At 66.7% G+C, this 57,119-nt stretch carries 53 protein-coding genes and 1 tRNA gene (1 of these 54 running past the window's edge); 32 read left to right on the top strand and 22 right to left on the bottom strand.

What is annotated here, in order from left to right; genetic code table 11:
* Positions 1-385: 385 nt before the first annotated feature.
* The 6 genes from FIV34_RS17165 to FIV34_RS17140 are packed head-to-tail and all read right to left on the bottom strand — an operon-like array spanning position 386 to position 6,772.
* Entirely contained in the window at positions 386-1,492 is a 1,107-nt protein-coding gene (locus tag FIV34_RS17165; protein ID WP_139984741.1) for an NAD(P)/FAD-dependent oxidoreductase, read from the bottom strand.
* On the bottom strand, positions 1,489-2,241 hold the full coding sequence (locus FIV34_RS17160; RefSeq protein ID WP_139984740.1) for a L,D-transpeptidase family protein: 753 nt from the start codon (positions 2,239-2,241) through the stop codon (positions 1,489-1,491). The genes FIV34_RS17165 and FIV34_RS17160 overlap by 4 nt, the downstream gene beginning before the upstream one ends.
* A 14-nt stretch (positions 2,242-2,255) precedes the next feature.
* Entirely contained in the window at positions 2,256-3,089 is an 834-nt protein-coding gene (locus tag FIV34_RS17155) for a MurR/RpiR family transcriptional regulator (protein ID WP_139984739.1), read from the bottom strand.
* An 11-nt stretch (positions 3,090-3,100) separates the two neighbouring features.
* Entirely contained in the window at positions 3,101-4,192 is a 1,092-nt protein-coding gene (locus FIV34_RS17150; RefSeq protein ID WP_139984738.1) for a dipeptide epimerase, read from the bottom strand.
* 20 nt (positions 4,193-4,212) lie between these two features.
* Entirely contained in the window at positions 4,213-5,610 is a 1,398-nt protein-coding gene (locus FIV34_RS17145; protein ID WP_139984737.1) for an SH3 domain-containing protein, read from the bottom strand.
* Between the two features lie 13 nt (positions 5,611-5,623).
* Positions 5,624-6,772, bottom strand: coding sequence for a DUF819 family protein (locus FIV34_RS17140; protein ID WP_139984736.1), 1,149 nt, complete (start codon positions 6,770-6,772; stop codon positions 5,624-5,626).
* A gap of 154 nt (positions 6,773-6,926) precedes the next feature.
* Between FIV34_RS17140 and FIV34_RS17135 the strand changes: the two genes are divergently transcribed.
* Genes FIV34_RS17135 through FIV34_RS17115 form a run of 5 tightly spaced genes read left to right on the top strand, consistent with a single transcriptional unit; the run spans position 6,927 to position 16,339 of the window.
* The gene (locus tag FIV34_RS17135) at positions 6,927-8,414 is read left to right on the top strand and encodes a transglutaminase-like domain-containing protein (RefSeq protein WP_211352652.1); all 1,488 of its coding nucleotides are present in this window, start codon (positions 6,927-6,929) and stop codon (positions 8,412-8,414) included.
* 42 nt (positions 8,415-8,456) lie between these two features.
* Positions 8,457-11,450, top strand: coding sequence for a TonB-dependent receptor (locus tag FIV34_RS17130; RefSeq protein WP_211352651.1), 2,994 nt, complete (start codon positions 8,457-8,459; stop codon positions 11,448-11,450).
* 4 nt (positions 11,451-11,454) lie between these two features.
* A complete protein-coding gene (locus FIV34_RS21415) occupies positions 11,455-14,010 on the top strand; it encodes a membrane dipeptidase (RefSeq protein WP_139984734.1) in 2,556 nt (851 codons plus the stop codon).
* A complete protein-coding gene (locus tag FIV34_RS17120) occupies positions 13,970-14,668 on the top strand; it encodes a M15 family metallopeptidase (RefSeq protein ID WP_246058662.1) in 699 nt (232 codons plus the stop codon). The genes FIV34_RS21415 and FIV34_RS17120 overlap by 41 nt, the downstream gene beginning before the upstream one ends.
* A 54-nt stretch (positions 14,669-14,722) precedes the next feature.
* Positions 14,723-16,339, top strand: a complete 1,617-nt coding sequence (locus FIV34_RS17115; protein ID WP_139984732.1) for an NAD+ synthase — start codon at positions 14,723-14,725, stop codon at positions 16,337-16,339.
* Positions 16,340-16,373: 34 nt separating this feature from the next.
* Here the strand turns inward: FIV34_RS17115 and FIV34_RS17110 are convergent, their stop codons facing one another.
* On the bottom strand, positions 16,374-17,204 hold the full coding sequence (locus tag FIV34_RS17110; RefSeq protein WP_139984731.1) for an outer membrane protein assembly factor BamD: 831 nt from the start codon (positions 17,202-17,204) through the stop codon (positions 16,374-16,376).
* Between the two features lie 69 nt (positions 17,205-17,273).
* Here FIV34_RS17110 and rluD point away from each other — a divergent pair, with 69 nt between their 5' ends.
* Together rluD and pgeF are read left to right on the top strand one after the other, a co-directional pair.
* On the top strand, positions 17,274-18,251 hold the full coding sequence (rluD, locus tag FIV34_RS17105) for a 23S rRNA pseudouridine(1911/1915/1917) synthase RluD (RefSeq protein ID WP_139984730.1): 978 nt from the start codon (positions 17,274-17,276) through the stop codon (positions 18,249-18,251).
* 2 nt (positions 18,252-18,253) lie between these two features.
* Complete coding sequence (pgeF, locus tag FIV34_RS17100) at positions 18,254-18,988, top strand: peptidoglycan editing factor PgeF (protein WP_139984729.1); 735 nt, start codon at positions 18,254-18,256, stop codon at positions 18,986-18,988.
* A gap of 15 nt (positions 18,989-19,003) precedes the next feature.
* Here the strand turns inward: pgeF and otsA are convergent, their stop codons facing one another.
* Together otsA and otsB are read right to left on the bottom strand one after the other, a co-directional pair.
* A complete protein-coding gene (otsA, locus tag FIV34_RS17095; protein WP_139984728.1) occupies positions 19,004-20,419 on the bottom strand; it encodes an alpha,alpha-trehalose-phosphate synthase (UDP-forming) in 1,416 nt (471 codons plus the stop codon).
* A gap of 17 nt (positions 20,420-20,436) precedes the next feature.
* Complete coding sequence (gene otsB / locus FIV34_RS17090; RefSeq protein WP_170207647.1) at positions 20,437-21,201, bottom strand: trehalose-phosphatase; 765 nt, start codon at positions 21,199-21,201, stop codon at positions 20,437-20,439.
* A gap of 174 nt (positions 21,202-21,375) precedes the next feature.
* Between otsB and clpB the strand changes: the two genes are divergently transcribed.
* The gene (clpB, locus tag FIV34_RS17085; RefSeq protein WP_139984726.1) at positions 21,376-23,958 is read left to right on the top strand and encodes an ATP-dependent chaperone ClpB; all 2,583 of its coding nucleotides are present in this window, start codon (positions 21,376-21,378) and stop codon (positions 23,956-23,958) included.
* Positions 23,959-24,080: 122 nt separating this feature from the next.
* On the opposite strand, the gene FIV34_RS17080 is transcribed toward clpB, so the two are convergent.
* Positions 24,081-26,558, bottom strand: coding sequence for a TonB-dependent receptor plug domain-containing protein (locus FIV34_RS17080; protein WP_139984725.1), 2,478 nt, complete (start codon positions 26,556-26,558; stop codon positions 24,081-24,083).
* Between the two features lie 340 nt (positions 26,559-26,898).
* Here FIV34_RS17080 and FIV34_RS17075 point away from each other — a divergent pair, with 340 nt between their 5' ends.
* The 18 genes from FIV34_RS17075 (at position 26,899) to queC (ending at position 42,233) form a co-directional block, all read left to right on the top strand.
* Positions 26,899-27,201 carry an FmdB family zinc ribbon protein gene (locus FIV34_RS17075; protein ID WP_139984724.1) on the top strand — a complete coding sequence of 101 codons (303 nt, stop codon included), beginning with the start codon at positions 26,899-26,901 and terminating at the stop codon, positions 27,199-27,201.
* A gap of 98 nt (positions 27,202-27,299) precedes the next feature.
* Positions 27,300-27,839, top strand: coding sequence for a DUF3011 domain-containing protein (locus tag FIV34_RS17070; protein ID WP_246058661.1), 540 nt, complete (start codon positions 27,300-27,302; stop codon positions 27,837-27,839).
* A gap of 86 nt (positions 27,840-27,925) precedes the next feature.
* A complete protein-coding gene (gene aspS / locus FIV34_RS17065; RefSeq protein ID WP_139984723.1) occupies positions 27,926-29,698 on the top strand; it encodes an aspartate--tRNA ligase in 1,773 nt (590 codons plus the stop codon).
* 17 nt (positions 29,699-29,715) lie between these two features.
* Positions 29,716-30,351: an esterase/lipase family protein gene (locus tag FIV34_RS17060; RefSeq protein ID WP_139984722.1), complete on the top strand. Its 636-nt coding sequence runs from the start codon at positions 29,716-29,718 to the stop codon at positions 30,349-30,351.
* A gap of 61 nt (positions 30,352-30,412) precedes the next feature.
* A complete protein-coding gene (locus FIV34_RS17055; protein ID WP_139984721.1) occupies positions 30,413-31,159 on the top strand; it encodes a YebC/PmpR family DNA-binding transcriptional regulator in 747 nt (248 codons plus the stop codon).
* Between the two features lie 45 nt (positions 31,160-31,204).
* Positions 31,205-31,726 carry a crossover junction endodeoxyribonuclease RuvC gene (ruvC, locus tag FIV34_RS17050; RefSeq protein ID WP_139984720.1) on the top strand — a complete coding sequence of 174 codons (522 nt, stop codon included), beginning with the start codon at positions 31,205-31,207 and terminating at the stop codon, positions 31,724-31,726.
* Positions 31,723-32,319, top strand: a complete 597-nt coding sequence (gene ruvA, locus FIV34_RS17045) for a Holliday junction branch migration protein RuvA (protein ID WP_139984719.1) — start codon at positions 31,723-31,725, stop codon at positions 32,317-32,319. The genes ruvC and ruvA overlap by 4 nt, the downstream gene beginning before the upstream one ends.
* Before the next feature lie 8 nt (positions 32,320-32,327).
* Positions 32,328-34,220 (top strand): potassium transporter Kup, encoded by a 1,893-nt coding sequence (locus FIV34_RS17040; protein ID WP_139984718.1) that lies wholly within the window; start codon positions 32,328-32,330, stop codon positions 34,218-34,220.
* A 22-nt stretch (positions 34,221-34,242) separates the two neighbouring features.
* Positions 34,243-35,283 carry a Holliday junction branch migration DNA helicase RuvB gene (ruvB, locus tag FIV34_RS17035; RefSeq protein WP_139984717.1) on the top strand — a complete coding sequence of 347 codons (1,041 nt, stop codon included), beginning with the start codon at positions 34,243-34,245 and terminating at the stop codon, positions 35,281-35,283.
* A complete protein-coding gene (gene ybgC, locus FIV34_RS17030; RefSeq protein WP_139984716.1) occupies positions 35,280-35,684 on the top strand; it encodes a tol-pal system-associated acyl-CoA thioesterase in 405 nt (134 codons plus the stop codon). Before ruvB ends, ybgC begins: the two co-directional genes overlap by 4 nt.
* A gap of 29 nt (positions 35,685-35,713) precedes the next feature.
* A complete protein-coding gene (gene tolQ / locus FIV34_RS17025) occupies positions 35,714-36,397 on the top strand; it encodes a protein TolQ (protein WP_139984715.1) in 684 nt (227 codons plus the stop codon).
* Between the two features lie 9 nt (positions 36,398-36,406).
* A complete protein-coding gene (gene tolR / locus FIV34_RS17020; protein WP_139984714.1) occupies positions 36,407-36,856 on the top strand; it encodes a protein TolR in 450 nt (149 codons plus the stop codon).
* On the top strand, positions 36,843-37,781 hold the full coding sequence (locus FIV34_RS17015; protein WP_139984713.1) for a cell envelope integrity TolA family protein: 939 nt from the start codon (positions 36,843-36,845) through the stop codon (positions 37,779-37,781). Before tolR ends, FIV34_RS17015 begins: the two co-directional genes overlap by 14 nt.
* 127 nt (positions 37,782-37,908) lie before the next feature.
* Positions 37,909-39,225, top strand: coding sequence for a Tol-Pal system beta propeller repeat protein TolB (tolB, locus tag FIV34_RS17010; RefSeq protein ID WP_139984712.1), 1,317 nt, complete (start codon positions 37,909-37,911; stop codon positions 39,223-39,225).
* A gap of 253 nt (positions 39,226-39,478) precedes the next feature.
* Positions 39,479-39,988 carry a peptidoglycan-associated lipoprotein Pal gene (gene pal / locus FIV34_RS17005; protein WP_139984711.1) on the top strand — a complete coding sequence of 170 codons (510 nt, stop codon included), beginning with the start codon at positions 39,479-39,481 and terminating at the stop codon, positions 39,986-39,988.
* 80 nt (positions 39,989-40,068) lie between these two features.
* Entirely contained in the window at positions 40,069-40,836 is a 768-nt protein-coding gene (gene ybgF, locus FIV34_RS17000) for a tol-pal system protein YbgF (RefSeq protein WP_425462897.1), read from the top strand.
* Positions 40,837-40,839: 3 nt separating this feature from the next.
* Positions 40,840-41,532, top strand: coding sequence for a 7-carboxy-7-deazaguanine synthase QueE (gene queE, locus FIV34_RS16995; RefSeq protein WP_139984709.1), 693 nt, complete (start codon positions 40,840-40,842; stop codon positions 41,530-41,532).
* Positions 41,533-41,549: 17 nt separating this feature from the next.
* Complete coding sequence (gene queC, locus FIV34_RS16990) at positions 41,550-42,233, top strand: 7-cyano-7-deazaguanine synthase QueC (protein ID WP_139984708.1); 684 nt, start codon at positions 41,550-41,552, stop codon at positions 42,231-42,233.
* A gap of 25 nt (positions 42,234-42,258) precedes the next feature.
* Here the strand turns inward: queC and FIV34_RS16985 are convergent, their stop codons facing one another.
* The 10 genes from FIV34_RS16985 to FIV34_RS16940 all read right to left on the bottom strand — a co-directional run bounded on the left by FIV34_RS16985 (position 42,259) and on the right by FIV34_RS16940 (position 52,385).
* On the bottom strand, positions 42,259-42,690 hold the full coding sequence (locus tag FIV34_RS16985) for a hypothetical protein (RefSeq protein WP_139984707.1): 432 nt from the start codon (positions 42,688-42,690) through the stop codon (positions 42,259-42,261).
* 126 nt (positions 42,691-42,816) lie between these two features.
* Positions 42,817-42,892, bottom strand: a tRNA-Lys gene (locus tag FIV34_RS16980).
* Between the two features lie 64 nt (positions 42,893-42,956).
* Positions 42,957-43,901 carry a VTT domain-containing protein gene (locus FIV34_RS16975; protein ID WP_170207646.1) on the bottom strand — a complete coding sequence of 315 codons (945 nt, stop codon included), beginning with the start codon at positions 43,899-43,901 and terminating at the stop codon, positions 42,957-42,959.
* A gap of 82 nt (positions 43,902-43,983) precedes the next feature.
* The gene (locus tag FIV34_RS16970) at positions 43,984-45,393 is read right to left on the bottom strand and encodes a sensor histidine kinase (protein ID WP_139984705.1); all 1,410 of its coding nucleotides are present in this window, start codon (positions 45,391-45,393) and stop codon (positions 43,984-43,986) included.
* Between the two features lie 81 nt (positions 45,394-45,474).
* Positions 45,475-46,509 (bottom strand): phosphate/phosphite/phosphonate ABC transporter substrate-binding protein, encoded by a 1,035-nt coding sequence (gene phnD, locus FIV34_RS16965; RefSeq protein ID WP_139984704.1) that lies wholly within the window; start codon positions 46,507-46,509, stop codon positions 45,475-45,477.
* Positions 46,510-46,606: 97 nt separating this feature from the next.
* The gene (locus tag FIV34_RS16960) at positions 46,607-47,317 is read right to left on the bottom strand and encodes a LuxR C-terminal-related transcriptional regulator (protein WP_139984703.1); all 711 of its coding nucleotides are present in this window, start codon (positions 47,315-47,317) and stop codon (positions 46,607-46,609) included.
* Positions 47,318-47,404: 87 nt separating this feature from the next.
* Positions 47,405-49,315: an ATP-binding response regulator gene (locus FIV34_RS16955; protein WP_139984702.1), complete on the bottom strand. Its 1,911-nt coding sequence runs from the start codon at positions 49,313-49,315 to the stop codon at positions 47,405-47,407.
* A gap of 73 nt (positions 49,316-49,388) precedes the next feature.
* On the bottom strand, positions 49,389-50,099 hold the full coding sequence (locus FIV34_RS16950; RefSeq protein ID WP_246058660.1) for a TVP38/TMEM64 family protein: 711 nt from the start codon (positions 50,097-50,099) through the stop codon (positions 49,389-49,391).
* A gap of 1 nt (position 50,100) precedes the next feature.
* Entirely contained in the window at positions 50,101-50,658 is a 558-nt protein-coding gene (locus FIV34_RS16945; protein ID WP_139984700.1) for a nucleoside deaminase, read from the bottom strand.
* The gene (locus FIV34_RS16940) at positions 50,658-52,385 is read right to left on the bottom strand and encodes a glutamine--tRNA ligase/YqeY domain fusion protein (protein WP_139984699.1); all 1,728 of its coding nucleotides are present in this window, start codon (positions 52,383-52,385) and stop codon (positions 50,658-50,660) included. Before FIV34_RS16940 ends, FIV34_RS16945 begins: the two co-directional genes overlap by 1 nt.
* A gap of 100 nt (positions 52,386-52,485) precedes the next feature.
* Here FIV34_RS16940 and FIV34_RS16935 point away from each other — a divergent pair, with 100 nt between their 5' ends.
* Both FIV34_RS16935 and FIV34_RS16930 read left to right on the top strand, forming a co-directional pair.
* Positions 52,486-52,755, top strand: coding sequence for a putative signal transducing protein (locus FIV34_RS16935; protein WP_139984698.1), 270 nt, complete (start codon positions 52,486-52,488; stop codon positions 52,753-52,755).
* A 26-nt stretch (positions 52,756-52,781) separates the two neighbouring features.
* Positions 52,782-53,300 carry an adenine phosphoribosyltransferase gene (locus FIV34_RS16930; protein ID WP_139984697.1) on the top strand — a complete coding sequence of 173 codons (519 nt, stop codon included), beginning with the start codon at positions 52,782-52,784 and terminating at the stop codon, positions 53,298-53,300.
* On the opposite strand, the gene FIV34_RS16925 is transcribed toward FIV34_RS16930, so the two are convergent.
* Positions 53,294-53,905, bottom strand: coding sequence for a hypothetical protein (locus FIV34_RS16925; protein ID WP_139984696.1), 612 nt, complete (start codon positions 53,903-53,905; stop codon positions 53,294-53,296). The two genes, FIV34_RS16930 and FIV34_RS16925, sit on opposite strands and share 7 nt — an antisense overlap.
* A gap of 12 nt (positions 53,906-53,917) precedes the next feature.
* Positions 53,918-54,877, bottom strand: coding sequence for a DNA-binding transcriptional regulator OxyR (oxyR, locus tag FIV34_RS16920; RefSeq protein WP_139984695.1), 960 nt, complete (start codon positions 54,875-54,877; stop codon positions 53,918-53,920).
* A 158-nt stretch (positions 54,878-55,035) separates the two neighbouring features.
* Between oxyR and FIV34_RS16915 the strand changes: the two genes are divergently transcribed.
* The 4 genes from FIV34_RS16915 to FIV34_RS16900 all read left to right on the top strand — a co-directional run.
* Positions 55,036-55,584: a peroxiredoxin gene (locus FIV34_RS16915; RefSeq protein WP_139984694.1), complete on the top strand. Its 549-nt coding sequence runs from the start codon at positions 55,036-55,038 to the stop codon at positions 55,582-55,584.
* A gap of 177 nt (positions 55,585-55,761) precedes the next feature.
* Entirely contained in the window at positions 55,762-56,304 is a 543-nt protein-coding gene (locus FIV34_RS16910; protein ID WP_139984693.1) for a carboxymuconolactone decarboxylase family protein, read from the top strand.
* An 85-nt stretch (positions 56,305-56,389) separates the two neighbouring features.
* Positions 56,390-56,749 carry a DUF1428 domain-containing protein gene (locus tag FIV34_RS16905; protein ID WP_139984692.1) on the top strand — a complete coding sequence of 120 codons (360 nt, stop codon included), beginning with the start codon at positions 56,390-56,392 and terminating at the stop codon, positions 56,747-56,749.
* A 96-nt stretch (positions 56,750-56,845) separates the two neighbouring features.
* On the top strand, positions 56,846-57,119 hold the 5' portion of the coding sequence (locus FIV34_RS16900; RefSeq protein WP_139984691.1) for a M1 family metallopeptidase. Its footprint extends 2,405 nt past the window's final position; 274 of the gene's 2,679 nt are visible here — the first part of the coding sequence; it begins with the start codon at positions 56,846-56,848; its stop codon lies off the right edge, out of view.

Below are 57,119 nucleotides of genomic sequence, written 5' to 3'. Positions count from 1 at the left end.
GTGTGGATAACCCCGGACGCCCCAACACCAACAACCACTTGCGTCACCCTGGTCAATCCCTGCCCACCACCGTGCCAGCGTGTCCGTCGATATCCACAGGCGGTGTGGGTATCACCTGCATAACAGTGTGGATAAGTCCGATCCCGGAAGCTGCAACAACGACTTGCGTCATCGTGGTCATTGCGTGACCACGTCGCACAACGGGATGGCGCTCAAGCGCGCTCCAACAGATGGGCCACTGCCAAGTGAGACGAATCTGTCGGAGCGCGCCTGCGCGCAGTGTTGGATATCCACAGCCCATGTGGGTATCAACTGCATAACAGTGTGGATAAGTCGTGTCTCATAAGCTGCGACAACGACTTGCGTTGTGCTGGTTATGCGGTGATCAGCGCGGTGCCAGCATGGCTTCGCTGATGCCTTCGTCGGCGAGATGCGCGGGCATCGCGTGCCCAAGGATGATCGATGCGCAGGCTTCGGCCATGGCGGCGCAGGTCTGGATGCCGTAGCCGCCCTGGGCGGCCAGCCAGAAGAAGCCGGGCGCGTCGGGCGCGAAGCCACCGACGAGGTCGCCATCGGGAACGAACGAGCGGAGGCCGGCCCAGGTGCGCGTGGGCCGGCGGATGCTCATCGTGGTGGCTTCTTCGATGCGGTGGATGCCGAGGGCGATGTCGAACTCCTCGGGCTGTACGTCGTGCGGGTGCGTGGGGTCGGCGTTGGCGGCGGAGCCGAGCAGCAGGCCGGCGTCGGGTTTGAAGTAGAACGATTCGTCCAGGTCGACGACGAAAGGCCAGTCCTGTGTCGAGGTACCTTCCGGTGGCTCGAACAGGAAGGCCGATCGGCGCCGCGGTTCCAGGCCGATGGGTGCGACACTGGCGAGGCTGGCGATGACGTCGGCCCACGCGCCGGCGGCGTTGACCAGGATGGGCGCGTGCAGGCCGCCGTTGACGCACCAGCCGCCGCCCTCGCGGGTGATGCTGCGTACGTCGGTATCCAGCTGCACGGTGGCGCCGCGGGCTTTCGCACCGCGCAGGAAGGCTTGGTGCAGTTCGTTGACGTCGATGTCCGCCGCGTCCGGCTCCCAGAGCCCAGCGTGGGCTGCCTCGCGACGAAGCACGGGCACGGCCGCCTGGATGGCGTCGCTGTCCATCCAGCCGAGGCTCGGGGTGCTGCTGCGCATCAGCTCGTAGTCGGCGCGCAGCGTGTCTTCCTGCGCGGCGCGGGCGACGACCAGCGAGCCACGCGCATGTAGGAGCGGATGATGCGCGAAGCCTTCCGGCGGATGTTCGAGGAACGGCCGCGTGGCACGCGACAGTGCGCGCACCTGGGCCGAGCCGTAGGTCTCGCTGAAGTGCGCGGCCGAACGACCGGTGGTGTGCATGCCGGCGAAGATTTCGCGCTCGATCAGGTGCACGCGCGCATGCGGTGCGAGAAACCATGCCACCGACGCGCCGGCGATGCCGCCGCCGATGATGAGGACGTCGTGGGCACTCATGGGGCAGGCAGGTTCCAGGCATCGTGCAGGCGCGCGTACTCGGCCTTCGGCAGCAGCACGAACACGGGCTTCTTCGAAGGATCCAGCCAGGCCAGCAGGCGCTCCATCACGTCGTCAGCCATCGCGGTGCAGCCGGCGGTGCCCGACGTCGGGGTCTTCCACAGGTGGGCGAAGATGCAGCTGCCCGCGCCCTTCCTGCCGTCGGGGTTGTGCTCGATGACGAAGCCGATGCGGTAGGCGTGGTCGCCCTGGAAGTGGAGGTCGCGGCGCATGGGTTCGGTGGCGCCGGCCACGGCTTTCTCGCCCACCTTCTGCTCGTCGACGAGCTGGTTGTAGTAGGGCGAGCCGTCCACGTCGACGCAGTAATCGGATGCCGTCAGGCCTTTATAGGGCAGGGCGGTGCTGTTCGTCTCCGCGTAGCCAAACGCCGTGCCGACGCGGAAGACACCCGCCGGGCTGCGGCCGTCGCCTTCGTGTTTCTGCGGGCCTGACGTTTGTGGCGGCGAGAGGCCGACTCCCCAGGCGCTGCCGTCCTTGCCGATCACGACGGGCGCGGCCGCGCCGACGGGCTTCCAGGCGCCGCCATCGCGTGCGTAGGTGCGCAGGGTGCCTTGCTTCGCATCCCATCCGTCGGTGACGACGACGATCATCTGCCGTGACACGGACCACGCCACCGGGGCCTGGAAGGCGCTGGCCGATACGGTGAGCGACAGGGCGAGCAGGCCGGCGAGGCGGGGCAGGAAGGCCATGGTGGCTCCGAAGGCTAGGGTTCCAGCAGGTGCTGGATGCGGTCGAGGTTTTCCACCAGGCGCTGGTGGCGGGTTTCGTCGCCTTCGCACAGGTGCACGAAGACGATGTCCATCAGGTGCTGCAGGGTGGACTGGTAGACCAGGGCCTGGACGTGCGACGCGTCGTCATGCGCGGCGACGACCAGCGCGAGGTCGGCCATCGAGCGCAGGGGGTTCGCGGTGTGCCGCGACACAGTGATGACGCGGCCGCGGCGCTCGCGCATGTAGCGGGCGAGCTTGGCGAACGCCGGGTGGCGGCCGTGCTCGGAAAAGAGGATGAGGACATCGCCGGGCCGCGACGTCGCCACGTCCGTCGCCATGCGGCCCAGGTCGGCGTGGCAGATCGCGGTGATGCCCAATAACGCGAGCCTGGCGGCAAAGGCGCGCGCGTGATGGTCGTCCTCGCCGGGGCCGGCCACGAACACCTTGTCCGCCCGGCCCAGCGCCGTGACCACGGCGGTCATCGTGTCCGCTTCGTTGAGGGCGCGCGTGGCCTCCTCGGCCCGTGTCTTGCGCACCCACAGTTCAGCGCTGACCGTATCGCCGGGGGAGCGCCCGGCGGCCGGCAGCTCCTCGTCCGTACGGCCGATGGCTTCGCCCACGGAGTACTTCAGGTCCGGGTAGCCGCGGAAGCCGAGCTTCTGGGTGAACTTCACCACGCTGGACTGGCTGATGCCCAGCGCGTTCGCAAGCTGTTGCGAGGAGTAGTCGCGCAGCAGCTGCGCGTTCTCCAGGATGAAATCGGCGATGCGCCGCTCCACCGCGCTCATGCGGTCGCGTTCGGAGCGGATTTTCACCAGGGGCGACATGCCAGCGTCCTTTACAGCGGTTCCAGGCCGCGGATTTCGCGGATACCGAGGCCGGGGGCGTCCGTGATCGAGATTTCCGATTCGTTGAACGTGACCCCGCCGTCGACCGGATCGTAGGCGCACAGCGAGGGGCCGTCGAGGTCCACCTTCGTGATCACGTCGGACTTGGCCACGGCTACGTGCACCGCGGCGGCCACGCTGATGCTGGTTTCGAGCATGCAGCCGATCATGCATTCGATGCCGTACATGCCGGCGATATCCGCGATGCGGATGGCGTTGGAGATGCCGCCGGTCTTCATCAGCTTGATGTTGATGATGTCCGCGGCGCGCATGCGGATCAGCTCCATCACCTCCATCGGCCCGAACACGCTCTCATCGGCCATCACCGGGGTGTGCACGCGCTCGGTGACGTAGCGCATGCCTTCGAGGTCGCGGGCCTTCACCGGCTGTTCGACCAGTTCCAGGCGCACGCCGGCATCTTCCAGCGCATGCAATGCGTAAACGGCTTCCTTCGCCGTCCAGCCCTGGTTGGCGTCCAGGCGGAGCAGGGCGCGGCCTTCGACGGCGGCGTGGATGGCACGCACGCGCTCGATGTCCAAGCCGATGTCCTTGCCGACCTTGATCTTCAGGGATTCAAAGCCACGCTCCACGGCGGAGACCGAGTCGGCCACCATCTTGTCGATGTAATCGACGCTGATGGTGATGTCCGTGGTAATCACCGGGTCGCCGCCGCCGAGCAGCTTGTACAGCGGGGCGCCATACAGCTGGCCCCACAGGTCGTACACGGCGATTTCCACGGCGGCCTTGGCGCTGCTGTTGCGCTCCATGGCGCCCTGGATCAGCCGGGTGATGTGGTTGAGGTCGGCGATGTCCTGGCCGATCAGGCGCGGGGCGATGTAGTGGCGTATGGCATCGACGATGGAGCCATGCGTGTCACCGGTGATCACGGCGGTGGCCGGGGCTTCGCCGTAGCCGATGCGGCCCTCGTCGGTGTGCACCATCACGACGATGTCTTCCACGCTTTCGACGGTACGCAGCGCCGTCTTGAACGCGGTTTTCAGTGGCACGCGCAGCATGCCGAAGCGGATATCGGTAATTTTCATGGGGCGTTGTCGTCCGGCGGTTAGCGGATGCGCACGATGCTGGTCATGCGGTCGACGAAGGTCTGCGTGTCGTTGAACATCAGGGGGAGCAGGGGCGTGACGGACACGGCGTTGAGCTTGATCCGGCGCATGCTGCCGTCGGCCTGCCGGTAACTCATGCCACCGACGTCGTGGATCACGTAGGGCTGGCCGTCGATCTTGCCGATCACCATCATCACGTGGCCCGGGATATAGACGAGGTCACCCACTTCAAGCGCCAGCGCGGCCTTGACGCGCGCGTCGTGGCTGTCCTTGTCGGTGTATACCGTGTGCTCGAGTCCGGGGCTGATGCTCTGGTCGCGCGTATTGCGCGGCATCTGCACACCCATGCTGCGGTACACGTCGGAGACGAAGCCACTGCAATCGCGGCCGTTGTAAGCATGGCCCCAGCCGTAGCGCTCGCCAAGGAACTTGAACGACTGGCGGATGAGGTTCGCGCGGGTCAGCGGCAGGTAATCCGCCGCGGAATCGTGGTTGCGCTGGAGCAGGGCGGGGTGGAAAGACAAGGCACCCTTCGCGTCACGCACGGGCAGGCTGAGCGTCCACGACGTGTACGCGGTCTGACCGTTCACCGGCTGGTCCGGCGCGACCGACGTATCCAGCGGCACGCGCGTGCCCATGTCCAGCTGCAGTTCCGACAGGGCCGGCAGCTCCGGCGTGTACACCGTCTGCGGCGTCGCACCGGTGATCACCCGATACGGCGTGGCATCCACATGGGCAAAGATCGCGGCCGCCTCACCGTAAGCGACGTCCGCAGCATGCATCCATGCCGCGTAGCGCGGGCTCACCACGAAGGCCCACTGGCCGTCACGGCTCATCTGCACCACCACCAGCGGATCGCCCGGGAACAGCGTGCTTTCCTGGAAGCGGTCGATGTCGGTGTCGTCCGCGTGGCTGAACACGCGCAGGTCGCTGGGGTAGCCACGCAGCGCCGCACGGCGCACCGCCATGCCGTAGCGCGGGGTGACGTTGGCGGGGATCGCGTCGAGGCCGGCGTTGGCCATCACGGCGTCGATCGTGGCGGCGGGCACGGCCTTGCCGTCCACGTCGTAGAGGGTTTTCGCGGGCTTGCTGGTGAGCTTCGCGATCCAGCCTTTCACCTGCTCGCGCGGCAGCGTCGGGCCGAGGTGGCGGATGTCATGCATGGAGGGATCCAGCCGCATTACCTTGTCGTTGATCGCGGCGATCGCCTTCGTATCCAGCACCACCTTGTCCGTCTCGGGCTGGCGCGCGACCCAGAACGACGGATCAAGCTGGGCATCGCTGATACCGAGCACGCCGGAGGGTGGCGGCGTGGGCACGTCGGCTGCCCGGGCGACGGTGGCGCCCAGGGCAACGGCGACGAAGGCCGCGAGCAGGGTGTGGCGAAGGGTGTTCATGGCAAGGTCCATGTCAGGCAGCCAGCGCGGAAAGCACGGAAGCAACGACGAGGCCGAAGCCCGTACCGAGGATATATCCGAGCAGCGCAAGCAGGATGCCCACGGGCACCAGCGAGCGCGAATAGGTGGCGGCCAGCACCGGCGTAGCCGCTACGCCGCCGATATGGGCGAGCGAGGAAATGCCACACAGGTACAGGTCGAAGTGGAACAGCCGCGCGAAACCGCACAGGAACACGGCGTGCAGGGCGATGACGGTGACGCCGCACAGCAGGTAGATCGGCGCGGCCGCGATGCCGGCGAAGCTGCTCTGCGAGGCCAGCACGGCCACCACCGAGATCAGCATCGCACTCGACACCGCCTGCGCCCCCGGCAGGCGGGCCAGCGGGGTATGCGCGGCGATGAGGCCGGCGGCGGTGGCGAGCAGGATGGTCCAGGTGGTGGAGGTGATCATGCTGCCGACGGGCAGGCGCTCGCCGAGGGCGGTGGCCAGCGCCGCCACGCCCAGCGCAAGGCCGAGCCACAACAGCACGCTGTCGCCGGTGGCCGGTGCCCGCACGGCCGATTCCGCGACGGCCATGTCGGCGCTGGAGCGCGCCTTCGTCCACCGGTTGAAGGCCGGGGCCAGCGGGGCGACGGCGAACAGCACCACCACCCACATGGAGTAGCAGAGCGCATCGGTGAGCAGGGTGGTGGCCAGCGAGGTATCGGACATGCCGATGGCCTGCTTCACCGCGATCATGTTGGCGGTACCGCCCACCCAGCTGCCCGATAGCGAGGCCAGCGGCATCCACCCGTTGCCCGGCATCCAGTGCCGGTAGATCAGGTAGCCCAGGACGAAGGCGGCGAACAGGCTGATCGACGTGCAGGCGAACACGCCGAGCACGCGGGGCCCCAGGGCGAAGATGGCGCGCAGGTCGCAGTTGATCATCAGCAGGAAGAGCAGCGCCGGCACCATTCGCTTCACCAGCATGTCCTGCGCCGCGTGGATCTCCGGCGAGGCGGACCAGAGCCCGGCCACGGACAGGGCGGTGACGGTGAGGTAGGTGAGCACGATGGGCGGCAGCACCTCGAACACCTTCCAGCCGAAGCGCCTCTCAATGGCCGGCCAGAAGCCGGCGGCAAGCAGCATCACGGCCAGGTAAGGCCAAACCGACTGGATCACGCGTCCCCTCCCAAGGGTGGTGCCTCACGGCGTCGAGGAATATGTATTCCTGACGATATGGTTAGCAGCATAAATTATTGACCAGCGTTTGCAAGCATGTTACACAGCCCTGACGCACGACCCACCCACCACGGTGCAACGGGGATACCGAACGGTGCAAGCGGCCACTCGACCAGCCTTACTTCGCCACGCGCTCGCGGCGTGCCTCCTGGCATCGCTGGCCTTCGCCGCGACGCCGTCCCGGGCGGCCGATGCCACCGCCACCAGCATCACCCAGATCGATGCCGGGCACTTTGCCCAGGCGGAGGCGACGATCACGGAAGCCCTTGCGAACCCGGCGACGGACGCCGCCCAGAAAGAGGCCCTGCTGTTCCAGCGCGAGCGCATGCGCCGCATCCTGCTCGACTTCAAGCTCGACGCCGACGCCGTGAAAGCGCGCCTGCGCAAGCAGATCCCGGACCTCTCCGACGCGGAGTTCGCAGTCTGGGATGCGCAGGGATTGCTTGAAAAGCAGGTGATCGACGGCCGCACGCTGTACTTCAACCGCGCGCCCGGCAACCTGTTTCGCATCAGCGCCGAGGCCCGTGCCCGCCGCAAGGATCCGGTGCCGTTCGACGATGGCCCCAACGAAGTACTCAACGACCACCACCGTGCGATCCGCGCCGCGGCCATCCGCACGGGAAGCAGCAGCGTGCTGCCGATGCGCGAGCAGGTGACGCAGACGGTGACGGTGCACGCCGATGCCGTGCCCGCCGGCGAGACCCTGCGGGCATGGCTGCCGTTTCCCCGCGAGATCACGGGCCAGCAGGAAGGGGTGAGGCTGGTCGGTCACTCCGCCGGCGACGCCACCGTGTCGGGTACCGACGTACTGCAGCGGACCGTCTACCTCGAACAGAAGGCCGTGGCCGGCAAGCCCACGGTGTTTTCGATCACCTGGGAAGCCACGCTGTACGCGCGTGATTTCAACATCGATCCGGCAAAGGTCGTCGCGAGTCCGATCACGCCCGAGCTGAAGCCCTTCGTGCAGGAGCGCGCCCCGCACATCGTCTACACCGATGCGCTGAAGGCGTACTCGAAGAAGGTGGTGGGCAACGAGACCAACCCCTATCGCATCGCGCAGAAGCTCTTCGCCGCCGTGGACACCATCCCCTGGGCCGGCGCCCGCGAATACTCGACGATTTCCAACATCAGCGATTACACGTTGCATGCCGGCCACGGCGATTGCGGGGAGCAGACGCTGCTGCTGATCACGCTGCTGCGCTACAACGGCATCCCGGCGCGCTGGCAGTCCGGCTGGATGTTCTCCGACGGCAAGTACAACAACATCCACGACTGGGGCCAGGTGTACCTCGCGCCGTATGGCTGGGTGCCGATGGATGTGACGTTTGGCCGCCTAAACGGCGACGCAAAGCTCGAGTACTTCTACCTCGGCGGGCTGGACGCCTACCGCGTCGCCTTCAACGACGATTTCTCACAGCCCTTCCAGCCCCGTGCGAAGCAGTTCTTCCGTTCCGAAACGGTGGACTCGCAGCGCGGCGAGGTCGAGTGGAAGGGCGGCAACCTGTACTTCGACCAGTGGGACTACGACTTCAGCTGGCATCGCGTCGACCCGTCGCGAGGGGACGCTTCGGCGCGCCGATAGCCTGGCCGACAACCCGAAACATCATCTTATGGGAGTGGGGAGATGGGGTATACCAAGACGAACCGGCGCATGCTGCGCCACGGCGCCCTGTGCCTTGCGATAGGCCTTGGCCTGTGTGCAACGCCGGGAGCGCACGCCGCGAACACCGATGGTTCGATCACCGGCCGCACGCGCCCCGGCGCCAGCGTGACGGTGCGTGACCCCTCCACGGGGCTCACCCGCACGGTGACGGCGGACAAGGACGGCAGTTACCGCTTCCCGTTCCTGCCGGTGGGCCACTACCAGCTGGACAGCAGCCTCGACGGCAAGCCGGTCGGGCAGACGGCCGAGGTGAACGTCAGCCTTGGCAACGCGACCACGGTGAACCTGGTTGAGCGCCAGCAAGGCCCGACCGACCTGGAAGGCGTGCAGGTGAGCGCGCCGGTGGTGATCTCCGCGGTGGACATCAGCTCGACCGAAACCGCCACCAACGTGAGCCGTGAAGAGATCCGCCGCCTGCCGGTGGACCAGAACGTGCAGTCCGTGGCCTTGCTTGCCCCGGGCGTGAACAAGGGCAATGCCGGCTTCGGCGGCATTTCGTTTGGCGGTTCGTCCGTGGCCGAGAACTCGTTCTACGTGAACGGCCTGAACGTCACCGACTTCTACAACCGCAACGGCTTCTCCGAAGCACCGTTCGCGTTCTACCAGGAGTTCCAGGTCAAGACCGGCGGCTACTCCGTTGAGTTCGGCCGCACCACCGGTGGCGTGGTCAACGCCGTGACGCGCTCGGGCACCAACGAGTTCAAGGCTGGCGCGGAGATGACCTTCGAGCCCAGCGACTGGCAGTCCACCACGAAGAACCGCTACTGGGACGGCGAGCGCTACATCACCTCGTCCGAGGACCATTACACGCGCACCAAGATGAACGTGTATGCCTCCGGCCCGATCGTGAAGGACAAACTGTTCTTCTTCGCCATGTACGAGGCGCGCGGCTACACCCCGCAGAACACGGACAACGACGGCACCGTGCTCACGCAGAACGACACCAACTCCGGCTTCTGGGGTGCGAAGGTCGACTGGCACATCAATGACAAAAACCTGCTCGAGTTCATGGCCTTCTCGGACAAGGACAGCAACGTTGGTTCGGTCTACAGCTACGACTACGACAGCCATACCAAGGGCGTGAAGCAGGACGAGATCTACAGCGACACCGGCGGCAAGAACTGGAATGCCACCTACACCAGCTACCTCGTCGACGACCTGTCGATGAAGCTGATGTACGGCAAGAACAACCGCGAGGACTTCACCCGCGGCCTGTCGGATGCCGAATGCAATCCTGTGGCCCGCGTCAGCGCCGTGCCGTCGCCGGGCGTGCCGCTGGGCTGCAGCACCAGCACCGCGGTGGAGAAGCGCAACGACACCCGCAAGCAGGGCCGCGCCGACTTCGAGTGGACCCTTGGCGACCACGTCCTCCGCTTCGGTTACGACCACGAAGTGGACACCTCGGACTATTCGCGACACTACCCGGGCCCGGGCGCGTACTACTACAACATCTACACGACGACGCCGGGCGCCACGATCGAGAACGGTGGCGTGGTGCCGGACGGCTACACGGCCTACGTGCGGGCGCGCCGCTACGAGATCGAAGGCACCTTCGAAACCGACAACAACGCGTACTACATCGAAGATAACTGGAACATCACCCCGGACTTCCTGCTCAACGCCGGCCTGCGCCGCGATGCGTTCGACAACAAGACGGGCGAGGGCAAGAGCTACATCAAGATGGACAACATGATTGCCCCGCGCCTGGGCTTCTCGTGGGACATGAAGGGCGACGGCACCACCAAGATCTTCGGCAACCTGGGCCGTTACTACCTCCCCGTGGCCAACGTGATCAACATCAAACAGGCGGGCGGCCTCCTGGACCAGCGCACGTATTACGGTTTCGATGGCTACCAGATCCTCGATCGCAACGGTGGCCAGTACGCCGTGCCCATCCTCGGGCCGCAGATCGGCCCGGTGGACGATTCGCAGGGCAACGGTACCGTGGGCGACCTGCGTGCCGAAGTCGACAAGCACATGGACTCGGTCTACCAGGACGAGGCGATCCTCGGCTTCCAGCAGGCGCTGGACGAGAAGTGGTCGTGGGGCGTGAGCGGCACCTACCGTAAATTGCACAACGCCATCGATGACATGGAAATCAGCGCCACGCCGCAGTGCGGTGGCGATGGCTACATCGGCTATGTGATGGGCAACCCCGGCCGCAAGACCACCGTCTACGGCGACACCAACTGCGACGGCACGCCCGACGGCTATATCACCATCGACACGTCGAAGCAGGGCTGGGCGATGTATGACGCCGAGGGCAATTACCTTGGCCAGCGAGGCTGGAAGAAGCCGCGCCGCACCTTCGGTTCGCTGGAATTCCAGCTGGACCGCGCGTGGGACGAGAAGTGGATGTTCAACGCCTCGTACGTGCTCTCGTGGAGCCGGGGCAATGCCGAAGGGCCGGTGAATTCAGATACCAACTTCGACGACACCGGCCGCACCGAGAACTTCGACGATCCCTGGGTGAACCTCAACGGCGGTTACCTGCCGAACGACCATCGCCACCAGTTCAAGCTGCGCGGCACCTACGCGATCAGCAAGCAGTGGCAGGTGGGTGCGGATGTCACGGCGCTGTCGGGTAGCCCGATCACCGGCTACGGCGTGGGCAATCCGTACGACGGCACCGTGTACCACAGCTATTTCATCTGCGTCTCCAACTGTGCGGACCCGGTTTCCGAGAACCGTGTGTACGAGCGCTCGCCGCGGGGTGAGCGCCGCACGCCGTGGACCTTCAACCTCAACGCCAGCATCACCTACCTGCTGCCGATCGACGAGAAGAACAACCTGCGCGTGAAGTTCGCCCTGTACAACGTGCTGAACCAGCAGCGCACGCTCGGCGTCGACCAGGACCTGCAGACCAGTGTCGGTGGCCTCAACCCCACCTTCCTCCAGCCGCAGCGCTTCCAGTCGCCCCGCTTTGGCCAGCTCACCGTCTCGATCGATTTCTGACGCCATGCGGCCGACGACACGCCTGACCTGTCTCGCCCTGCTCGTCGCGGCTTCGGCCGCGGCGGCGCAGGACCACCCGCTCACCCTCGATACGCACGTGGATATCCCGCTGTCGTATATGGCGGATCCGAAGTTCGACCCGGGCAAGGACGGCCCACTGAAGGTGGACCTTCCGAAGATGCGCCGGGGCGGCCTGGATGCCGCGTTCTTCGTGATCTACGTCGCGCAGGGGCCGTTAACCGAGGCGGGCTATGCGAAGGCCGTGGCGCAGGCGACGCGCAAGTACGACGCGATCGACCGGATGCTGAAGACCTATCCGGGGCAGATCCGTGCGGCACGCACCCCGGACGCCGTGCGCGCGAACAAGGCTGCAGGCGTGCTCTCCGCGATGATCGGTATCGAGAACGGCTATTCGCTGGGACACGATATACGCCGACTGGACACCGCCTTCTCGCGCGGGGCCCGCTACATCGGGCTGGCGCACGTGGGCAACAACGACCTGTGCGGCAGCTCCCTGCCGGACAAGGACCTTGGCGACAAGCCCGACAGCAACCTCGGGATCACGCCGTTCGGGCGCCAGGTGGTGGCACGCGCGAATGCACTGGGCATGATGGTGGACATCTCGCATGCGTCGGATGCCTGCGTACGTGACGTGCTCGCGCTGTCGAAGGCACCGATCATCGCGTCGCACTCGTCATCGCGGGCGCTCACCGACCACCCACGCAACCTGCCCGACGATCTCCTGCGCGCCGTGGCGGCAAAGGGTGGCGTGGTGCAGGCCGTCGCCTACAAGGAGTTCCTGAAGAAGGACCCGGCACGGGAAGCGGCCGAGAGGGCCCTGCAGGCACGCGTCGCGAAAAGTGCCGGCGACACTGCCTACGACAGCGAAAAGCACGACTACCTGCCGGCGTACGCGGAAGGCATGCAGGCCATCCAGCGTGAGCATCCCCTGGCCACGCTCGACGATTTCCTCAACCATATCCAGCACATGGTCCAGGTCGCCGGTATCGACCATGTCGGCATCGCCTCGGATTTCGATGGCGGTGGCGAGATCACCGGCTGGATGGATGCCTCGGAAACCCGCAACGTCACCGCTGGCCTGAAACGCCGCGGCTTCTCCGACGCCGACATCGCGAAGCTATGGGGCGGTAACCTGCTGCGGGTGTGGAGCGCGGATATCCAGGCCGCCACGGCGAAACCCGCGGTCGCCTCCAACGACGAGCTGGTCGACGAAGCCGTCGCGCGTTACAAGGTCTCCGGCGTAGCCATCGGCGTGATCGACGAAGGCAAGGTGGCGTTCACCCGCTTCGCGGGCAAGGACGTGGATGCGACGACCCGATTCAAGATCGCATCGAACAGCAAGGCCATGACCACCGCCCTGCTGGCCCGCCTGGTGGCGCAGGGGAAGCTGCGCTGGGACGACCCGGTGACGAAGTATCTTCCCGATTTCCGCATGAACGACCCATGGGTGACGCAGCAGATGCAGGTGCGTGACCTGCTGATCCACAACACCGGGCTACGCGAAGGGGCCGGTGACCTGATGCTGTGGCCGGAACCCAATACGTTCACCCGCAAGGACATCCTGGCCGGCCTGGCCTACCTCAAGCCGGCGCACAGCTTTCGTTCGACCTATGCCTACGACAACCTCATGTACGTCGTGGCCGGCGAGGTGGCGGCCGCCGCGGGTGGCGCCTCGTACGACACGCTCATGCACCGCGAGGTGTTCGCGCCGCTTGGCCTGGCGAGTTGCGAGGTGCTCGATATCACGTCGGCCGCGGCTGGCGGCATTCGCTGCAACCTCGGCGACATGCTGCGCTGGGCCGGCAACTGGCTGTCACCCGACGAGGCACAGCTGCGCTGGCTCGACACGGCGCAGCGTGCGCCCCTGTGGGCGATCCAGAACCCCATGGCGGTCGGTGAGCGCCGCAGCGCCTGGAACGACACGCACCTGTATGGCTACGGGTATGGCTGGCGCCTGGCCGATGTCGACGGGCAGTGGAGCGTGTCGCACACGGGCACGTTGTCCGGCTATTACTCCACGGTAAGCCTGTTGCCCGAGCGCCGTAGTGGCTTCGTCATCCTCATGAGCGGCGGTAGCGAGGATGCGCGCGACACCCTGGCCGAAACGATGCTGAAGCGGTTCACCGCGCCCGCCGAAGCGCATACGGTGGGTGAGTACGCGGACCGCATCGCCGCCGCGACGTCCGCCGCGCCGGACGCGTCGCGTGCACCGGATACGTCGGGGCGTGTCGTCGCCACGGCGAAGGAGGCTGCCGGCTTCACGGGCGTATGGCACGACCCCTGGTTCGGTGAGGTGAGCGTGTGCCCCGGCAAGGGCGGTATACGTTTCACGGCGGCTCGCTCCCCGGTGATGAAGGGCACGCTCGAGCGCGTGGGACAGCGATACCTCGTACAGTGGGATGGCAAGCGGATGGACGCCGAGCCATGGCTCGACCTCTCCGCCCCGGACCAGCTACGTCTGACCAAGGTCGATCCCGATGCCGATTTCAGCAACGATTTTGAAGACCTCGCTTTTACTCGCGTGCGCGCTTGCCCTTGAAGCCGTGGCGGCCGATGCGCCGCCACCCCTGTCGCCCGCGCATTCCATGGCTGAAGCAGGCATGGTCGATGTCCGGACGCTGTCGCCCCGCCTCGATGAGGACGTGAAATACGCCGGCTCGGACAACTTCACCGGTGCCCCCGTGGACGGGTACAAGTCCGCGAAATGCTTTCTGCGCACGGATGCGGCAAAGGCGCTGGCACGCGTCGAGGCCCGGCTGCGCCACGAGGGATACGGGTTGCGCGTGTGGGACTGCTACCGCCCGGCACGTGCGGTCACGGCGTTTGTCCGCTGGGCCGGCGATCTCTCCGACACCTCGACGAAGGCGGGGCACTACCCGAACCTGGGCAAGGACAAGCTGCTCGGCGAATACATCGCGCCGGTCTCCGGTCATAGCCGCGGTGCGACGGTGGACCTCACGCTGATGCACTGCGATGGTGCTCGTTGCGAGCCGCTGGACATGGGCACGAACTTCGACTTCTTCGATCCGCTCGCGCACACCGCCGATCCGCGGATCACGCCCGCGCAGAAGGCCAGCCGCGAACGGCTGCTCAAGGCGATGGCGGCGGAAGGCTTCAGTAATTACCCGCAGGAGTGGTGGCATTTCACCTTGCCGTCCGCCGTGCCTCCCTTCATCTACGACGTCCCCGTGGAGTAGGCGTCCGGCACAAGCGGTATCATGGGGGATCCCCGCGAACCCCACGGATCCCCCATGTCCACCTTTCGCTTCGCCCTGGCCCAGCACGACTTTCCGGTCGGTGCCACCGCTGACAACGCGCAGCGGGTGAGGGCCCTGGCGGCCGAGGCGCGTGACCGCCTCGGTGCCTCGCTTATCGCCTTCCCCGAACTGACGATCTCCGGCTACCCGCCGGAAGACCTGCTCCAGCGTCCCAGCTTCCTCGAAGCCTGCGGCCGTGAACTGGCCGCCTTGGCGCCGGACCTCACGGGGATCGCGGCCATCGTCGGCTACCCGGATACCCGCGGCGAAGTGTTCAACGCGGCCTCGCTGATCCGCGAGGGCAAGGTGGAGTGGACGTACCACAAGCAGGCACTGCCGAATTACACGGTGTTCGACGAGAAGCGGTACTTCCGTGCCGGCGAAGAGACCCATGTGTTCACCATCGAAGGTGTCCGCGTGGGCATGCTGGTGTGCGAGGACATCTGGGAGGCCGAGCCGGCCGCCCATGCCGCGCAGGCGGGGGCCGAGCTGATCCTGGTGATCAACGCCTCGCCTTACGACCAGCGCCAGGCCGCCACGCGTGAAGAGCTGCTGCGCCGACGCGCCACCGAGAACGGCGTGGCCATCGCCTACGTCAACCTCGTCGGCGGCCAGGACGATCTCCTGTTCGACGGCCACTCGCTGCTGGTGCAGCCGGACGGCACTATCGCCGCCCGCGCGCCGTTCTTCGAAGACCTGCTGCTGGGCGTGGAGTACGACAGCAGCACGAAGCAGCTGACCCCGATCGACTGGCCGGCCGCGGATACGCGCAGCGCCCACGAGGTGATGTATGCCGGCATCGTCCGCGGCATCCGCGATTACGTAGGCAAGAATCACTTCGGCGGCGTGTTGCTGGGGCTTTCCGGCGGTATCGACTCCGCCCTGACCCTCGCCCTGGCCGTGGACGCCCTGGGCAAGGACAAGGTCACCGCGGTGATGATGCCGACCCAGTTCACCTCGGACCTTTCGCTACGCGAAGCCAAGGCGCAGGCCGAGCACCTGGGCGTCGAGTACCACGTGCTGCCGATCGAAGGCATCTATGAGGCCTTCACCGGCGCGCTGGCGCCGGTGTTTGCCGGGCGTGCCCCGGATATCACCGAGGAAAACCTGCAGTCGCGTGCGCGCGGCGTGCTGCTGATGGCCATGTCGAACAAGACCGGCCGCCTGCTGCTCTCCACGGGCAACAAGAGCGAGATGGCGGTGGGCTACGCCACCCTCTACGGCGACATGTGTGGTGCGTACGCGCCGCTGAAGGACGTGTACAAGACGGTGGTGTTCGCCCTGTCGCGCTGGCGTGCCGGCGTCGATGGCGCCATCCCCATGGCGGTGATCGAGCGCCCGCCGTCGGCGGAGTTGCGCCACGAGCAGAAGGACGAGGATTCGCTGCCGCCGTACGACGAACTCGACGCGATCCTCGAGCACTTCATCGAAGGCGAGGCCTCCGCGGAAGACATCATCGCCGCTGGCCACGACGACGCCACGGTGCGCCGGGTGATCCGCATGGTCTTCATCAACGAGTTCAAGCGCCGCCAGGCAGCCCCCGGCCCCCGCGTCACCACCAAGGCCTTCGGCCGCGAACGCCGCTACCCCATCACCTCGGGCTGGCGCTGAGCAAAAAAAAGCCGGCTTTCGCCGGCTTCTTCTTTTAGTGGTGTCCCGAGAACGGGATGGCCTTGCGCCAGATCGAGGGGTGGTGCGGCCAGTTCGGGTCCGTGAGGTACGGGTGGTCCGGGTAGTTCAGGGCCAGCACCTTGCGGCTCTGGTCGGCCAGCGGCTGGCGGTCGAGGGCCAGGTAGCTGCGGGTGAGGATCGCCAGGGCGTCCGCCGTTTCCGGGGACTGCTGGTAATGCTCCACCACGTACTGGGCGCGGTCGGCCGAGGCGATGTACGACTTCGTGCGCAGGTAGTACTCCGCCACGTGGATTTCGAAGCGGGCCAGCTGGTTACGCAGGTAAATCATGCGCTGGCGGGCGTCCGTGGCGTACGCGCTGTTGGGGTAACGACGGGTCAGCTGGCTGAAATCGTCGAACGCGGTCAGGTTGAAACCCTGGTCGCGACGGGTCGCGCCGGTATCATCGCCACGCTGCAGGTAACGCTCCAGAATGCCGCCGGTGCGATCAAAATTGATCAGACCGCGCAGGTAATAGGCATAATCTGCATGCTTATGGGTCGGGAACGTCTTGATGAAGCGGTTAATCGTCGAGTACGCGTCATCCGGCTTGTTGTCTTTGTACTGCGCGTAAGCCAGTTCGATCTGCGATTGCTCGTTCACATCGCCAGACGGAAAACGCGCGATAAGCCGCTGGTAGGCCTTTTCCGCCGCAGCATAGTCGGCGTGCTCCAGCGAATCGTGCGCGTTCGCATAAAGGCGGTCGATCGGCATGGTGTCGATCGTCTCCTTCTTGCTGCGAAACATCGAGCAGGCGCTCATCGACAAGGCGAGGACGAGCAGAATGGTGATCTTAGTTGCACGCATTGAGAGGGTTCGGATGCTTAAGCGAATGGGCATGATAGCCGAAACCGGCCTTCGGCCGGGCGGGGCGGTATGACGACGGTACGACATGAGGCCGAAGTGCCACTAACGGCCGCGGGACGGCGTTTCGACCAGTCTTTGGCCGAGATGTTCCCGGAATACTCACGATCGCGCCTCACGGCGTGGATCAAGGACGGCAAAGTCCTGCTGAACGGCGCCCCGGCGGCGCCGCGCCAGCTCCTGCACGGGGGCGAGTCGGTGGTCCTGGAGGCCGAACTGGCCGTGGAAGTGGGCAATGCCCAGCCCGAGGACATCGCCCTGGACGTCGTCTACGAGGACGACGACCTGATGGTGGTCGACAAGCCGGTGGGCCTGGTGGTGCACCCCGGGGCGGGCAATCCCGCCGGGACGATGCTCAATGCCCTGCTGCACCGGGTGCCGTCGCTGGCCGAAGTGCCGCGCGCGGGTATCGTCCATCGCCTGGACAAGGACACCTCGGGCCTGATGGTGGTCGCCAAGACCATCGCCGCCCAGACCGCCCTGGTGAAGATGCTCTCCGAGCACGACGTCCACCGCCAGTACGAGGCCATCGTCCTGGGCACCATGGTGGCCGGCGGCACGGTGGACGAGCCCCTGGGCCGCCACCAGCACGATCGCCTGAAGCAGGGCATCCGTGACGAGGAGCAGGGCGGCAAGCGGGCGGTCACCCATTACCGGGTCCGCGACCGCTTCCGCGCCCATACCGTCCTGCAGTGCAACCTGGAAACGGGCCGCACGCACCAGATTCGCGTGCACATGGCCCATATCGGCCACCCGCTGGTGGGCGACCAGCTTTATGGCAGCGGCCTGCGCCTGCCGCGCGGCGCCAGCCAGGACCTGATCGACGCCCTGCGTGGGTTCAAGCGCCAGGCCCTGCACGCCGAGCACCTGGCCTTCACCCACCCGATCACCGGGGAGGCGCTTGCCTTCACCTCGCCGCGCCCGGCGGACCAGGAAGCCCTGATCGAGGCCCTGCGCGCCGACACGGCCATCCACCCGATCGAGGACTGACCGTGGTCGACGCCTGGATCCGCCCGGAGTGGCCGGCACCCGAGGGTGTCGAGACCGCGGTGTCCACCCGTCAGGGGCCGGGCGTCTCGCTCGGGCCCTACGGACGGCTGAATCTCGGGCTGCGCTCAGGGGACGACCTCGGCGCCGTGGCGGCTAACCGCGCCAGCGTGGTCACCGCACTGGGCCTGCCGGCGGCGCCGCTGTGGCTGAAGCAGGTGCACGGGACGGATGTCGCGGACGCCTCGGTGGCTGCCGTCCCGGAATCCGAGGCCGACGCGGCCGTCGCCCGTGGCCCCGGCCAGGTGCTGGCCATCCTCACGGCGGACTGCCTGCCGGTGCTGTTCGCCTCGGCCGATGGCCAGGTGATCGGTGCGGCCCATGCCGGCTGGCGTGGGCTGGCGGCCGGGGTCCTCGAGAACACGTTGAAGATGATGGACGCCGAAGGCATCCAGGCCTGGCTCGGGCCGGCGATTGGCGGCCGATCGTATGAAGTGGGGGAGGAGGTGCGCGACGCCTTCGTCGCCCATGACCCCGGCGCGGCCGAGGCGTTCGAGGCCACCCGCCCCGGGCATTGGCTCTGTGACCTGTACGTCCTGGCCCGTCGGCGCCTGGCGGCGGCAGGCATCACCCAGGTCAGCGGCGGGGGTTTCGACACCTTTACCGACGAGCGCCTGTTTTCCTATCGCCGTGACGGTGCGCAGAGCGGCCGGTTCGCCAGCCTGATCTGGACCCGCTAACCCTGGCGCCTCGCGTCAGGGTGCGGTCATCGGGGTCTGGACGTAGATTTCCGGCTTCACCTTCGGCGGCTCCATCAGCGCGTGGAGGAAGTTGTTCCGCCAGTAGGTGATGTCGTTGCGTTCCAGCACGTCCATCATCGACTGCCAGCGCATCCGCCGTTCCTTCAGCGGCATTTCCAGGGCGCGTTTCAGCGCCTCGGACACTTCGTCCAGGTCGGACGGGTTCACCAGCAGGGCCGCATCCAGCTCCTGCGCCGCGCCCGCGAAGCGCGAAAGCACGAGCACGCCCGGATCCTGCGGATCCTGGCAGGCCACGTATTCCTTGGCCACCAGGTTCATGCCGTCGCGCAGGGGCGTCACCAGGCCGACCTTGGCCACGCGGAAGTAGCCGGCGAGCACCTTGTGGCCGAAGGATTTGTTGACGTAGCGGATCGGCACCCAGTCGGGCTCGGCGTATTGGCCATTGATGTGGCCCGCGCTGCGCTCCAGCTCCCGGCGCAGTGAGCGGTACTCCGGCACATCCGAACGCGACGGTGGGGCGATCTGCAGCAGGGAGACCCGGCCGCGCAGGTCCTTGTGGTCGCGCAGCAGGCGGGCAAAGCCGTCGAAACGCTCCGGCAGGCCCTTCGAGTAGTCCAGCCGGTCCACGCCGATGATCAGGGCGCGGTCGTCGATCGAGGCCTTGAGCTTGCCGACGGCGCCGCTGTCTTCGGCACGGTGGGCCAGTTCCACGGCCTCGGCCGTGTCGATGCTGATGGGGAACACGCCCGCGCGGAAGATGCGCCCATTGGCGGCGCGGATGCGGCCGCCAGTACGCATGGCGGCGCCCAGTTCATGCAGGAAATAGTCTTCGAGCGCGCGCAGGTCGCGCTGGGTGTGCAGGCCGACCAGGTCGTACGAGGCCAGCGGTTCGAGCAGTTCGCGGTGGCGGGGCAGGGTGATCAGCAGGCCGGCCGCCGGCAGCGGCGTGTGCAGGAAGAAACCGATGCGGTTCTCCACGCCCAGTTCGCGCAGCATCGCCGCCAGCGGGATCAGGTGGTAATCGTGCACCCAGACCACGTCGTCTTTCTTCAGCAGCTTCGCCACGCGCTTGGCGAAGATCCGGTTCACCCGCAGGTAGCCTTCGAGGTGGTCGCGGCGGTAGTCGACCAGGTCGGCGCGGTAGTGGAACAGTGGCCACAACGCGCGGTTGGCAAAGCCGCTGTAGTAGTCGTCGTGGTCGGCCTTGGACATGTCGATGGTGGCGTAGGCGATATGCCCGTCTTCCACCTCGTGCAGTTCCTTGCCGGTTTCGGCGGCGATGTTGCCGCTCCACCCAAACCACAATCCCCCCATCTCCTGCAGCGCCGCATTCATGGCTGACGCAAGGCCACCGGTCTGCGTTTGTTTCGGCAGGGCCACGCGATTAGAAATGACGACCAGTCGGCTCATCGTTGGCTTGCGGCTCTCTATGTCAAGGCGGATTTCACGCTATCCAGCCAAGCATGGACATCGGCCGGGCTAGACAATGTGAACGCGGCATGTGACGGCGTTCTTGCACCTACACGAACTGACATGCCGCCCAATGCGTTGACGACCACGAAGGCATGTTCATCCGTGAGGTCGTCGCCCAGGTATACCGGTTTGCGCCCGCGAAAAGGCGCTTCATCAAGAAATTTCGCTACCGCGACGCCCTTGTCCATGCCGCGCGGCTTGAACTCGCACACATGGTTGCCCGGTTGCAGTTCAAAGCCCGGGAACGCGTCGGCGATGGCCGGGGCGCGCTGTGCGACCTCCGGGCCCAGTTCGGGGTGCTCGCGCCAGTGCAGGGCCACCGACCAGCTCTTGTCTTCCACGCGCAGGCCGGGCAGGCCGCGCGCCGCGGTGTGCACGGAGTCGCGCAGGCGGGCGAGCTCATCGCGGTCCACGGGGACGGTGGTCACCGTGCCGTCGGCGGCCCGCCGTTCCAGGCCGTGCTGGCCCGCCGCGGCCCAGGCCGGGCGGCCGAAGAGGCGATCCAGCCCGTCGATCGGCCTTCCGCTGACGAGCGCCATCGCCCCGCCGAGGGCGGTATGCAGGGCATCGAGGGTGGCCAGGAGGCCCGCCGGCAGGACGACGCCTTCCGGGTCGTCGGCAAAGGCCAGCAGGGTGCCGTCGGCATCCAGGAACAGGGCCGACCCCGTGGTGACGGCGGTCGCCGGCGGCGGGGGCAGCAAGGTGGCTCGATCGATCACGGCAGCTCCATGAGGCGTTCTGGCCGTTGAGGATGCCCGCAGCCCCGTGAAAAATCCGGAGGCGAATACCTGTCCTCCACCGTTGAAGGCGCAGGATCTCACCCGCATCTGTGACACCAGAGGCGGCTGCGGGGAGGGCCCGGGGCACGCCAAAACCTTTGGGAGACACCATCGATGCGCATGGACAAACTCACCTCGCGTTTCCAGCAGGCGCTGGCCGACGCCCAGTCGCTGGCCGTGGGCCGCGACAACAACATCCTGGAGCCGGTGCACGTCATGCTGGCGCTGCTCGACCAGCAGGGCGGCTCGACCGGCCCGCTGCTCACCCAGGCCCAGGTCAACGTGCCCACGCTGCGCCAGCGCGTGGCCGAAGCGGTGGACCGCCTGCCGCGATCGAGCGGGCAGGAAGGCAACATCAGTCTGGGCAACGACCTCAACCGCGTGCTCAACCTCACCGACAAGCTGGCCCAGCAGCGCGGCGACCAGTTCATCGCCAGCGAGCTGTTCCTGCTCGCGGCGCTGGAAGATCGCGGCGAACTCGGCAGCCTGCTGAAGGGCGCCGGTGCGACGAAGGAGCGCCTTGATGCGGCGATCGACAAGCTGCGCGGCGGCGAGAAGGTGCAGTCCGAAAACGCCGAGGAGCAGCGCCAGGCGCTGGAGAAGTACACCATCGACCTGACCGAGCGTGCCGAGAGCGGCAAGCTTGATCCGGTCATCGGCCGTGACGAAGAAATCCGCCGCACCATCCAGGTGCTGCAGCGGCGCACGAAGAACAACCCGGTGCTGATCGGCGAGCCGGGCGTGGGCAAGACGGCGATCGTCGAAGGCCTGGCCCAGCGCATCATCAACGGCGAAGTGCCCGAAGGCCTGCGCGACAAGCGCGTGCTCTCGCTGGACATGGGCGCCCTGATCGCGGGCGCCAAGTTCCGCGGCGAGTTCGAGGAGCGCCTGAAAGCCGTGCTCAGCGATCTTTCCAAGCAGGAAGGCCGGGTCATCCTGTTCATCGACGAGCTGCACACCATGGTCGGCGCCGGCAAGGCAGACGGCGCCATGGATGCCGGCAACATGCTCAAGCCGGCGCTGGCCCGCGGCGAGCTGCATTGCATCGGTGCCACCACGCTCGACGAGTACCGCAAGTACGTGGAAAAAGACGCCGCGCTGGAGCGTCGCTTCCAGAAGGTGTTCGTGGGCGAGCCCAGCGTCGAGGACACCATCGCCATCCTGCGTGGCCTGAAAGAGCGCTACGCCGTGCACCACGGCGTGGAAATCACCGACCCGGCGATCGTCGCCGCGGCCACGCTTTCCTCGCGTTATATCCCGGACCGCCAGCTGCCCGACAAGGCCATCGACCTGATGGACGAAGCCGCGTCGCGTATCCGCATGGAAATCGATTCCAAGCCGGAAGAACTCGATCGCCTGGAGCGCCGCCTGATCCAGCTCAAGATCCAGCGCGAGATGCTGAAGAAAGAGCACGACGACGAATCGAAGCAGCGCCTGGCCACGCTCGAAGCCGACATCGAAAAGCTGGACCGCGAGTTCTCCGACCTCAACGAAGTCTGGAAGTCGGAAAAAGCCACGCTGCAGGGCGCGACCAAGGTCAAGGAGCAGATCGAAGCCGCTCGCGTGGAGCTGGAAGCCGCGCAGCGCCGCCAGGATTTCGCGAAGATGAGCGAGATCCAGTACGGCCGGCTGCCCGCGCTGGAACAGCAGCTGGCGGATGCGCAGAAAGTGGAGCGCCAGGATTTCACCCTGCTGCAGGACCGCGTCACCGCCGAGGAAATCGCCGAAGTCGTCGCCCGCTGGACCGGTATCCCGGTGGCGAAGATGCTGGAAGGCGAGCGCGAGAAGCTGCTGCACATGGAAGAGGCGCTGCATGGCCGCGTGGTGGGCCAGGACGAAGCCGTGCGTGCGGTGTCCGACGCCATCCGCCGTGCGCGTGCTGGCCTTTCTGATCCAAATCGTCCGTACGGTTCTTTCCTGTTCCTCGGTCCCACGGGCGTGGGCAAGACGGAGCTGTGCAAGGCCCTGGCCGATTTCCTGTTCGATACGCAGGACGCCATGGTGCGCATCGACATGAGCGAGTTCATGGAGAAGCACTCCGTGAGCCGACTGGTCGGCGCGCCTCCGGGCTACGTGGGTTACGAAGAAGGCGGCTATCTCACCGAGGCGGTGCGTCGCCGCCCGTACAGCGTGATCCTGCTGGACGAGGTGGAGAAGGCGCATCCGGATGTGTTCAACATCCTGCTGCAGGTGCTCGACGATGGCCGCCTCACGGATGGCCAGGGACGCACGGTGGATTTCCGCAACACCGTGATCGTGATGACGTCGAACCTCGGCTCCAACCTGATCCAGGAGCAGGCCGGCGACAGCGAAGCCGACTACCTGCAGATGAAGGCCTCCGTGCTCGGCGTGGTGCAGGCGCACTTCCGTCCGGAGTTCATCAACCGCCTGGATGACCTGGTCGTGTTCCGCCCGCTGGACAAGAAGCAGATCCGTTCCATCGCGCGGATCCAGCTGAATTACCTGGCGAAGCGGCTTGGCGAGCGCCAGCTGGGGCTGGACCTCACCGATGCCGCGCTGGACCTGCTGGGCAGCGCGGGCTTCGATCCGGTATACGGCGCGCGTCCGCTGAAGCGGGCCATCCAGGTGCAGCTGGAGAACCCGCTGGCGCAGGGGATCCTGCGTGGCGAGTTCGCGCCGGGGCAGACCATCCGGGTGGATTCGGATGGGAATCATCTGCGGTTTTCTGCGGCGTAGTCGCGAAACATGTCGCCCACAGGGTGGGCTCCTAAAGAGCGGCGTGACGACGCGCCGTTGTAGGAGCGCACCCTGTGCGTTTACGCCCTTCAGGGTGCGACATCTTTCGCGACACCCTCGGGTCAGAACCGAAACCCAAGCTTCGCGTAGTAATACCGCCCATTAAACCCAAACGGCGACAACGCCGAATACTGCAGGCCGCTGAAGTAGTCCTCACCGCTATCCGTCGGGCTCACGCGCGTCGGGTACTGGTTGGTGACGTTGTCGACGCCGACGGTCAGGTTCCACTGATCCAGCGTGTATCCCACCGAGGTGTTCAGCAGCCACCGTGCGGAAAACGTCTGGTCCGTCGACGCGTCCGTGGTGACGCGCGTCACCGACCCGTAGCGCGTCAGGTCGGCATGCGCATTGAACCCATCCAGCGACCAGTCGCCGCCGAACACCAGCTTCGTGCGCGGCGTGGCCTTCGTCAGCAGGCCCTGGCTGGCACGGCCGAACAGCTCGATGGGTGAGGACACGTTGGCCTGCAGGATATCCGGCGTGGCCGCGACATCCAGGATCTTCACCTTGTTGTAGTTGCCGCTGGCCATGAGGTTGAACTGCCCGGCATCCGTGGTGGGGATGCGGTAGTTCAGCACCAGGTCCGCACCGCGCGTGCGCGTGGTGGCCGCGTTGGCAAAGTACTGCACGGCTGTCACCTGCTGGCCGGGCACGACGCTGTTGAAATACGCCGCGAGCACCGGGTCGGTGAGGCTGATGGTGTCGGAGTAGAGGATCTGGTGCCAGATGCGGATCTGGTACACGTCCAGCGTGGCGCTGAAGTCGGCGATCGGTTCCCACACGGCGCCCACACCATAGTTCGCCGATTTCTCAGGCTTCAGTGCTTTCGCACCCAGGGCGATCGCGGCCGGATCGGAGGTACGGTAAGTGCCGGTCTGCGCCAGCTGGCCGGTGCTCGGATCGATGATCGTCACCACGGACTGGTAATTCTGCTGCGCCAGCGACGGGGCGCGGAAGCCGTTGGACACGGTGCCGCGCAGGGCGAACGTGGGCGTGAACTGGTAGCGCGCGGACAGCTTGCCCGACCGCGTCGACCCCGAATCGCTGTAGTGCTCGTAACGCCCGGCGACACCGGCCGAGAACTTGTCCGTCACGTCCGTTTCCAGGTCGACATAGGCCGCTTCGCTGCGCCGCGTGAAGCTTCCGGCAGCGGACGGCGAGAGGCCCGGGAACACCTGCGCGCCGCCGGCATACGGCGTGTCGGTGCCGGGGATCAGCGTGGTCTGGTCGAAGAAGTACGAATCCGGATCGCCCGCGTCGATCTGGTATTTCTCCTTGCGGTATTCGGCACCGAAGGCGAGCGTCAGCGGATTGGGCAGCCAGCCCACGCTGAGGTCCTTGCCGATATCGATGTTGGCCAGCGCCTGCGAGTTCTTGAAGGTGCCCGCGTTGAAGTAGGTCGGCGAAGCGCCGGTGGTGTGGTACAGGTTGGTGTTGATGCTGTTGCCGACATCGAACACCAGCGAGTTGATCCCGTAGTTGCCGGAGGCATCCCAGCGCCAGCCACTGTCGGTTACGCCCTTGACGCCGAGGACGCCGGTGCTGTCGTTGGTGTGGTTGATGATTTGCGGCAGGAAGCCGTCGGGATAGATCTCCGGCACGTTGCGCGCGTTGGTGGCGCCGCGGTAGTAACCGTTCGAGGTGACGTCGCGGCGGCTCAGGCTGAGCATGCCGTACACGTCCACGTTGTGCGCCACGGCGTACTGGAAGTTGGTCAGTACCTGGTAGGTCTTCACCGCCGGATCGCCGTAGCGCTGGTGCGCGACATTACCGTCCGCTGCTTCGTCCGGGGTGAACAGGCTCACCGGCGAGGCGCGATTCGTATTCATCGAGTTCTGGTAATTCCACGCAACGCGCAGCCAGCCCTTCGCATCCGCCCCTTTGCCGCCCAGGTCCACGCCAAGCGAGCCGTCGATGCCGTTGGTGGCGCCGTCGCCCTTGTCCATGATCCCGCCGTTGACGGAGATGCTGTTGCCTCCCGCGGCCGCACCGTGTTTCAGCACGATGTTGATCACGCCGGCGATGGCGTCCGAGCCGTACTGCGCCGCGGCGCCGTCGCGCAGCACTTCGATGTGGTCGATGGCCGAGATGGGGATGGAGTTGAGGTCGGCTGGTGCGGAGCCGCGGCCCACCGACGGGTTGTAGTTCACCAGCGCGGACGTGTGATACCGCTTGCCGTCCACCAGCACCAGCGTGGCATCCGGCGAGAGGCCGCGCCGGCTGGCCGGGCGGATCGCATCGTTGCCGTCGTTGATGGCGGGGCGGGGGAAGTCCAGCGAGGGCAGGAGGCGGCCCAGTGCGGTGGCCAGTTCGGTGCTGCCGGTGGAGGTCAGGTCTTTCGGGGTCAGCACGTCGATCGGGGAAAGCGAGCTGGCTTCCGTGCGCGTGGTGGAGCGCGTACCGGTCACCACCACCTGGTCCAGCTGCCTGGCCTCCCGGGCATCCGGCGGGGCCGTCGCATCCTGCGCGTAACCCGGCGTTACGATCATGAGGCCAAGGGCCGGGAGCCAGCGGCTCGCGGGCTTGCGTCGGAGGGTCATGCCTGTCGTCATCGATGGGTCCCCAGGGCGAGCGTTTTGGCGCGTGGGGCGCGGCACGCCCCACGACGCGGCCGGTGGCCGCGTTGGTAACGACGCTAGGCAGCCTTATTGCGGTGCGTCAATGCGACAGTTTCTTTTGCGCTATTAAGGGGATATGCCATGCCATCGAGCCCTTTAAAATAGGCGGTGGCACGAAACTGGCTAGGTTCGCCAGTTTGGTGCAATGCAAAATCAGAGGGCGGCGTGGCGTTGCCGGAGGCACGCCGATCGAACTTGGGCGGCATTGAAAACGGGCCGTACTCCCCGATAATCCCCGGCTGGATCGCCACGAAACCCGCTAATGCCCATTTATGAGTTCCAGTGCCAGGCCTGTGGCCACCGTTTCGACCGCCTGCAGAAGATGGCCGACCCCGATCCGGAAACCTGCCCGAGCTGCGGCGAGCCGCGGGTCAGCCGCCAGCTGAGCGCGCCCCAGTTCCGCCTGGCCGGCGGTGGCTGGTACGAGACCGACTTCAAGAAGGACGGCGACAAGAAGCGCAACCTCACCGAAGGCTCGTCCGGTGCCCCGGCGGCCGCGCCGGCGCCCGCCGCCTCGCCCGCACCGGCCGCGTCGCCTGCGCCGGCGGCCAAATCGTCCGACTGATCACGACGGCAACGATTTCCTGCGATTCGTTTAAACACCATTGCGGATCTTTCCGATAGTTTTTGCGACACCTCATCGAAAAGGACGTACCGGTTGCCATGAAACGCCTGCTTGGAATGGTTGCAATGCTCGCGCTTGGCGCGGGCCTGTTCATGGCCCCGCATGCCGCCCACGCCCAGCGTGGCGGCGACACCGTCAACTGCTACAGCGACAACGGCAAGCGCTCGTACTGCCGCGTGCCGTGGCGTGACGCCCGCCTGATCCGCCAGGACTCGAAGACCGCGTGCATCCGTGGCCGCACCTGGGACATGGATCGCGGCGGCCTGTGGGTGGACGATGGCTGCCGCGGCATCTTCCAGGACGCCGGTGGCTGGGGCGGTGGTCGTCCCGGCTGGGATGACGGCCGGCCGGGTTACGGCGGCGGTGGCCGCCCGGGCTATGGTGGTGGCGGCCAGATCGTCAGCTGCGACAGCACCGACAACAAGCGCGTGTTCTGCCGCTGGCCGGTGGGCCGTGGCGCCCGCCTGGTGGAGCAGACCTCGAAGAGCGATTGCCGCGAGGGCTACAGCTATGGCTTCACCCGTGACGGTATCTGGGCCGACCGGGGCTGCCGCGGCCGCTTCGATATCGGCCGCTAAGGCGCCCGCGCACCGCTAGGGAGACCCCGGCTCGTGGTACGATCCGGGGTCTTTTCTTTTGCATTGCACCGCGGAGCCCCAAGCGCATGCGCACCCATTTTTGCGGCCTCATCGACGAGTCCCTGGTCGGCCAGGAAGTCACCCTTTGCGGCTGGGTCAACACCCTGCGCCTGCAGAGCCACGTGGCCTTCATCGACCTGCGCGACCATGAGGGCATCGCCCAGGTGGTGGTTGAGCGCGAGAACGCCGAGGCGTTCGCCGTGGCCGGCGAGCTCGGCTACGAGTACGTCATCAAGGTGACCGGCCAGGTGCGCAAGCGCCTGTCGGTGAACGACAAGCTGAAGACCGGCACGGTCGAGCTGCTGGCCGACAGGGTCGAGATCCTCAATGCCGCGCGCGACCTGCCGTTCGCGCTGCACGAGAATCCCAACGAGGACATGCGGATGACCTACCGCTACCTCGACCTGCGCCGCCCCGACATGCAGAAGATGATGCGCACGCGCACCGCGCTGGTCCGCGAGCTGCGCCGCTACCTGGATACCGCCGGCTTCCAGGACATCGAAACCCCGATCCTGACCAAGGCCACGCCGGAAGGCGCGCGCGACTACCTGGTGCCCAGCCGCGTGCACCCGGGCCAGTTCTACGCGCTGCCGCAGTCGCCGCAGCTGTTCAAGCAGATCCTGATGATGGCGGGCTTCGACCGCTACTACCAGATCGCCCGCTGCTTCCGCGACGAAGACCTGCGCGCCGACCGCCAGCCGGAATTCACCCAGCTCGACCTGGAGTTCGCCTTCGTCGAAGAACGCGACGTGCAGGACTTCGTCGAGAACCTGATCCGCCACGTGTTCCGCGAAGTGCGCGGCGTGGAGCTGGCTGCCACCTTCCCGCGCATGACCTACGAAGAGGCCATGCGCCGCTTCGGCTCGGATAAGCCCGACCTGCGCATTGCCCTGGAACTGACCGACATCGCCGAGGCGGTGAAGCACGTCGAGTTCAAGGTCTTCGCCGACCCGGCCAACGATCCGGCCGGCCGCGTGGCCGCGTTGCGTGTCCCCGGCGCGGCCGATCTGTCGCGCAAGGACATCGACGTCCTGACCGAATACGCCGGCCGCTACGGCGCCAAGGGCCTGGCCTGGCTGAAGGTGGACGACCTGGCCAAGGGCCGCGACGGCATCAACTCGCCGGTGGCCAAGTTCCTCGACGACGCCGCGCTCAACAAGGTGCTCGAGCTCACCGGCGCGGCCAATGGCGACATCGTGTTCTTCGGCGCGGGCCGCTGGAAGGTCGTCACCGACTTCATGGGCGCGCTGCGCATCAAGCTGGGCCGCGATCGTGGCCTGGTGGAAGACAGCTGGAAGCCACTGTGGGTCACCGATTTCCCGATGTTCGAGTGGGACGAGGAAGAGAAGCGCTTCGTGGCGCTGCATCACCCGTTCACCGCGCCCAACATCGACGACATCGCCGACCTGCGCGCCAACGCCGCCGTGGCCCTGAGCCGTGGCTACGACATGGTGCTCAACGGCAACGAGATCGGTGGCGGTTCCATCCGTATCCATCGCCCGGAGATGCAGAGCGCCGTGTTCGAGCTGCTCGGCATCGGCACGGCCGAGGCGGAGGCCAAGTTCGGCTTCCTGCTCAAGGCCCTGCGCATGGGCGCGCCGCCCCACGGCGGCCTGGCGTTCGGCATCGACCGCATCGCCGCGCTGATGGCCGGTACCGAGTCCATCCGTGATGTCATCGCGTTCCCGAAGACCACCAGCGCGCAGGACCTGATGACCGACGCCCCGTCGCTGGTCTCGGCCCCGCAGCTGAAGGAACTCCACGTGCGCGTGGATGCCGCGGACGCGCTGAAGGCCTGATCGCCGACGCCCAGCTGATGAATGCCTCGCCGCCCGACGTCATCCTGCTCCATGGGCTATGGATGCGCGGCTTTGCCATGGCCATGCTGCACCGGCGGCTGCGCGAGGAAGGCTTTCGCGTCCATCAGTTCGAGTACATGAGCGTGGCGGCGCCCCCGGAGCAGGCGATCGAGCGCCTGCGCCGGCGTATCCGCGCGCTGGCGCCGGGTCCGGTCCATATCGTCGGGCACAGCCTGGGCGGCATCCTTGCCCTGCTGGCCTGCCGTGAGATGGACGAGCCGGGCGGCCGCATCGTCTGCCTGGGCTCGCCGCTCAATGGCAGCGGCGCGGCGCGCGGGCTCACCCACCACTGGGGTGGGGATGTCCTGCTTGGCCGTTCTCGCGAACTGCTGGCCCATGGGCTGGACCACTGGGACGGCCCGCGCGAGGTCGGGATGATCGCCGGCCGCCAGCAGGTGGGCCTTGGCTCGCTCATCGGTGATGTCGGCCTGGAGCACGACGGCTCGGTCGGCGTGGAGGAAACCCGCCTGCCGGGGCTGGCCGACCACTGCATCCTGGAAACCAGCCACACCGGCATGCTGGTCTCGGCCGACGTGGCCCGCCAGGCGGCTTTTTTCCTCCGCGAAGGGCACTTCGATACCCCGCTGGTGTAGCTCTTGTCCCAGTTCCGCTAGAATCCCGCCCCTGTCCGTCCGGTATCGTCAGGAAACGCTCATGGGTAGAGGCCCGTCCATCGAAGGTCGCAAGAACGCTGAAGACGCCAAGCGCGCCAAGGTGTTCACCAAGCTGATCCGGGAAATCACCATCGCCACCCGTGGCGGCGTGCCCGACCCCAACGGCAACCCGCGCCTGCGCGCGGCCGTGGACAAGGCGCTGGGCGCCAACATGACCAAGGACACCATCGACCGCGCGATCAAGCGCGGCTCGGGTGCCGAGGGCGGCGCGGACATGCACGAGATCCGCTACGAGGGCTACGGCCCCGCGGGTACCGCGCTGATCATCGACTGCGTCACCGACAACCAGACCCGCACCGTCGCCGACGTGCGCGCGGCGCTGACCAAGCTCGGCGGCAACCTGGGCACCACCAATTCGGTCGCGTTCCAGTTCACCCGCGTGGGCCAGGTGGTCATTCACACCGGCGGCGACGCTGACGTGGAAGCGAAGCTGGAAGAAGCGGCGATCGAGAACAACGCCGAAGACATCGTGATCGAAAACGGCGTGGGCACCGTCCTGCTTGCCGCGGACCCGATCGCCGTGGAAGCCATGCGCAAGGCGCTCGTCGCCGCCGGCTTCGATGTCGATGGCTCCGACGTGGTGATGCGCCCGAACGGGCCGCTGGTCACCCCGACCGGTGAGGCGCTTGAGCACTTCCTTAAGCTACTCGACCGCCTGGGTAGCCTCGACGATGTCGACGAGGTGTACCACAACGCCATCCTTCCGCAGGAAGCGGACCACGCGTAAGGCCCCCCGGCCTTACCCGCCCCGCACACGAAGCACAGCGCCGCCATGACACGCATCCTCGGTATCGACCCGGGCAGCCAGCGCACGGGTGTCGGGGTGATCGACGTGGCCGACAACGGCGCGCTGGTCCATGTATGGCATGGCGCGCTCGTGGTGGGTGGCGAAGCGACCTTCCCGCTGCGCCTGAAACGCATCTTTGACGAACTCTGCGCCATCATTGGCGCGCACGGTCCGGCCGAAGCCGCGATCGAGCGCGTGTTCATGGCGCGCAACGCCGACTCGGCCCTGAAGCTGGGCCAGGCGCGCGGCGCCGCCGTGTGTGCCGTGGTCAGCCAGGGAATTGTCGTGCACGAGTACGCAGCGACCGAGGTCAAGCAGGCGGTGGTCGGTACCGGCCGCGCCGACAAGACCCAGGTCCAGCACATGATCGGGATGATCCTCGGCCTGAAGGGTCCGCTGCAGGCGGACGCGGCCGACGCCCTGGCGATCGCCATCGCCCATGCCCACACCCGATCCAGTATTGAGCGCGTGGGTATTCCCCGCACGGCTTGGAGACGTCGCCGATGATCGGCCGCCTGCGTGGCACCCTTGTCAGTAAACAGCCCCCGTCGCTCCTCGTGGACGTGGGCGGTGTCGGCTATGAAGTCGACGCCCCGATGTCGACCATCTACGACCTGCCGGCCACCGGCCAGGAAGTGACCCTGCTCACCCACCACGCGGTGAAGGAAGACGGCGTGGCGCTGTACGGCTTCCTGCGCGAGGCCGAGCGGGCGATGTTCCGGCACCTCATCAAGGTGAGCGGCATTGGCGCGAAGATCGCGCTGGCCGTGCTCTCCGGCGTGGCGACGGATGAACTCTCCCGGCTGGTGCATGCGGGCGATGTCGTCGCGCTGACCAAGATCCCCGGCATCGGCAAGAAAACCGCCGAGCGCATGGTGGTGGAACTGCGCGACCGCGTGGACGCCACCGGCGTGCGCCTGCCCGCCACGAGTGGCGGCGTCGCCGCACCGGTCGACCCGGTCAGCGAAGCCACCGTGGCCCTGCAGCAGCTCGGTTACAAACCGCCCGAGGCATCGCGTCTCGTCACCAAGGTGGCCGCGGAAGGCGATACCGCCGAGGCCATCATCCGCAAGGCGCTGCGCGCCGCGCTGGGAAGCTGACCATGGGCATGAGCCACGCTGACGAACTGCGCAACGCGCACGGCAAGAAACTCGCGACACTGGCGCTGGGTGCCATCGGCATCGTGTTCGGCGACATCGGTACGAGCCCGCTGTACACCATGAAGGAAACGCTGGGCACGCACGGCATGACGCCGCAGCCCACCGCGGTGCTGGGCGTGCTCTCGCTCATCTTCTGGTCGCTGTTGATGGTGATCTCGCTGAAATACGTCACCTTCGTGATGCGCGCGGACAACAAGGGCGAGGGCGGCATCATGGCGCTCATGGCCCTGGCCCAGCGCAGCGTCGCGGGCTCGCCGCGCACCCGCTGGGTGCTCGCGGCCATCGGTATCTTCGGTGCCTCGCTGTTCTACGGCGATGGCGTGATCACGCCGGCGATGTCGGTGCTCTCGGCGGTCGAAGGCCTCGAAGTGGCGGCGCCGACCCTCGATACCTACGTGCTACCCATCTGCCTGGTGATCCTGTTCGTCCTGTTCGCCATCCAGCGCCACGGCACGGACCTGGTGGGCAAGGCATTCGCGCCGGTGATGTGCGTGTGGTTCCTCGTGCTGGCCTGGCTGGGCCTGCGCCAGATCGTCGCGCATCCGCAGGTGCTCTGGGCGGTGAACCCGGCGTATGCGGTCAAGTTCTTCATGGAGCACGGCCGCCAGGCGTTCATCGCCCTCGGCGGCGTGGTGCTGGCGCTCACCGGTGGTGAGGCGCTGTATGCCGACATGGGCCACTTCGGCAAGAAGCCGATCCGCCTGGCGTGGTTCTTCTTCGTGCTGCCGGCCCTGCTGATCAACTACTTCGGCCAGGGCGCGCTGCTGCTGCACGACCAGACCGCGATCGAGAACCCGTTCTACAAGATGGTGCCGGAAGACCTGCTCTATCCCATGATCGCGCTGGCCACGGCGGCCGCCGTCATCGCGTCGCAGGCCGTGATCTCCGGTGCCTTCTCGATGACCCGGGAGGCCATGTCGCTGGGCTATTCGCCGCGCATGGCGGTCGTGCATACCTCGCGCGAGATGTCCGGGCAGATCTTCGTGCCGTGGATCAATCGCCTTCTGTTCGTGCTGGTGATCCTGGCCGTGCTGGGCTTCCGTTCGTCGAACAACCTGGGCGCGGCCTACGGTATCGCCGTGACCGGCACCATGACCATGACCACGCTGCTGGCGCTGGTGGTGGCCAAGCGCCGCTGGAACTGGCACTGGTCGGCGGTCATCGCCGTCGGCGTCATCTTCCTCATCACCGATCTGTCCTTCTTCGGCGCCAACGCGCTGAAGATCGCCCACGGTGGCTGGTTCCCGCTGGTGCTGGGCGTGGTGATCTTCACCATGATGACCACCTGGCGGCGGGGCAGGGACCTGGTGGTCCGCGAGATCAAGCAGTCCGGCCTGGCGCTGGAGCCCTTCGTGGCCAACATCGCCGACCACCCGCCGCTGATCGTGCCGGGTACGGCGGTGTTCCTCACCGCCAACCAGAACTCGGTGCCGCACGCGATGCTGCACAATCTCAAGCACAACAAGGTGCTGCACGAGCGCAACGTGCTGCTTACCGTGGAAATGCTCGAGACGCCGGTGGCCGAGCACGACGAGCGCATGGAGGTGCTGGAGTACGGCAACGGCTTCTTCGGCCTGCAGCTGCGCTATGGCTTTGCCGAAGACCCGAACATCCCGAACTCGCTCACCCGGGCCAGTGCGCTGGGCCTCGACTTCGACATGATGGACACGACGTTCTTCCTGTCCCGCGAAACCATCGTGGCCGACGCACGCCGCCCCGGCATGGCCCTGTGGCGCGACAAGCTGTTCGCCTTCCTCGCCCGCAATGCGCTGCCCGCCACGGCGTTTTTCCAGATCCCGGGCAACCGCCTGATCGAGCTGGGTGCGCAAGTAGAGATCTGACCGGGCATGCCATAATGCGGGCATGTCCGAGCACCGCATCATTTCCGCCGCCGCCGCCATGGATGACGAGGCGCTGGAAGCCAGCATCCGTCCCAAGCGCCTTGCCGAGTACCTCGGCCAGCAGACGGTGCGCGAGCAGATGGCCATCTATATCGAGGCGGCGCGCCGCCGGCAGGGTGCGCTGGACCACGTGCTGATCTTCGGGCCGCCCGGCCTGGGCAAGACCACGCTCTCGCACGTCATCGCCAACGAGCTGGGCGTGAACGTCCGTTCCACCTCGGGCCCGGTGCTCGAGCGCGCCGGCGACCTGGCCGCGCTGCTGACCAACCTCGAAGCGAACGACGTGCTCTTCGTGGACGAGATCCACCGCCTGTCGCCCGTGGTGGAGGAAGTGCTCTACCCGGCGATGGAAGATTTCCAGATCGACATCATGATCGGCGAGGGCCCCGCGGCCCGTTCGATCAAGCTGGACCTGCCACCGTTCACCCTGATTGGCGCCACCACCCGCGCCGGCCTGCTCACCGGCCCGCTGCGCGACCGCTTCGGCATCATCCAGCGGCTGGAGTTCTACAGCGTGGACGAGCTGACGGCCATCGTCCGCCGCGCCGCCCGGATCTTCGGGATCGAGTGCGACCTCGAAGGGGCCGTGGAGATCGCCCGCCGCTCGCGCGGCACGCCGCGTATCGCCAACCGGCTCCTGCGCCGGGTGCGTGACTACGCCGAGGTGCGTGGCGACGGCAAGATCACCCACGACCTGGCCCGTGCGGCCACCGATATGCTCAAGGTCGACGCGCAGGGCTTTGACGACCTCGACCGCCGCCTGCTGCGGATCATCATCGAGAACTTCGATGGCGGCCCGGTGGGCGTCGAATCGCTGGCCGCGGCCCTCAGCGAGGACCGTGGCACCCTCGAGGACGTGGTCGAGCCCTACCTGATCCAGCAGGGCTACCTGATCCGCACGGCCCGTGGCCGGATGGCCTCGGCCAAGGCCTGGCGCCACCTGGGCCTGTCGCCGCCGCCCCGCCAGGGCGTGGAGCCGGACCTGTTCCCGGAGGCCCTGTGAGCTCGTTTTCGTGGCCGGTCCGGATCTACTGGGAAGACACGGACGCAGGCGGGGTGGTCTACCACGCCAACTACGTCCGCTTCATGGAGCGGGCCCGCAGCGAGTGGTTGCGCGCCCAGGGCATCGACCAGATCCGCCTGCGCGAGACCACCGGCCTGGGCTTCGTGGTGCGCGGGATGGAGCTGGATTTCCATCGCCCGGCCCGTCTGGATGATGAACTACTGGTGACCCTGGCCGTCAAAGAACGTCGTTCAGCAAGTATGCTGTTCGGTCAGGAGATCGTGCGCGGGGACACGACGCTGGTGCGCGCCACGGTGCGCGTCGCATGCGTCGACCTCGATTCGATGCGTCCCGTCCAGATCCCCCCGGATCTGTTCCCCACAGCATTCCCTAATACCTAAGCCAGATACGCGGCGGAGAGCTTCAAGCGATGAACGGTGGACTCAACATTTTCAAGCTGGTTTCGGAAGCCAGCCTGCCCGTGCAGCTCGTGATGCTGCTCCTGCTGGTCTTTTCGTTCCTGTCGTGGGTGATCATCATCCGCAAGTACAGCCAGCTGAAAGAAGCCCACAGCAACGCTGAAACCTTCGAAGACCGCTTCTGGTCCGGCGCCGACCTGGCCGCCCTGTTCCGCGAAGTGGGCAACCGCGATGGCCAGCACGGCATCGAGAACGTCTTCGAGGCCGGCTTCCGCGAGTTCGCCCGCCAGCGCCAGCGCCGCGTCACCGACACCGACCGCATCATGGAAGGCGCCGAGCGCGCCATGCGCGTGGCCGGCACCCGCGAGATCGGCAAGCTCGAGCAGAACCTCGAATTCCTGGCCAACGTCGGCTCGATCAGCCCGTACATCGGCCTGTTCGGCACCGTCTGGGGCATCATGGGCGCCTTCCAGGGCCTGGGCGAAATGAAGGACGTGACCATTTCCGTGGTCGCCCCGCACATCTCCGAAGCCCTGATCGCCACGGCCATGGGCCTGTTCGCCGCTATCCCGGCCGTGTGGGCGTACAACCGCTTCGCCACCAAGGTGGAGCGCGTGGCGTCGCGCTACGAGGTATTCCAGGAAGAATTCTCGTCGGTGCTGCAGCGCCAGATCCACGCCGACGACGTCGCCTGAGCCCACGCCATGGCCACGCGTAACGTCCATCGCCGCCACAAGCGGAAGCTGAAGTCCGAGATCAACGTCGTGCCGTACATCGACGTGATGCTCGTCCTGCTGATCATCTTCATGGTCACCACGCCCATGATGAATCTCGGCGTGGACATCCAGCTGCCGCAGACCAACGCCAAGTCCCTGCAGGACAAGAAAGACCCGGTCGTCGTCTCCGTGGACGAGCAGGGCCAGATCTACCTCACCGCCAACGGCACCAAGCGCGAGCCGGTGAGCGTGGATGAGTTCACCAAGAAGATCACCGCGTTCCACGACGCCAACCCGGAGCTGCAGGTGCTGCTGGCCGGCGATGCGCGCGTGGGCTACGGCAAGGTCTACCAGATCCTCCCGATCCTCCAGGCAGCTGGCGTTTCCAAAATTGGCCTCATGAGCCAGCCGCAGTTCGCGCCGAATGGAAAACCGTAACGGTACGCCTCGCGCGGTCGTCCTGGCCGCGCTCCTGCATCTGGGCATCGTGGCCTTCCTGGCCATCGCGGTGATCCCCTGCACGGACTACGAAAAGTGGGCCGATGCCATCGGCTTGCCCGCCGAGTGGAACCCGATGAAGTGCCCGGCGCCCATCCAGCTGCCCGGGCAGATCATCGAGGCGTCCATCATTGGCCCGACCGGCTCGCCGCCGCCCAAGGCCACCAAGGTCAAGCCGACGCCCGACACGACGCCTCCGCCGCCGGTCACCCCTGCACCCACGCCGCCGCAGGAAAAGGTGCCCGTGCCGACGCTGCCGCCGCCGCCGAAGCAGCCTGACGTCAAGGACCAGCAGAAGATCGTCGACGACGCGCTGCAGAAGGCCGACGACGAGAAGAAACTGCAGGAAGAGAAGCAGCGGCAGCGCCAGGCCGAGCTGGACGCCCAGCAGGAAGAAAAGAAGAAAGAGCAGCAGAAGAAGATCGATGACATCTTCAAGCAGCTCGATGCCGCCAAGGCGCAGACGCAGAAGGCCGACACCAGCAAGAAGCAGAAGGAACAGCAGCTCAAGGACCTGGCCAACGCCAAGGACGATGGCCTGCCTGACCTGCCCCCGGCCGCCCAGCGGCAGACGGGCCAGAACGGCAAGGACGACAGCAAGCAGGCCGCCTACATCGCCGCCATCCAGAACGCCGTGACCCAGAACTGGTTGCGTCCGGAAAATATCGGCACGGGAGCCTGCATCGTCCACGTCGTCCAGATCCCGGGCGGCCAGGTGCTTAGCGCGAAGGTCGATTCGAGCTGTCCGTTCGACGGCCCGGGCCGCGCCTCGCTGGAGAATGCGGTGTTGCGAGCCCAGCCCCTGCCGTATCAAGGCTTTGAGGACGTATTCAAGCGAGACCTCACCTTCACGTTCAGGCCTTAATGATGGAACGTGCCCTCGCGACGTGGGATAGCCGCGAGGGCGTTTAGACTCAGGTCATTCAGGTTCACCCGCGCCCCCTTACCATCCGGGGCGCTACTTCCCCTTTCAGGTCGCAATGAATCAGCCCATGCGCAAGACGATATTCCGATTCGCCGCCGCCCTCGTGGCGCTGGCCGCCCTCGTGGCCGGCCCTGTCGCCGCCCAGTCTCTCAACGTGGAAATCGCCAAGGGCGTAGCCACGGCGACGCCGATCGCGGTGGTGCCGTTTGCCCAGGCGGGCGGGGCGCCCCTGCCGACCGACGTCGCCGACGTCATCCGCGCCGATTTCAACCGCTCGGGCAAGTTCCGCTCACTGGACAAGGCCGACATCGTCGAGACCCCGTCGCAGGGTTCGGACATCAAGTTCGCGACCTGGCGCCTGCTCAAGCAGGATTACCTGACCATCGGCCGCATGAGCGATGCCGGTGGCGGCATGGTCAAGGTCGACTACGAGCTGTGGGACGTGAACCGCCAGCAGAGCCTGCTGGCCCAGTCGTTCACGGCCCCGGCCGGCGACCTGCGTGGCGTGGCCCACCAGATCGCCGACCAGATCTACGAAAAGATCACCGGCGTCCGTGGCGCGTTCTGGACCCGCATCGCCTATGTCACGGCGGTGGGCACCGGCAACAACTCCACTTATTCGCTGATCGTCGCCGATTCAGACGGCTTCAACCCGCAGGTCGTGGCCCGCTCCCGCGAGTCGCTGCTGTCGCCGGCGTGGTCGCCGGACGGCAGCAAGCTGGCCTACGTCTCGTTCGAAAGCGGCAATTCGGCCGTGTATGTGCAGAACATCTCCACCGGCTCCCGTAGCCTTGTTGCCTCGCACCCCAAGGGCATCAACTCCGCCCCGGCCTGGTCGCCGGACGGCAGCAAGCTCGCGGTGAGCCTGTCCTACGTGGGCAACCCGGAGATCTTCATCATCGACGTCGCCAGCCACAGCGAAACCCGCGTCACCAACAACTTCGCGATCGACACCGAGCCGACCTTCACCCCGGACGGCCAGAGCCTGATCTTCACCTCGGACCGCTCCGGCAAGCCGCAGCTCTACCAGAGCTCGATCTCCGGCGGCAACGCCCAGCGCCTCACCTTCCAGGGCGGCTTCAACGCCAGCGCGTCGGTCAGCTTCGACGGCAAGCAGATTGCGATGGTGCAGGGCAACGGGAACGTGTATCGTATCGCCATCATGGACCGCAGTCTGGGCGGGCAGGTGCGCTTCGTCTCCCCGGGTAACGTGGACGATTCGCCCAGCTTCGCGCCCAACGCCAGCATGCTGCTCTATGCGGCATCGCAGGGTACGCGCGGCGTCCTGTATGCAGTTTCGGCGGACGGCCTAGTGCGCCAGCGTCTCGTCCTTTCGGATGGCGACGTGCGCGAGCCGTCCTGGGGTCCGTACCGACAGCGTTGATGGCGCGCCCGAAAGGGTCGCGACATCGGCAACGTCCCGGGAGGGCGCGGCTTAGTACCGCGCCTTTCCTGCGGGCGACAGATTAAAGGAAAACCCGGCGGCCGCTCACAAGTGGCCGACGGAGCGAAGGCGTAGGGTGCGGGACAGCGCCCCGTCAACGTGGAAGCAAGTAGAAAAACAGCCGGACAACCGGCGGTGTCTGTCCCGAAACCGTAAATCGACTGTCGGAACTCAACTGTTGAAGGAACGTCCCATGAATAAGACCGTTACCGTCACCCTGGCTGCCCTGCTCTGCGTGGGTGCAGCCGCGTGCTCGAAGAAGAACACCAAGCCGGCTCCGATGCCGGAACAGCAGCCGGTCGCTTCGGCCCCGGCCCCGACCAACGATGGCAAGTACCAGCCGTCTGACCTCGATACCGATGCCTGCCTCCGTCAGCGCGTCGTGTACTTCGATTTCGACAAGAACGACGTGAAGCCGGAATTCCAGCAGATCATCGCTTGCCACGCCAAGTACCTGCAGGATCGTCCGCAGTCGGCCATGTCCCTTGAGGGCAACACCGACGAGCGCGGCACCCGCGAGTACAACCTGGGCCTCGGCGAGCGCCGCGGCAATGCCGTCTCCAGCGCCCTCCAGGCGGCTGGTGGTTCGGCTGGCCAGGTCAACGTGACCTCGTACGGCAAGGAAAAGCCGGTGTGCAAAGAGCACAACGAAGACTGCTGGGCCAAGAACCGTCGCGTTGAGATCGTCTACACCGCGAAGTAATGAAGAAGGCTCTGGCTAAACGTTTTACGGCCAGGCTTGGCGTGGCGGGCGCAATTGCGTCCGCCACGCTTTTTGCTTCCATGGCCCCCGCCCAGGACCGCCTCAGCCTTGCCGACCGTGTGTCGCGGCTCGAGCAGCAGAACCAGGCGAGCGCCGGCAACACCTCGCTGGTGAACCAGGTCAACGACCTGCAGCAGCAGCTCGCCCAGCTCCAGGGGCAGATTGAAGAGCTGCAGCACCAGAACCAGCAACTCCAGGATTCCCAGAAGGCCCAGTACGCGGATATGGATTCGCGCCTGAGCCGTCTTGAAAAGGGTGGCGCGCCCGCCGGCCAGCCGGCCGTTGCCGCCAACCCGACGCCGCCCCCGCAGGCGCCCGCCGCCGCTGGTGCGCCGCCGCAAAACGCTGGCCCGGCACCGGCCGCCAGCACGGGTGGCAACAACCCGGGCGCCGCCTCACCGGCCGAGCAGGCCGCGTACGACGCCGCGTTCAAATCGCTGCGCGCCGGCGACTACGTCACCGCCTCGCGCGGCTTCCGCGACTTCCTCGTGAAGTACCCGGAAAGCCCGCTCGCCCCCAATGCCTATTACTGGCTGGGCGAGTCGTACTACGTGACCATGAATTACCCGGTGGCCATCGAGGCCTTCCAGCGCCTGGTGAAGAACTACCCGCAGAGCGACAAGGTCTCCGATGGCCTGCTCAAGGTGGGTTATTGCCAGATTGAGCTGAAGCAGCAGGACGCCGCCATCGCCACGCTGAAGCAGGTGATGACGAAGTATCCGGGCACGAAGGCCGCAGGCCTCGCACAGGAACGCCTGCGCCGCCTGCAGCGCCAGACGGCCAACTAAGCCATGAACGGTAGCACCGCAATTCCGGCGGATGTTCCGCCGGCCGCGCCCGTCCGGGAGCGCCTGCGGCTCACCGAAATCTTCCACTCCGTCCAGGGTGAGGCCGACGCCATCGGCTGGCCCACCGTGTTCGTGCGCCTTACCGGCTGCCCGTTGCGCTGCGTCTGGTGCGACACGGAGTACTCGTTCCACGGTGGCCAGTGGCACGACATCGACGCCATCGTCGAGCAGGTGGCCAGCTATGGCGCCAGGCATGTCTGCGTCACCGGCGGCGAGCCGCTGGCGCAGAAGCGCTGCCTGATTCTCCTGCGCAAGCTGTGCGACGCGGGATTTGAGGTGTCACTCGAGACCTCTGGCGCGCTCGATGTGTCGAACGTCGACCCCCGCGTGCGCAAGGTCATGGACCTCAAGGCACCCGATTCAGGCGAGAGCGCGCGCAACCTCTGGTCCAACCTCGACCACCTCCTGCCGCACGACCAGGTGAAGTTCGTCATCGCCAGCCGGGGCGACTTCGAATGGTCGCGCGACGCGGTGCGCGAGCACGCGATCGACAGCAAGGCGATGGTGCTGTTCTCCCCGGTGTGGGGCAACGTCGAGCCGCGCGAGCTCGCCGAATGGATCCTCGCTGACCGCCTGCCGGTGCGCTTCCAGCTGCAGCTGCACAAGCTGCTGTGGAACGACGCCGTCGGCCATTAATTTTCCAAGGTAACCGCATGAACGCTTCGACCCCCTCCCGCAAGGCCGTCATCCTCGTATCGGGCGGCATGGATTCCGCCGTGACGATCGCGATGGCCCGTGAGCAGGGCTTCGACGTGCATGCGCTCAGCGTGGCCTATGGCCAGCGCCACAGCTCCGAACTCGAAGCCTCCGAGCGCGTCTCGAAGCTGCTGGGCGCCGTCGAGCACAAGACTGTCGTCGTCGACCTGCGCAGCATCGGCGGCTCGGCGCTCACCGCGGACATCGACGTGCCGGAAGACGGCGGCGAAGGCATCCCGGTGACCTACGTGCCGGCGCGCAACACCATCATGCTGTCCATTGCCCTGGGCTGGGCCGAAGTACTCGGCTCCACGGATATTTTCTGCGGCGTCAACGCCGTGGACTACTCGGGGTATCCGGATTGCCGCCCCGCCTTCATCGACGCCTTCCAGGCACTCGCGAACGTCGCGACCAAGGCGGGCGTCGAAGGTGCCGGCATTCGCATCCACGCGCCGCTCATGGCGATGGGGAAGGGCGACATCGTCCGTGAAGGCATGCGTCTCGGCGTCGATTTCAGCGAAACCGTCAGCTGCTACCAGGCCGATGCGCAGGGCCGCGCCTGTGGCCATTGCGATGCCTGCCGCCTGCGTGCGGAAGGCTTCGCGAAAGCAGGCGTGCCGGATCCGACGCACTACGTCTGAGGACGTCGCGCGAGCCCCTTCCTGGTTACACGCCCGAAGCAGCCGCGAGACGCATCAGCGTCGTAACGTAAGGCTGGGCGAGCCAGCACACGGCGCCCAGCACGGACAGCAACACGCTAACGACGCCGCCAAGAATCCACGTGCGCGGAGCGCTATGCTGCACGCGTTCGTCAAGACGCGTGACCGTGCGCGTGAGTTCCACGATGGATTCTTCGAGGCGGGTAAACCGCCCTTCGAAACGGTCCATGCGTTCTTCGAAACGGTCCATGCGTTCCTCGAACCGATCCATCCGCTCATCGAACCGGTCCATGCGCTCATCGAGCCGCGCCATCCTGGTGTCGACTTTGGTCGAGAGCGCCTGCAGTTCGTCGCGCGTTGCGAGCTTCGCGAGGATGGCTTCGAGCGACGGCGATACGCCTTGCTGGCGCGCGAGGTAGAGGGGTTCTACGGGATGCATGTTGACCTCCGGTGCGGGAAGGTCACTCTAGCGGGGTGCCTGCGTTCGCGAATTGAGATTTGCGCTCAATCCGTATCAGCGAAAGCCGATGCGTAGCGTAGGAGAACCGGAAGGAAGACGGCGCGATGGTGGGTCGTGCCGGATTCGAACCGGCGACCTACGGATTAAAAGTCCGCTGCTCTACCAACTGAGCTAACGACCCATGCGCACGTAGCCGCCTAGTTTAGTGCCCGGGCGGGGGCGGCACAACCCAAACGCCGCGCCATTCAGGTGGCGAAGACGATGGCTTCGACGTCCCGGCCGGCGTCGCGCCAGGCCGAGATACCGCCGGTGAGTGGGTGGACGTTGGCGAAACCCAGCTTGGTCAGGCGCTCCGCCACCTTGGCGGCCGACACTTCGTTGGGGCACGAGCAATAGATGATGACGGCGGTATCACGAGGCAGGGTCGACAGGTCGTCGCTCGCCGAGGTCAGGTCGAACAGTCGCGACCCCGGGATGACGTAAGGGTCGTCGCGGCGGTTGGAGACGCTGCGGACGTCGACGATCAGCGCGCCCGGGTCGTTCGCCAGCAGCACCGCCAGTTCATCCACCGAGATGCGGCTCTTGCGCAGGCGGGCGATCAGCAGGGTGCGGCGGATGTAGCGGAAGGTGATCCAGAGAACCAGGGCGATCGCGGCCAGCGTGGCCAGGCCCAGTCCGAACTGCCGCAGGAAGGACAGCACGTCGTCGATCTGCCGGTAGAACAACATACCCGCCGACAGGCCCACCGCGATCCACAAGGCCGCGCCGGCCAGGTCGTAAACCGTGAAGCGGCTGAAGCGCGTGTCACCCGCGCCGGCAATGGGGATGGCGACCAGGGAAAGGCCAGGGATGAAGCGCGACACCAGCAGCAGCTTCACGCCACGCTTCTCGAAAAAGCCGCTGGCCCGGCGCACGCAGGTGTCCGGCGAGAGGGAAATGCGACAGAGCCCGTCCAGCACGCGATAGCCGTAACGGCGCCCGGTGAGGAACCAGGCGGTATCGCCGGCGAAGGCGCCGGCCAGCGCGCTGAGGAAGGTCACCATGATCAGCACGGGGTCGCGCGCCACCACCAGCGTGCTGCCGACCACGATTAGCGTGGGCATGGCCGGGACGGGTAGCCCCATGGCGCCGGCGAACACGCCAAGAAATGCCACCACGGGCGCGGTGTCCGACCAGTTGACGCTCGCCACGACCATACCCTCGGATGCACTTTTTCAGTGGCGCAATCGTACGCCTGTCGCCGCGCCGCGGACAGGGGCCCAGCCCTCGTTTTTAGATGGCCGTAGGGTGACTGAGCAGGCTGGCGACGCGGGGTGCCGGGCTCACTGCCGCGCCCTCGAGCTGCACCCAGAAAAGGGTGCCCCGCCCGGGGCTCGAGCGCACGCCGATGCTGCCGCCCAGCAGGTCCGCAATGCGCCGGGCCACGGCCAGCCCCAGGCCGTAGCCGGGGTGTCCGGGCAGGCGGGTGAAGTCATCGAAGAGGCGTTCCTGCTGTCGGGGTTCCAGCCCCATGCCGTTGTCGCGCACCTCCAGCCGTACGGCGCTGCCGCGCCGGCGCATGGCCACGAGGACGCGGCCGTGCGGGGTGCTGATCACTGCATTGGCCACCAGGCGATGGATGAGCTCCGACAGCAACCCGGGGTCGCTGCGCACGGGCAGGCGGCCGCCGCGCCAGTGGATAGTCACGCTGAGCCGGTCCGCGTCGTTGGCGATGGCATCACGCTCGCGAACGAACAGGTCGGCCGCGATCAATTCGTTGCTTACCGGTTCAATGGCGCCGGCGTCGAAGCGGGCCAGATCGAGCAGGCCATCGAGGAGTTCGTTGAGCCGGGTGACGTTGGTACGCATCTGCCCCTGCACGGCACGCTGGCGCAGGTCGTCGCCGGGCTGCATGCCGCCGACAAAGAGTGACAGCGCCTGCAACGGCTGGCGGAAGTGGTCGCCAAGCTGTTCGATGAACCGCGTTTGCCGGGCCATTTCCTGCATGCGCTGGCGGAACGCATCGGCCAGCGCGGCATCGTGGCGTCCGCGAAGATCGCGCAACTCGCCGAGCAGGCGGCCCACCGCCAGCTCGAGTGATTCGGTGTCGCCCAGCCCGCGATCCGTGCGCGCGCGCAGCTCCGTATCAATACGTGTCTTTACCGTGTCGACGGCATCGATGAGCTCGCGCGCCATGAGGCGTTTGCTGGCGAGGTACACCGCAAGAATACCCGCGCCGAGCAGCAGCGTCATCAGGGCCGCGGCGACCCGGCGCTCGCGCAAAGCGGAGGTATCCGAAATGGTTTCGAGCTCACCCAGCGGCGTGGCGACACGCACATGGATAAGGTGGCCCGCAGGCGTCGGTCGCCCGCTGTCGACCACGAGGTCGGTACCCTCGTTGCGATGGAGGATGACGCGGTCGGTTGGCGAGCTACGCGATAGCGTGCGCGAAAGCGCATCACGAATCGCATCATCTCCTGCATTCGCCGCGATCGAACCTGACAGCCGCACGGCCTGGATGCGCGCTACCCCGCGTGCCTCCTCGGTGATGCCGCGCAGGTGCATGACGCCCAGGGTGCCTGCCAGCGCCAGCGCAACCGCCACCATCGGCAACAGGCCCTTGCGGACCTGGCGCTCGCTCGCTGGCGACCGGCCTTGCGTGGAATACGACGCGATCATGGACAGGCCTTGGGCTAATCTCATGACGAATCTATGAAACCACCGCCTTTTGCGCGATAGACAAGGGGAGCTAAGCCCGGCGGCTTAGGCCTTATGGCCTATGCCTTATTTACCGCGCAGGCGCGCCAGCAAGGTGTCGTGGTCGGCCTCGATCTTCTTGAAGCGTGCTTCGCGCGCGTTTTCGCTCACCCATTGCGCCGTCGTGGCGCGGCGTTTCTCCAGCGAGTACTCGATATCCGCGAAGGGTACCAGGCAGGCATTCGTGGCCGGTGCGAAGCCGCTGATATCGTGGATCAGCTTCAGGTTGGCTTCCTCGCGGGCGCCATCCTTGCCCTTGCCATACCCGGTGATGAACGCCGCGACCTTGTCCCTCAGCGGGGCGGGGAGGTCATTGCGGATGACGATCACCGCGTGCGGGATAAGCGACGACTTCCACAGCACGCGCAGGCGGGCGTACTGCTCCGGGAAATGCTGCTGGAAACGCTCCAGGTCGGCCGTGTTGTTGGTGGCCACGTCCGCCTCGCCGTTGGCAACCGCCAGCGCGTTGTTCTGGTGGTTGTCGACGTGCACCTTGGCGAAGAACGTGTCCGAATCCACGCCCCGGGCGGCGAACAGCTGGGTCTCCGGTACCAGGTAGCCGGACACGGAAAGCGCTTCGCCGCGCGCGAAGCGCCACTGGCCGGGACGGCTGAACATCTGGTTGAGGCTGGTGATCTTGGAATCCGTGGCGGTGAGGACGACGGCGTAATAGCCGCGCGAGCCGTCGCCCCGGGTGAGCTGGCCGATCACCTGCATGTTCTGGCCGACCACCGCGTCCAGGGCGAGTCGGCCCGACAGGAAGGCGATATCGACGCGCTGCTCACTGATCGCCTGGGCAATGCCCTCGTAGGTGGCGACGGAGACCGCCCGCACGGGGCGCCCCAGCGCCGCATGCAGGTCGTCCAGCATGGGCCGCCAGGCTTCGAGGGATTCCGCGGGGCCGCCGATCGGCAGGATGCCGAAGGTGAGCGGGGCGTTCGGGTCGATGTCGGTGCCGGCGGCGCCGGCCATGGAGGGGATGAGGCCAGCCAGTGCCAGCAGCCCGCCAAGGAGCCAGCCACGGTGGCGCACCCGGGTCGTGCCTGCCCTGCCTGCCTGCATGCGGCCGCCTTCGCGTCGTGTGACGAATCGTCCCCCGGCGCTCCCTGCCTGCCCGGCGCCAGCTTACGCCGCCGCCAGGCCAAAACTGTGTCCTGTGTCAGTCCCCGAGGTGCTGCGCGGCGACGAGGGCTTCCAGGCGGTTGCGTACATGCAACGCGCGGAAGATCGCCGCCAGGTGGATCTTTACCGTCCCCTCGCTGATGCCCAGTTCGCGGGCGATCAGCTTGTTCGGCCGGCCCTTGGCCAGCAGCTTGAGCACGTCGATCTGGCGGTCGGTGAGCACCGTCGCCAGCCGCTCCTTCGTGCTGAGCCCGTCACCACTGCCCGCCATGGCGAAGGCCGGCGTCAGCGTGGTGGCCGATGCCGCTTTCATGGCTTCCGGCGGCACATAAATGCCGCCGCCAACGACCAGGCGCACCGCATTGAGGATGACGTCGGGTGGCGAGGATTTCGGGATATAGCCCTGTACGCCCAGGTCCAGCACGTGCCGGATGGCCGTGGGGTCCTCGGTGCCGGAAAGCACGATGACGGGACGGGCGCGGTCGACGAACTCCTGGCCGTCGATCGCCTCGTCACGGGTGGAATCCTTCAGCGCGGCAACGGCGTCCTTGATGTGCTCGACACCATCGGCGCCGGGCATGGCCATATCGATGAGGGCCACATCCGGAAGCGGCTTTTGCAGCAGTTGATGGCGCAACTGCGCCACCGTTTCAGCTTCAACGAACTCGACGTGGTCGCCAAGCTCGCGAAGCTTCAGCTTCACGCCCTCGATGATCAGACGATGATCGTCCGCGATCAGAACTCGCATGCCACTCCTCCGCCCGCACTGCCGCGAGCTTCCCCGTTCCAAGGACCATAGCCCTCCCGGCACCCGGCGGCAAGCAGGCCATTCGCCTCAGACGGGTGCATGATGGACAGACCACGCAGAAACCATTACATCGTGGAGGCGTTCGGGGGATACCGGCTTGTACAGGACCTGCGTGGTGGCCGTATCCACGCTGGAAAGGTAGTCGCTGCGGGTTTCCCCGGTGATCAATACGCGGGCGAACGGCGGCGGGTCGCCCGGGCGACGCCGGTAGTAGCGGTCGAGCAGGGCCAGGACGTCCAGGCCCGTGCCTTCGCGCAGTCGCAGGTCCGAGATGACCAGGTCGGGCGGCTGCATCCACAGGTGCACCGCTTCCATGGCCTGCTGGGCGTCCTCGGCCGTCATCACCTCGCAGCCCCAGCTGCCCAGCAGGTAGCTGATGCCGGCGAGGATGCTGGGCTCGTCGTCGATCACCAGCACGCGCATGCCCGCCACGTCGCGGGGGATGCCCGCGTCGGGCGTGGGTGCCGGGAGCGCCTCGGGCACAGGATTGGGCTGGACCTCCGGCAGGACGATGGAAAAGACGCTGCCCTTGCCGGGTTTCGAGGTGACGGTGGCCTTGGTGCCGAGCAGGACGGCCAGGCGCTGGACCGTGGACAGGCCGAGGCCGAGGCCGCGGCGGGTGCCTTCCGGCCGCCCGGCTTCCGGGCCGCTTTCCACCCGGTAGAACTCATCGAAGATGTGCGGCACGTGCTCGCGGGCGATGCCCAGGCCGGTATCCCATACGTCGATGCGCACGTTGCCGTCGCCGCAGCGCCGCGCACCCACCAGGACGCCGCCGCAGCGGGTATAGCGCAGGGCGTTGCTGACGAGGTTGTTGAGGATGCGCGCCAGCATGGTGCGGTCGGTGCGCACCCAGACGCCGGTGGTGCGGACCACCAGGCGCAGGTCGTGCTGCTCGGCCACCATGCGGAAGTTCACGCTCACTTCCTCGAACACGTCGTCCATGGCGATGTCGCGCGGGGCGGGTTTCATGCCGCCCGTATCCAGTCGCGACAGATCCAGCAGTTCGCTGAACAGGTGATCCAGCGATTCAACGCATTCCTGGATGTGCGCGATGCGGTTCAGCCGTACCGGGTCGAACTCGTCCACGGCCAGGCCCGAGGAGAACAGCGTCAGCGCATAGAGCGGCTGGCGCAGGTCGTGCGAGGCGGCTGCCAGGAAGCGGGCCTTGGCGACGCTGGCCGCCTCGAGGGCGGCATTCTTGCGAGCCAGTTCATCGGTGGCCGTCGCGATCTCGCGCTCCATGCCGATCTGCGCATGAAGGAGCTTCGACGCCGCGCCGTTGAAGCCACGCTGCAGGTCGCCGATTTCCGTGTCGTCCGTGACCGGGACCACGACGGTGCGATCACCCAGGCCGAGCTGGCGCACGGCGATGGCCAGGTTGCGCAGGGGTGCGCTCATCCAGCGTGCGGCGGACCAGCCGATCATGATGGCGATGAACAGGCTCAGGGCAAGCCAGATAAAGGCGTTGTGCATGCTGGCGCGCTGGGCGGCCATGGCGTCTTCGACGCTCACGTCCACGGTGACCGAGCCGACGACGCGCCGGCTGACCGGGTCGAGCACGTCGCGCGACACGGTGAGGTTGTCGTCGTCTTCCACGGCGCCGTTCACCCGGTCGGCGAGGATCTCGCCATCGCGGTCTGAAATGCGCACGCGCGATACCTGGGGCAGCTGCACGATGGATTGCGCGATGCGGCCCAGCTCACGGCGCTGCTCGCTGCGCAGGGCGTCGCCGGAAACGGTGGCGGCCTGTTGGGCGATGGCGTCCGCCGTGGAGCGGCCCATCTCGTGCAGGGTGTCCATCTGGTGGCGGGTGAGCAGGGTCACCAGCAGCACCGCGCTGATCGCGGTGGGCGCCAGGGCCACGCAGGTGAGTCGCTGCACGAGTGACGTGCGGCGCCACACCTTTTCGAGCCATGAAGCCGAACCGTCGCGCATGCCTGTCCCCTGGCGCGGCCGGCCCCCAGGCCGGCGCGAGCCATTAGCCTAGCGCAGATTCAGCGGACGGGCGTCAGCCGCCACGGCGTTCACGCCATGCCTTCAGCAGCGGTGGCGCGGCGGCGATCACCAGGAACAGGGCCAGTGGCACCAGCAGCCGGGCGTTGGCCAGGCTGGCCGCGGTCATGGGCCCACGGCCAAGGGTGTCGCCCAGGCCTGCCCCGATCGCGCTCTCCACGGCGATGGACACGGTACCGCCCACCCATGTGGCGGCGACGAACAGCCACAGCGGGCAGCGCAGCCAGGCCAGGGCGATGGTCATGGCGCCGAGCGGCACGACGGGGACGAAGCGCAGGGCGAAGGTGTGCCGGACAGGGTGGCGCAGGTAGCGCTCGCGGAGCCGGGCGGCGAAGGCAGGTGGCTGGCGCGTGCCGGCCGAGAAGGCCCGCCGGCTGGCCGCATACAGGGCCAGCGAGCCGGCCACGAGCGCGACCGGACCGAGCAGGGTGCTTTCCACCGTGCCAAACAGCAGGCCACCGGCCAGCACGAGCATGATGGTGCCCGGCACCCCCGTTGCAATGGCCACGGCGAGCAGGCCCGTGAAGGCAAGCCGTGAAAGGAGGGGGTGGGCGCCGATGAAGGCGTCGAGCGAGCCCTCGCCCCTGACCAGGTGCGAGGCATCGACGGTGTCGAGAACGCCGCTGCCCACGGCGGCCACGCCCAGGGCGACCATCAACACGAGCGGCAGCACGGCGCGCCACGCGCGCCGGCCGCGGGCGGGCACCTCAGTAGGTGGCGCCGCTTTCGCCATAACGGCGCAGTACAACGCGCGCATCATCGCGCAGGATGTCACGACGCACGGCGATGCCGCGCCGCTCCAGTTCACCCATCCAGTCGGCGGGCAGCGGGCCTTCGTCGAACGCGGTGAGTTCTTCCACGTCGCTGGAGCGGGCGCCAATCAGCAGCGTGTCCACGCCGGCCCACACGGTGGCGCCATAACACTGGCAGCACGGCTGCGAACTCGTCGCCAGCGTGATGTGGCTGCCGTCTTCGTTCAGGCGGAAACGCTGCGTGCGCTGCTGGGCCAGCATGTACGCCATCATTTCGGCGTGCGCGACCGAGCAGCTGTGCGGTACCACGCGGTTCACGCCGACGGCGACGATGCGATGGCCACCGTCGAACACCACGGCGCCGAACGGGCCGCCGGTGGCGCTGTCGACGTTATGCCCGGACAGGCGGATCGCGAGGCCGACCTTCGCCTCGTCGCTTTCGTACGACGCCGCGGTGTCGACAAAGTCGTGCACCCAGGCGGGCAGGGTGAGATGGACCTGTGCGTACAACATCAGGCCTGCTTCGCCCACGAATCACGCAGCGTCACCACGCGGTTGAACACCGGTGCGTCGTGCGTGTGGTCGTGCATGTCGGCCACGAAGAATCCGAGGCGCTCGAACTGCACGCGGTCTTCGCGCGCGGCACCGGCAGCGGCCGGCTCCACGAAACCGTGCACCACGCGGCGCGAGTCCGGGTTGATGTGATCCTTGTACGTCTTGCCGTCGGTATCGTCGTCCGGGTCGGTCACGTCGAACAGGCGGTCGTACAGGCGCACCACGGCCGGCACGGCGTCACGCGCGCTCACCCAGTGGATGGTGCCCTTCACCTTGCGGTCCGCACCGGGCATGCCGCTGCGCGACTCGAGGTCGAGCGTGCAGCGCAGTTCGACGACATCGCCGGCGTCGTTCTTCACCACCTCGTCGCAACGGACGATGCCCACGCCGCGCAGGCGCACTTCGCCTTCCGGCTTCAGGCGGTGGAAGCCCTTCGGCGGCACCTCGGCGAAATCCTCGCGCTCGATCCACAGGGCGGGCGAGAACGGCACGCTGCGCGAGCCGAAGCTCTCGTCCTTCGGATGGTTCGGGAAGGTGAGCGTTTCCGCGTGGTCCGCCGGCAGGTTGGTGATCACCAGCTTGACCGGGTCGATCACCGCCAGGCGACGCGGCGCCTTCGCGTCCAGGTCTTCGCGCACGCAGCCTTCGAGCACGCTCATGTCGATGGTGCTGTTCTGCTTGCTGACGCCGATGCGCTCCCAGAACAGGCGGATGCCGGCCGGGGTAAAGCCGCGGCGGCGCACGCCGGCGATGGTCGGCATGCGCGGATCATCCCAGCCGTCCACCAGGTTTTCCGACACCAGCGTGATCAGCTTGCGCTTGCTCATCACCGTGTAGTTGAGGTTGCCTCGCGAGAACTCGATCTGGCGCGGCTTGCTCGGCGCCGTCGGCAGGCCGGCGGCGACCAGCGACTGCCACAGCGCCGGGTCGTTGACGAGGTCCACCTGGTCCACGCACCAGTCGTACAACGGGCGGTGGTCTTCGAATTCCAGCGTGCACAGCGAATGCGTGATGCCTTCGACCGCGTCCGACAGCGAATGCGCGAAGTCGTACATCGGGTAGATCGGCCACGCGTCACCGGTGTTCTGGTGGTGCACCTTGCGGATGCGGTACAGCGCCGGGTCGCGCAGGTTGATGTTGCCCGAGGCCATGTCCATCTTCGCGCGCACGGTCTTGCTGCCGTCGGCGAATTCACCGGCGCGCATGCGCTGGAAGAGATCCAGGTTTTCTTCCACGGAACGGTCGCGGTACGGCGAGTTGCGGCCCGGCTCGGTCAGCGTACCGCGGTACTCGCGCACTTCGTCGGCCGAGAGGTCGTCCACGTAGGCCACGCCCAGGCGGATCAGCTTCAGCGCTGCCTGGTAGAACACCTCGAAGTAATCCGAGGCGTGGCGCAGTTCGGCCCACTCGAAGCCCAGCCACTTCACGTCGCGCTGGATCGCGTCGACGTACTCGACGTCTTCCTTCGACGGGTTGGTGTCGTCGAAGCGCAGGTTGCAGGTGCCCGCGAACTCACTGGCCAGGCCGAAGTTCAGGCAGATGGACTTGGCATGCCCCAGGTGCAGGTAGCCGTTCGGCTCCGGCGGGAAGCGCGTATGGATCACCGTGTGCTTGCCGGAGGCCAGGTCGTCACGGACGATCTGGCGGATGAAGTGCTGCTGCAGGAGGGGCGTTTCGGTCGACATCGGGGGCGGCTCGGCTGTGGGTGCGGCGCAAACGTCGAAGTTTACCTCCCCTGCGCGCCCGATGCTTGCCGTGGAGCCGTGGGCCGGGTAGCTTGCCAGCATGCGGATCGTCTACCACGCCCAGAGCCTTATCGACGCCCACCTCGTGCGTGATGCGCTGGAACAGGCCGAGATCCCCGCTTTCGTTTCCGGCGAATACCTCATCGGCGCCATCGGCGAGCTGCCGGCCATGGGCATCGTCTCGGTGATGGTGCCCGATGCCGCGGTGGACGCCGCCGAGGGTATCGTGCGCGCCGTGGACGCCCGGCTGGCCGAGGCCCGCGCGGCCGCCACCGAGGGTGATTTCGACGCCGGAATCCTGCCGGCCTGACCGCCGGTATTGCACCAGGAAAACCCATGCAGGCCATTTACGACCTCGTCCGCGACGTGCCGGACTTCCCGCGCCCGGGCATCATGTTCAAGGACATCACGCCGCTGCTGGCGGATGCCAACGCCTTCGCCGAATGCATCCGGGCGCTGTGCGACCCGTGGCGCGGCAAGGGCATAGGTGCCGTGTGCGGCATCGAATCACGCGGCTTCATCTTCGGCGCCGCCATGGCGCAGTCGCTCAACGCGGGCTTCGTGCCCCTGCGCAAGGCCGGCAAGCTGCCGCCGCCGGTGGTGGGCATGGACTACGGCCTGGAGTACGGGCTGGATCGCCTGGAAATCGGCACCGAGGCGCTGAAGCCGGGCGAGCGCGTGCTCATCGTCGACGACGTGCTGGCCACGGGCGGTACGCTGGATGCCGGCCGCCGCCTGGTCGAGCGGCTGGGTGCCGAGGTGGTCGGTGCCAGCGTGGCCATCGAGCTGCGTGGCCTGGACGGGCGGGCGCGCTGGGTCAGCGACGCCCCGCTGCACGCGCTGGTCAGCTACTGAGCAGCGACCGGTTTCTCTTCGGAAATACTTTCGACCAGCACGATCTCGCAACCACCTGCGCCGGTGTCTTCGCGGGTGAGTGAGGTGTCCCAGTGCCAGCCGTCGTCGCGCTTCACGTCGACGAGGAAGCCCTCGAAGTGGACCACCTCGCCCTGGCGCACGTCGCGCAGCTGGCGCGCCGCGGTGTCGTTGGCCGGGATCATGTGCATGTTGGCGCTGGAATCCTCGATCTCGTGGCGCGGGATCGGGAATTTCTCGGTGTACCAGAAGTAGAAGCGGTTCGACTGCGAGATACGGATCTTGTCCAGCACCGCGGAATCGGACATCCGGCCCCAGCCCATGGCCAGGTCGGTCGGTGCGATCGGGGCCAGGTCATCCAGCTGGTAGTCCTCGCGCGACAGCACCCGGCCGCTCATCGAGAACTTCGCCCGGGGCTCCAGCTTGAAGTGGCCGCGGGCCAGCTCGGTGCCGCCGCGGATGTCCACCTGGTCGGGCACGTCGCCCGCGACAATGCCCGGCGCATCGTGCACCGGCCTGTGCCGCCACCAGTTGTAGCCACCCAGGCTGCACAGGACGAGCAGCAGGACGACAAGCCATGAACGCATCAGGAAAAACCGTCAGGGGGTGGTGAGGGCAACGTCCGAGGGCCTGCCCGGTTGACCGGTGGCGCAGCCGCGGGCGCTGAAAAGTTCCGCCGGCACGTCGCGCATCACCGAAGCGAGGGCCTCGAAGAAGGGGGTCATCGCGGAGCTTTTCCGCCAGAGCATGGCGATGCGGCGGCTCGGCGCCGGTTCCTCGAACTCGATCAGGTGGACATTGCCCGACTGGGCCACGGGCGGCTTCACCGCCAGCGTGGGCAGCAGGGTGATGCCCACGTTGGCCGAGACCATCTGGCGCAGGGTCTCCAGGCTGGTGGCCCGGAATCCGGACTTCTCCCCGGCGCCGGCCATGTGGCAGACCTCCAGCGCCTGGTCGCGCAGGCAGTGGCCGTCTTCGAGCAGGAGCAGGTTCTGTTCGGCCAGGTCTTCCATGCGCAGGCGGCCATGGTGGGCGAGCGGGTGGCCACTGGGCACGGCCAGCACGAACGGCTCCTCGAACAGGAACTCGGTGTGCAGGGAATCGTCGTGGACGGGCAGGGCGAGGATGCCGGCGTCGAGCGTGCCCTCGCGCAGCATGTGCAGGATCTGCTCGGTCTTCTCTTCGCGCAGCAGCAGCTCCAGCCGGGGGAAGCGCTCGCGCAGGGCGGGAATCACGTGGGGCAGCAGGTACGGGCCGAGGGTGGGGAAGATGCCCAGGCGGATCGTGCCCGACTCCGGATCGCGGGTGCGTTGGGCGATGGCCTTGATTTCATCCACCTGCGAAAGCACCCCGCGGGCACGGCGGGCGATCTCGCGGCCGGTTTCGGTCAGCAGCACCTTGCGCGGGGTGCGCTCCACCAGGGCCACGCCGAGCTCGTCTTCGAGCTTGCGGATCTGGGTGGAGAGGGTGGGCTGGCTGACGAAGCTGGCCTCGGCGGCGCGCCCGAAGTGGCGGTGCTCCGCCAGGGCGACCAGATAGGAGAGATCTCGAAGGTTCATGGGACGGCTCGAGAGGCATTTCGATAGTTCTAGGCTATCACATCCATGTCTACAATCGATTTGAGATATACCCGACCCCCCTGTAGTCTTCTCCCATCGCTCGCTTCCCCAGGCGGGCAACCCCTGTACACCCAACCCTCACTCTGGAGAGTCGATCCATGCTGACCATTGGCGATAAGTTCCCCGAATTCAACCTCCTGGCCGTCGACGGCGGCCCGCTGGCCAACAAGATCGAAGACGCGTTCACCACGATCTCCGACAAGTCGTACGAGGGTAAGTGGAAGCTCGTGTTTTTCTACCCGAAGGACTTCACCTTCGTGTGCCCGACCGAGATCAAGGGTTTCAGCGACCTGAACGAGCAGTTCGCCGATCGTGACTGCCAGATCCTGGCCGCCTCGACCGACAGCGAGTTCGTCCACCGCGCGTGGCGCATGGACCACGCCGACCTGAAGGACCTCAAGTTCCCGATGCTCGCGGACATCAAGAAGGAGCTGACCACGGCTCTCGGCATCCTGACCAACGACGGCGTCGCCCAGCGCGCCACCTTCCTGGTCGATCCGAACGGCGAAATCCAGTTCGCCTACGTCACCGCCGGTTCGGTGGGCCGTAACCCGGACGAAGTGCTGCGCGTCCTCGACGCCCTGCAGACCGACGAGCTGTGCGCCTGCAACTGGAAGGCCGGCGAAGAGACCCTCAAGGTCGCCTAAGCTTCAAGCAGTCAAAAGTCCCGCGCCGCAAACGCTCCCTCCCCGCGCGGCGCGGGCACCCTGCATCGATACCTCTCCCGGGGTGCCGTCCGGCACTCCCCGCGTGAACCGGCGCCCCTGCGCCGAGCCATTCCGCGCCTTATTCCCACGCCTCTTACCTTTGACCAGGAGTCACCGATGAGCCTCGCCGATCTTCGCAGCCAGCTTCCCGAGTACGCCAAGGACCTGAAGCTCAACCTCGACTCCGTGCTGAGCGAAGCCGGTGCGCCGGGCCTCAACAAGGCGCAGATCGCCATGATCGCGCTGGGTTCCGCCGTGTCCGCCCGCTACAAGCCGCTGACCGAGGCCGTTGCCGCGTTCGCCGCCGAGCACGCCACGGCCGAACAGCTGACCGCCGCCAAGGGTTCGGCCGCGATCATGGGCATGAACAACATCTATTACCGCTTCCAGCACCTGGTGTCGCACCCCGAGTACGAAACCATGCCGGCGAAGCTGCGCATGAACGTCATCGGCGCCTACAAGGGCGATGCCAAGAACGACTTCGAGCTCGTCTCGCTCGCGGTGTCCGCGGTGAACGGTTGCGGCATGTGCATCGACTCGCACGACAAGGTGCTGCGCGACGGCGGTGTCAGCGTGCAGGGCATCCAGAGCGCGGTGCGCATTGCCTCGGTGATCCACGCCGTGGCCGTCGTGCTCGAACAGGCTGATGCTGCGGGCTGAGATTTTTCGTAGCGCGTCAATCGCTTAACGCGGTCTTTCGGACCGTTGGCACATCCTCCGCCCACCAACACGCGGAGGGTGTGCCATGAGCTATGTCGATGGTTTCGTCATGCCGGTTCCCGAAGCCCGCCTGGGCGACTACAAAAAAATGGCCCGGGTGGGGGCGAAAGTCTGGATGGACCACGGGGCACTCGCCTACACCGAGTGCGTGGCCGATGACGTCAAGCCAGGCAAGGTCACCTCGTTCCCGCAGGCCGTGAAGCTCAAGCCGGGCGAAGTCGTGGTGTTCTCCTGGATCGTCTACAAAAACCGCCGCGAGCGCGACCGCATCATGAACAAAGTGATGGAAGATCCGCGACTTGCGAAGTACATGGACGCGAAGAACATGCCCTTCGACGGCAAGCGGATGTTCTGGGGCGGCTTCAAGCCCATCGTCGAGGCGTGACGCGGCGCAGCGAGGACGGGGTGCCTTCTGGCACTGGGTCGGAAGTCACCCCTCTCCTCAGGATGGGCGGGATTATCCACAGGGAGTCCCACCCACATGCGTCGTCTCGTCCGTCCCCTTGTTCTCACCGCGCTCGCCGCCTGCTGTGGCGTCGCGCTCGCCGCCGGCACGGACGCCGCGCCGCCGCTCGGCCACCTCCCGGACTGGGCCCAGCCGGAAAGCTACAAGCTGGCCTTCAAGGTCGACCCCAAGCAGGAGGACTACACCGGCTCGGCGTCCATCAAGATCAAGCTCACCCAGCCGTCCGACTTTGTCTGGATCCACGGCAAGGAGCTGAAGGTCTCCAAGGTGGTCGTCACCGACGCCGCCG

Origin of the sequence: Luteibacter pinisoli (genome assembly GCF_006385595.1) — a bacterium.
Lineage (GTDB): Bacteria > Pseudomonadota > Gammaproteobacteria > Xanthomonadales > Rhodanobacteraceae > Luteibacter > Luteibacter pinisoli.
This window is presented reverse-complemented; position numbering and strand designations above follow the sequence as displayed.

Bases quoted from the DNA above. Each gene is read 5' to 3' on its own strand.
- FIV34_RS17165 (WP_139984741.1), bottom strand. From the start codon at position 1,492: ATGAGTGCCCACGACGTCCTCATCATCGGCGGCGGCATCGCCGGCGCG.
- FIV34_RS16945 (WP_139984700.1), bottom strand. From the start codon at position 50,658: ATGTTGTACGCACAGGTCCATCTCACCCTGCCCGCCTGGGTGCACGAC.
- FIV34_RS16970 (WP_139984705.1), bottom strand. From the start codon at position 45,393: ATGAGATTAGCCCAAGGCCTGTCCATGATCGCGTCGTATTCCACGCAA.
- phnD (WP_139984704.1), bottom strand. From the start codon at position 46,509: ATGCAGGCAGGCAGGGCAGGCACGACCCGGGTGCGCCACCGTGGCTGG.
- ybgF (WP_425462897.1), top strand. From the start codon at position 40,069: ATGGCCCCCGCCCAGGACCGCCTCAGCCTTGCCGACCGTGTGTCGCGG.
- FIV34_RS17055 (WP_139984721.1), top strand. From the start codon at position 30,413: ATGGGTAGAGGCCCGTCCATCGAAGGTCGCAAGAACGCTGAAGACGCC.
- queC (WP_139984708.1), top strand. From the start codon at position 41,550: ATGAACGCTTCGACCCCCTCCCGCAAGGCCGTCATCCTCGTATCGGGC.
- FIV34_RS17070 (WP_246058661.1), top strand. From the start codon at position 27,300: ATGAAACGCCTGCTTGGAATGGTTGCAATGCTCGCGCTTGGCGCGGGC.
- FIV34_RS16905 (WP_139984692.1), top strand. From the start codon at position 56,390: ATGAGCTATGTCGATGGTTTCGTCATGCCGGTTCCCGAAGCCCGCCTG.
- FIV34_RS17075 (WP_139984724.1), top strand. From the start codon at position 26,899: ATGCCCATTTATGAGTTCCAGTGCCAGGCCTGTGGCCACCGTTTCGAC.
- FIV34_RS16940 (WP_139984699.1), bottom strand. From the start codon at position 52,385: ATGTCGACCGAAACGCCCCTCCTGCAGCAGCACTTCATCCGCCAGATC.
- FIV34_RS16910 (WP_139984693.1), top strand. From the start codon at position 55,762: ATGAGCCTCGCCGATCTTCGCAGCCAGCTTCCCGAGTACGCCAAGGAC.
- ruvC (WP_139984720.1), top strand. From the start codon at position 31,205: ATGACACGCATCCTCGGTATCGACCCGGGCAGCCAGCGCACGGGTGTC.
- queE (WP_139984709.1), top strand. From the start codon at position 40,840: ATGAACGGTAGCACCGCAATTCCGGCGGATGTTCCGCCGGCCGCGCCC.
- pal (WP_139984711.1), top strand. From the start codon at position 39,479: ATGAATAAGACCGTTACCGTCACCCTGGCTGCCCTGCTCTGCGTGGGT.
- FIV34_RS17060 (WP_139984722.1), top strand. From the start codon at position 29,716: ATGAATGCCTCGCCGCCCGACGTCATCCTGCTCCATGGGCTATGGATG.
- FIV34_RS17130 (WP_211352651.1), top strand. From the start codon at position 8,457: ATGGGGTATACCAAGACGAACCGGCGCATGCTGCGCCACGGCGCCCTG.
- FIV34_RS17110 (WP_139984731.1), bottom strand. From the start codon at position 17,204: ATGCGTGCAACTAAGATCACCATTCTGCTCGTCCTCGCCTTGTCGATG.
- FIV34_RS16935 (WP_139984698.1), top strand. From the start codon at position 52,486: ATGCGGATCGTCTACCACGCCCAGAGCCTTATCGACGCCCACCTCGTG.
- FIV34_RS16985 (WP_139984707.1), bottom strand. From the start codon at position 42,690: ATGCATCCCGTAGAACCCCTCTACCTCGCGCGCCAGCAAGGCGTATCG.
- otsA (WP_139984728.1), bottom strand. From the start codon at position 20,419: ATGAGCCGACTGGTCGTCATTTCTAATCGCGTGGCCCTGCCGAAACAA.
- ruvA (WP_139984719.1), top strand. From the start codon at position 31,723: ATGATCGGCCGCCTGCGTGGCACCCTTGTCAGTAAACAGCCCCCGTCG.
- clpB (WP_139984726.1), top strand. From the start codon at position 21,376: ATGCGCATGGACAAACTCACCTCGCGTTTCCAGCAGGCGCTGGCCGAC.
- FIV34_RS17080 (WP_139984725.1), bottom strand. From the start codon at position 26,558: ATGACCCTCCGACGCAAGCCCGCGAGCCGCTGGCTCCCGGCCCTTGGC.
- rluD (WP_139984730.1), top strand. From the start codon at position 17,274: ATGACGACGGTACGACATGAGGCCGAAGTGCCACTAACGGCCGCGGGA.
- FIV34_RS17150 (WP_139984738.1), bottom strand. From the start codon at position 4,192: ATGAAAATTACCGATATCCGCTTCGGCATGCTGCGCGTGCCACTGAAA.
- FIV34_RS17160 (WP_139984740.1), bottom strand. From the start codon at position 2,241: ATGGCCTTCCTGCCCCGCCTCGCCGGCCTGCTCGCCCTGTCGCTCACC.
- FIV34_RS17040 (WP_139984718.1), top strand. From the start codon at position 32,328: ATGAGCCACGCTGACGAACTGCGCAACGCGCACGGCAAGAAACTCGCG.
- FIV34_RS16930 (WP_139984697.1), top strand. From the start codon at position 52,782: ATGCAGGCCATTTACGACCTCGTCCGCGACGTGCCGGACTTCCCGCGC.
- tolQ (WP_139984715.1), top strand. From the start codon at position 35,714: ATGAACGGTGGACTCAACATTTTCAAGCTGGTTTCGGAAGCCAGCCTG.
- FIV34_RS17115 (WP_139984732.1), top strand. From the start codon at position 14,723: ATGTCCACCTTTCGCTTCGCCCTGGCCCAGCACGACTTTCCGGTCGGT.
- FIV34_RS21415 (WP_139984734.1), top strand. From the start codon at position 11,455: ATGCGGCCGACGACACGCCTGACCTGTCTCGCCCTGCTCGTCGCGGCT.
- tolB (WP_139984712.1), top strand. From the start codon at position 37,909: ATGCGCAAGACGATATTCCGATTCGCCGCCGCCCTCGTGGCGCTGGCC.
- ruvB (WP_139984717.1), top strand. From the start codon at position 34,243: ATGTCCGAGCACCGCATCATTTCCGCCGCCGCCGCCATGGATGACGAG.
- FIV34_RS16925 (WP_139984696.1), bottom strand. From the start codon at position 53,905: ATGCGTTCATGGCTTGTCGTCCTGCTGCTCGTCCTGTGCAGCCTGGGT.
- FIV34_RS16955 (WP_139984702.1), bottom strand. From the start codon at position 49,315: ATGCGCGACGGTTCGGCTTCATGGCTCGAAAAGGTGTGGCGCCGCACG.
- FIV34_RS16960 (WP_139984703.1), bottom strand. From the start codon at position 47,317: ATGCGAGTTCTGATCGCGGACGATCATCGTCTGATCATCGAGGGCGTG.
- aspS (WP_139984723.1), top strand. From the start codon at position 27,926: ATGCGCACCCATTTTTGCGGCCTCATCGACGAGTCCCTGGTCGGCCAG.
- FIV34_RS17145 (WP_139984737.1), bottom strand. From the start codon at position 5,610: ATGAACACCCTTCGCCACACCCTGCTCGCGGCCTTCGTCGCCGTTGCC.
- tolR (WP_139984714.1), top strand. From the start codon at position 36,407: ATGGCCACGCGTAACGTCCATCGCCGCCACAAGCGGAAGCTGAAGTCC.
- FIV34_RS17155 (WP_139984739.1), bottom strand. From the start codon at position 3,089: ATGTCGCCCCTGGTGAAAATCCGCTCCGAACGCGACCGCATGAGCGCG.
- FIV34_RS16915 (WP_139984694.1), top strand. From the start codon at position 55,036: ATGCTGACCATTGGCGATAAGTTCCCCGAATTCAACCTCCTGGCCGTC.
- oxyR (WP_139984695.1), bottom strand. From the start codon at position 54,877: ATGAACCTTCGAGATCTCTCCTATCTGGTCGCCCTGGCGGAGCACCGC.
- FIV34_RS17015 (WP_139984713.1), top strand. From the start codon at position 36,843: ATGGAAAACCGTAACGGTACGCCTCGCGCGGTCGTCCTGGCCGCGCTC.